Below are 57340 nucleotides of genomic sequence, written 5' to 3' on the forward strand. Positions count from 1 at the left end.
ATACTTCAAAGACCACCTAAGAAGCCGTTACCTTTAATGGAAAAAATTGATAGAGGCTGATCAGTTTATTGATTCAGCCTTTTTAATCACATTTTCAAAACATACTTAGATTGATTTGAAGGTTTTATCCCTTCATCGAACTTAACAATCACGGAAGATTCTGGTACCTACTAGCACGAAATTGGACAAAAACGCGTTAAACTCAAAACTCTAATTCACTTAACTAATATTAGAAAAAGTATCTTGAAACCTTAAAGCTGAGAGGTTGATACGGCGACGTTGAACAATGAGTCTTAGATCTCTAATCAGTCACGTTAGTATGGGTGAAGCCTGAAAGTGATAGACTTAGAAAGCGTATTAATAATAACCAACAAAAGTCTGGTGAGTGTGTTACCTTGGTTGTTATCCCTACCGCTTAGTGGGGACTTCTTTTCTTTTCCGAACTCGCATCTCGGCACTCCTTAGTTGCCCTCCTAAGCCTCACCGCAGGCTTTAATTATGTCCATTTCAACCCAAAAGTTAAGAAACATCTTCAAACTCACTAGAATTGAAAATGTAGAAATCAACAACGATGTACCCCATTTCGCACCTTGGTTACCACTTGCTCAGAAAGTAAAACCTGTCATCCCTTCTGCGATTATATATTGCGAAGGTAATTTTGGTAAAATTGATGGTAAAACCGCTAATGGATTAGTGAGACATTCGTTAAGCTATCGTATTCTATCGGTTATTGATAGTGAGTCTGCTGGCTTAGATGCTGGTGAAGTTCTTGACAACAAAGCCAATGGAATACCGATCCTTGCTAATGCTGAAGAAGCTATCATTCACGCAGAAAGCATTCCTGATTACTTCATTTTTGGCATTGCGCCATCAAGTGGCTTTTTATCTGACTTAGATAAAAGCATCATTTTAAATGCCATGTCATTAGGAATGAACATCGTAAATGGCTTACATGAATTCCTAACCGATGATCCTCTATTTTTAGAAGCCAGCTTAAAGAATAACGTTCGAATATTCGATACTCGCAAACCCAAAAATAAAGGCGATCTGAAAACGTTTATCGGGAAAATACACAACGTTAAATGTCCGAGAATTGCTGTCATGGGGACGGATTGCGCGCTAGGAAAACGAACAACAGCAACAATATTGGCGAATGAACTGACAAAAAAAGGCCTTAACGTCGTTCTGATTGCCACTGGTCAAACAGGTATTATGCAAGGCGCACAATACTGCGTTGCACTCGATGCAGTCCCTTCACAATTTTGTGCCGGTGAATTGGAATCTGTCATTGTACAGGCCTATGAAAAAGAAAATCCGGATCTGATTATTATTGAGGGGCAAGGAGCCTTGAGTCACCCTGCGTTTTCAACCAGCGCTTTTATCTTACGTGGCAGCTGTCCAACGGGTGTGATACTGCAACATGCCCCTAAACGTTTATATCGTAGTGATTTTCCTGATTGCCCAATGCCTTCGATTGCCTCAGAAATCAATCTTATCGAAACGTTTTCTAATACCAATGTTATTGGACTAACACTGAATCATGAAGATATGTCGTTGGATGAAACACGCAGTGTGATAGACAGTTACGCTACCGAATTTGGTCTACCTGTTACTGATGTCTTGTCACAACCTGTCGAACATCTGTTGCACATCGTAACGTCAGCTTTCCCTATAATAGAAAGTAAACTGGCCGAAAAAGGGTGAACTACCCTAGGTTAGACATCGATTGTGGGAAAGTTCACCATAACGCTCAATTCCTGATTACTCAGCTCTCACTGAAAAATATATCCGTTACGCCTGTAACAAAAGCCTTCCTCGGCCACCCTATCATCGCACAAGTTCTTATTGATGCTGGCGCACCAATGTTAGCCGATTCAAGAATCGAAAATCTTCAAAAGATGACTGAATCTGGCATTTCTATCCCCAAAATGCTGATACGTACACCCATGCTCAGTCAAGTGGCGAGCGTAATAAAATACAGTGATATGAGTTTAAACTCTGAAGTTGAAGTGATTCAGAGGCTTTCACATGCAGCGGAACAACAAAATTGCCGTCACGATATTATTATTATGGTTGAGCTTGGCGATCTCAGAGAAGGTGTGATGCCTAATCGCGTGATTGATTTTATCCGTGAGATTATTTCTTTACCAAACATCACGATAAAAGGAATTGGTACGAATTTAGCTTGTCGGTATGGTGTCGCTCCAGATGATAAAAATATGAATATTCTTTCTGATCTTGCCGATGGAATTGAAGCTACACTTGGGATCAATCTAGAAATTATTTCAGGGGGTAATTCTGCTTCAGTTAACTGGGCTCTTCAGAGAACAGGCTTAACTCGAGTCAATCACCTTCGTATAGGAGAAGCAATTTTTTTAGGCTGTGAGCCTTTAGAGCACGAAAATATCAAAGGCTTACATACGGATGCGGTTTCTTTGACCGCTGAAGTGATTGAATCCAAGACTAAACCGACTTTGCCTTGGGGAAGTCGGGGGTTAAATGCTTTTGGAGAAAAAGAAAGCCTTCAAGATAGAGGGGAGGTCTCACAAGCTATTGTAGCATTAGGCCGCCAAGATGTTTGTGTCAGTGGGCTTAAGGCTCCGAATGGGATTAAGATCATGTCTTCAACTAGCGATCACCTTGTCCTTGAATCCTCACAGAAACCACTACTTGTAGGGGAAAAAGTCACATTCAGTTTAGATTACAGTGCGCTCTTATCTTCTATGTCTTCACGTTATATCCATAAATATTTTAAGGCACCTAAAGGGAGAAGAAAGGAAGAAGGAGCGCATAATGCTACGAACAACTGTAATTCTCTTCGTCAGTGTCATGCTTAACGGTTGTCAGATAAGCCCAATAAAATCTAATGGACTTGCCGATTATAGAGCGACAGTTATTTCAAGCCAACTTCCACAAGAGTTAGGCTCGATCACACTCGTAAATGCACAGTCAGAGGGCGATAGTGTCACTCTTGTTTTCGTAAAAAAGAAAACTTTGAATATGGACCGCTTAGTAGAAAAAGTCGCCGTTAGTTTTTGTGACAACATCGAAATAAGACCACTATTAGAGAGTGGGATCTCTTATCGAATCATTACCTTAGGAAAAAATGAGAAAGTAGAAAGCCTTAACGTCATTTCTCTAGCTAAGTGCTCTAATTAAATGCCTAGCTGTCGAATGGATAAAAGCCAATACGAGTTGTTCAATGTACTCAATGACACTATTTTATTGAGGTTTGACCGTCTTACGCCTTGGGAAAAAAACTTTATCACAGAGTTACACCATAAGGTCGTAACTAGACAACTCATTTCAATTAAACAAAAACAGCTTGCTTTAAAAATTTCAATGAAAGCCTATAAATCAAAGAAGAAAAACGCGCGTTCCAACGTTTAATTTAAGCTTGTGTATACCTAATCTGTTCAAGGTCCTCTAAACTTTGGACAGATTAGTAGTATTTGCACTTAACGTATTGAAAATAATCAAGTGTAGCGGTGAATGGGTAACAACTTTCAGCGTAATAGCAATTGAAACACCTAAGTATTTAGGTTCCTTTTCGATTAACACTCAGTACCTTCTGAAAGCAACAATGCATCTTCTAATTCAACCCCAAGATAGCGGATTGTATTATCTACCTTGGTATGACCAAGTAGTAGCTGCACCGCTCGGATATTTTTCGTTTTTGCGTAGACTAACGTCGCTTTTGTTCGCCTCATCGAGTGAGTGCCATACAAGTTAGGATCCAACCCCAGATTAGAAGCCCATCTCCTCACTAAGTATCGATAGTACGAATAGCTAATCGGTTGTTGCTTTCGCCTTTGGCTTGGGAAAATAAAATTGCTGTCATGTAGCGAAGCCATCAAAATCCATTTCATTAGACTCTGTTGAGTTCTTGTCGTTATCTCAAATTGAACTTCAATATCTGTTTTGCGCTGGATATGCTTAACGCGGTTAAATATCCTATCTTGCGAAGATACATCGCAAACTCTGAGAACGAGCAAATCACTTGCTCTAAGTTTGCTATCAATAACTAAGTTGAGCAACGCAAGCTGCATCAAATTATTTTCAATTTCTAATCTGGTTCTGATCCGCCAAATTTCCTCAAGCCGAAAAGGCTTTTTGACGCCACTTCGTTTCGTTTTGTTGAAAACTACCATGATGACCTCCTTTTTAATTTGGTCATCACGATTGTAGTTGGAAGGAAATGGACAAAAGCGTGTCAGTGATTTTACTAATTTAGTAAACAATGAATTACTACAAGTATATAAAGTCGTTTAATCAACTTCCATGAGTGATGTCAATCTGAGTGATATGTCGGCCAAGCACAGCATTTTTGTGAATCGTTGTATTTTTATCACAGGTTTATCCAATACAGTCCCGCTTTAGACGTAAGAAGCTACGCTGCTATCAATTCATTAGGAGCAACATCTTATGACTATTAGATAAAACCGACATTAACGTTGAACTTTATGAAAACAATACATCAAGGTTTGAACTGGCAACTTAATAAATACGCTTTCATTATGTAATGATTTTACTTACAAAGTCATACTGTCATAGACAAAAGATTCCGCAATAATACGTCAAATGGTATGAGTTAAAACTTATATGGCGGTTCGTATCATTGGTGTTAAGTTTGGCTACACCAATTACGCAAACTAAAAAAATAGTGCAGAAAAGCTTTCGATAACATTAGCTTCAATATTCCAGGGCTGTGTCTATTTTTGCATTGCGATTGGCCATCTTCGATAACATCAAGATGTGGCCTACACTAAAACTTCAGGGTAACCAGCACTCTTTCTTTAACGCTTACCGAACTAGTTGTCCAAATTTAAACAAGTGGACTCGATATGAGAGCAAGTGCGCCTAATGAGAGAGCACTCGTCAATGGAATGAACGTCAGTGTTGAATGCAAAGGCGATAAGATATTGGCCACCATTTTAGCTGATAAGTGATATACAAAATGTAGCTGGCTGAGAACACATTAAAGTTATCTTTAATCACACTCGTCAGCATTCTATCAGGGAGTTTGTTTTGGGTTTTGTGACGGCACTATTGTAAAAATACTATACGTACCCTATTTTTGAATCATCGTGGGCAACGCTTGGAACTAATATTTCTGTCATGGGGGCAGGCAAAAAGGAAACAATAACTTCCATCATCGTTTTTAATTAAGACATACATATACCTTAATTAAAAAAATTGGCGCGTTCTAATATGCGCCAGATAAAGAGATCTATAAGATACTTGAAGAGTCTATGTTAAAAGACAGGAGCAAAAGCGACATTACCATTTTGATAACTCAAGATTAGCTTATCAAGATCCTTACATTGGCCAGTTACTTTTAATGAAACACCTACCCAAGGTAAATAAGCATGAATAAAATTAGCTTTTTAAAAATAAACAATACCATTATCAATGACATTATTGATCTCTCAGTGGAAGAGTCTCAAAAACAACTCATTGCTAACAACGCAGAGTGGCTTGCAGAAGCCAGTTTTAACGACGATAGTATCAACTATGGTATTTACTTAAACAATAAACCTGCGGGGCTAATCTCTCTGATTGACCCTAGAATACTGGACACACACGATGAACACTTTCAAAAGGAGCATTTATATGTATGGCGCGTCATGATTGACCATCGTTTCCAAGGAAAAGGATTGGGGAGTCAAGCGATTAACTTCAGTAAGAAATACGCTTCCATTACCGGTTTAAAAGGCGTCTCCCTGACCACGATGGATAAAGAAAAAGGCAATGCGCTCTCTATTTATCAAAAGCTTGGTTTTATACCAACGGGCAGAAGACTTGATGATGAAATTGAATTAATTTTTGGCTTAAAGGAATGAGTGGATAAACAAGTCAGATGGTGTGTCTGGGACGGCTATTTGGCCGCCTCATTTTATACTTCAACTGTAAAGGTATTGAAGAGTTCATTCAAAAACGCTGACCCCTCGTGCACTCTCACCTCCCCCCGGTCACAGAGTAACCAACAATCAAATTGACTCTTATTCAGTCTCCGTAACCTTTAAAGATCTTGAATCGCTTCGATGAGCTTTTTGACTGGAGTATGGTCTGACTCTATCCTATTGTCCATACTATCTAAATATGCTGACTACCTAGAGTGAAGAAAGAAAATGTGTCGGGCCTTTTCCTAACCATTAGTTTATGTATTGTAAAAATAGATTGCCGATGTAGTTCACTCATCGAAGTGAACACACAATGGGGCATAAATGAGCTATAGCTTCCCCTAAATTAACAATTCAGAGATAACTAAACGTATGGAAAGTCGCTTAACGTAGCATCCAGTATTGACGGTGCAGATCAGTTTAAAACTAGCTCATTTATCGCCAGTGAGCATACCGAAGAAGATCTGTCTCGACTCTGGCGTGTTGTCTCTATGAGTTTCGTATTTTACATGCGCGTTTGCATCAACTGCTTTTGATAGCTTGATGCTCCATAGTGCTTTCATTTGATTTGGTACAATTGAATATCGGACATCGATAATACGCAGCTCGTCTGTTGGGTCCTGAGCGATATAACCATTTGAAAACCAGCGGAAACGTTCTATGTCTTTGGCTTGTTGAGAGTCCGGGTCAAGCCAAGGTAAATCCCTGCTAACATTCAGCTTCGCAATCGACTCTCCGGGATACGTGCTTACCGATGTGCCAACCCGCACTGCGTCTACATGGTAATGAGCCTCTGTTTCGTACACCACTTTCCAAACCAAGATATTCGCAAAGCTTGGTTTTGCCTCTAATCGAATCGGTGTGTGTTGCCTTTCTTGCGCTAATTGCCACCCAATCGCCTCTGCCCTGTCTCGCTGAATCATCCCTAATGTTGGATAAATTAGCGCCCAAGTAAACGCAACACGCGCTAGCCAAGGCGCTCGTTTTAACGTCGCAAACACAAGCAACACTAGAATGGGAAGCGTATAAACAGGATCGATGATTGATATGGTATTCCAAGAAAAACGCGCGTTGGTGAAAGGCCAAAGTAACTGCGTGCCATAGGTGGTACAAGCGTCTAACAGTGCATGAGTACCATAGCCCAGAGCACAAAACAGCCAACTTTGTTTGAAAGAAAGCCCACGTTTTTTTGCAATCAGGTGATGCAGAACCAAAGCGCAGATCAAACTGCCAATGGGAATAAAGAAGAGTGAATGGGTAAATTGTCGATGAAATTCCAAAGCCAACAAAGGGTCACTTTGAGACTTAATCAGTGCATCCAAATCTGGTGCTAACCCGGAGAGCAGCCCTAATACCCCAGCAACAACCAAATGTTGTTTTTTGCTGGCCGATTGTGACAAAGAAGCGCCTAACACGCCCTGCGTTAAAGGATCCATAAATCACTCATTGATAGCATTCCGTTGAATCAAACAAAATACATTTAGCTATAGCGGTGAACTGTTCATAACTAAACGGTTTTATCAATATACTCATGTACATAGCTGTATAAGCATAGACCGATAAACAAAAAAAGAGCAGTTATGAAACTGCCCTTTTCTAATTATTGGTGGTTGATCAATTTATTCGTTTTTGTTCTGTATATTCACACTTGAACGATCTTTTATTAACGAGCAACCATGCTTGCTGCGATAACCACCAGCAGTACTGAGAAGATTTTCTTAATCGTTGGAACCGGTAAATGGTTGGTGGCTTTTGCGCCTAACGGAGCCGTAAACCAAGACGTGCACACAATACCCAACAGCGCAGGCAGATAAACAAAGCCAGCAAAGCCATCTGATAGAGCAAAGTGGCTGCTGCCTGAACTGATGTAACCTATCGAGCCAAACAACGCGATCACAATGCCACAAGCCGAGGCACAACCGATGGCCTTTTTCATATCGACAGAGAAGAACGTTAATAGCGGAACCAGCAATGCTCCGCCACCAATACCTATCATGGCAGATAAGCCACCCGTAATGGTTGTCAGCACAGTGAGCACACCTTTGTTCGGCAGTTTTCGTTCCTTAGGCGCATCATTTTTGCTGCTTAAGAACATCTTGATCGCAATAAGAACCACACTCACAGCAAACACAATACGAACGACTTTTTCCGGTAACAACGCCGCCATAAAACCACTAACCAATGCACCCAGAGCAACACCGAGCATGATCCAAGGCGCCAGATCCCAAGGCACTTTGCCATTCTTGTGGTGAGCGAGTGCAGAAGATGTTGAAGTGAACAGTATCGATGCCAACGAGGTAGCAATCGCCGCGACAACAACTTGGTCGGATGGTAGAACTTCTAAATACAGTAAAATGCTGCTTAACACAGGAACAATGATCAGCCCTCCGCCAATACCTAACAAACCGGCTAGAAACCCAACACCACTGCCCAGTAACGCACAGTAGAAAATCAACAACAGCAATTCACTCATTTCATCCATCTCTTAATTAAATTAATCGTCTTAAATAACACACTATTAATGCGGTTATATTTCCATCAAGCTAATTAATATAACTGACACCGACTAAAATATTCAAACAGAATAGATCATGAATATTCCTCATGTTGAATGTGAAGTAATACCATTGTTAATGGTCAACCTATCAACGTATAAAAACCTTAAGCGATTAACTTTATACGACATTAATTCTACTAAGCATTAATTTCAGACAGCATAGCCTTCGATTCTTAATCCGGTCACAAGCAAAAAATAAAAGCCGTTTTAATACTAAAGACCGAGAGAATCAGAAAAAAAATTGGGATACCAAATCAGCATGAATAAAGAATTTAATTTTACGATTAAGAGCATTAGCCTCGACGAAAACTACCAGCCTGCAGACAGCACGCGTATCACTACCAACTTTGCTAACCTGGCTCGCGGTGACAGCCGCCAAGCGAACTTGCGTAATGCACTGCAAATGATCGATAACAGTTTCAACGCATTAGCACACTGGGACAACCCTAAGGGCGACCGTTACTCTGTTGAGCTTGAAATCATTTCTGTTGATATGGATATTGAAAGCAACGGCGAAGCATTCCCTTCAATTGAAGTGCTGAAAACCAATATTGTAGACCGTAAAACTAACGAGCGTATTGAAGGCATTATCGGAAATAACTTCTCTTCTTATGTTCGAGATTATGACTTTAGCGTACGTCTATTGGATCATAATAAAGGCCAAGATAAATTCAGCATTCCAGAAGATTTTGGTGACTTACACGGTAAGCTTTTTAAATATTTCGTTAACTCTGACGCTTACAAAAAGAACTTTAATAAACGACCTGTTATTTGCTTAAGCGTGTCAGATAATAAAACCTATTACCGCACTGAAAACCAACACCCAGTATTAGGTTTTGAATACCAACCGAATGAGTCTTCTTTAACTGAACAATATTTCAAAAAGATGGGCTTACAGGTTCGTTATTTCATGCCGCCTAACAGTGTTGCACCTTTGGCCTTCTATTTCTTTGGTGATCTGCTGAACGATTACTCTAACCTAGAGCTTATCAGCACCATCAGTACCATGGGTACGTTCCAGAAAATCTACCGACCTGAGATTTACAACGCGAACGCGGTTGCGGGTAACTGTTACCAACCAAACTTGAAAAACTTGGATCACTCGCTGACTCAAATCGTGTACGACCGTGAAGAACGAAGCCAGCTAGCTGTTGAACAAGGTAAATTCGCAGAAGAGAAGTTCATTAAGCCATACCAATCAGTTCTAGAGAACTGGTCGGCAAATTACGCACTTTAATCGTCTATTGCGCTCTCAAACCACCCAAGGATAGGCAATATTATTATGAAAACACTATTACCGACTTCAACAGCGGGCAGCTTGCCGAAACCGTCTTGGCTTGCACAACCAGAGACGCTTTGGTCGCCATGGAAACTTCAAGGCGATGAACTCACAGACGGCAAACAAGATGCGCTGCGTGTCTCTCTGCACGAGCAACAGCAAGCAGGCATTGATATTGTGAGTGACGGCGAACAAACACGTCAACACTTTGTAACGACCTTCATTGAACACCTGAATGGCGTTGATTTTGAAAAGCGTGAAACCGTTAAAATCCGCGACCGTTACGATGCGAGTGTACCGACGGTTGTAGGCCCAGTTTCTCGTCAGAAATCTGTGTTTGTTGAAGATGCGAAGTTCTTACGTCAGCAAACCGACCAACCGATCAAATGGGCTCTGCCGGGGCCTATGACCATGATTGATACACTTTACGATGCGCATTACCAAAGCCGTGAAAAACTGGCGTGGGAATTTGCAAAGATCCTCAACGAAGAAGCCAAAGAACTTGAAGCGGCAGGCGTGGATATTATTCAGTTCGATGAACCTGCGTTTAACGTGTTTTTTGATGAAGTGAACAATTGGGGCATCGCTTGTTTGGAAAGAGCCATTGAAGGGCTTAAGTGCGAAACAGCAGTCCATATTTGTTATGGCTACGGCATTAAAGCGAATACGGATTGGAAAAAGACATTAGGCACCGAGTGGCGCCAATACGAAGAAGTCTTCCCTAAGCTGCAGCAATCGAATATCGACATTATCTCTTTAGAGTGTCACAACTCTCATGTACCTCTTGAGCTGCTTGAGCTCGTACGAGGCAAGAAAGTAATGGTCGGTGCGATTGATGTTGCAACCGATTCGATTGAAACACCGGAAGAAGTGGCTAGCACTCTACGTGAAACACTTAAGTACGTTGATGCCGACAAGCTCTACCCTTGCACCAACTGCGGCATGGCTCCCCTACCTCGCGAGATAGCCTCAGCGAAGCTTAATGCGCTAAGTGCTGGCGCAGAGATCGTTCGTAAAGAGCTTTCAGCGTAACGCTTTCCTAAAGAACAAAAACTATGCCTTTAAGCCTAAGTATCATATTGATGCTTAGGCTTTTTGTTATGTGAGTTAATGAGCTTTACGCGCTGCTTACCAGGTTTTATCTAGGTCTTGAGCATATAAAGAGATCGCTCGTTGGTACTCTTTAATCGCATCGCTATTCGTCGTGGAAACTAAAAGCTCAAGTAACAGCGATGTCGCTTCTTTATGGCGACCTAGTTCGACACGCTAACATACGGCTCCATTCTTCTTTGCTCATTGCGCCTTTAGAAAGGTAAATATTGTGTTTCTGCATTGCACCTTTCGTGTATGAAAGCTTGATGAATGAGCCAATTTCAAACGGAAGAAAGCTACGCTGTAAAGTCACATCACAAGCAACGCCATTTAAACGTACATGACCGTTCGTGATTTCAAACGAGCTATCGCGAAGCTTCCACCACAACATTAGAATTTTTATTAATGGAGGAACACAAATTATCAGCCCTATGGTTAGCAGCGATGAACGATCACCGTCTGATATCCAATAGACAAGACCTAGTGCAATAACAATAAACAGCAACTCTGAAAATAAGTATTTAACAAAATTTAGTTGGATACGGTTATCCATGACACTCTCTCAATGATGACCCTAAAGGCAGCTCCATTTCAACGAGCCCTTTCACTTCAGACAACTGAGTAAAACCTTTTGATTGATAAAGCTTAATGGCGGGGTTCTCACTGAACACGCGCAACACTAACTGAGCCGATGCTTGATTGTTCGCATGTTCAATAGCCAAATCGAGACACTTAGAGCCAAAACCTTGACCTTGACAGTCAGCTAATATCTGCAAGTCCCTAAGAAACGTTGTACCACTAGCGTAACTGAAGCGAACAACACCAATACGGCGATCCCCCACATAAATTTCACAGTTATCCAGCTCATCCCAGCTGCGTAAAAACTGGCTATGACCCCAAGCGATTCCACGAGCTTGATAGTAACTCGCCATATTCGTTTTGGTGATCGATTCAGCGAACTTAGGCTCTGAACCTTTGACCAACCTTACTTCCATATTGTGTCCTTTGTTTTCAAATCACATCTGAATACGGCATAGCAAAATGCCGTATATGTTGAATCATTTTTAGGTACATACTGGTTTCACTTCCTTCCATTGTGTATCCCATTCTTCGCCTAACAAATTAGAAAGTTTTTCACAGTCGTATAGATAGCGAAGACTATCTTTACAGTACGCAGTAAGTATTTCAGTTAACTGACCAGACGCTTTTTCGTTGTCTTTGAGTTTTCCGTACATCATCAAACCAGTCCTAAAGGTGTCTTGATCGAGGTCAGACGCTTGCTTCGATAACATCCCAAAGGAAATAGCGTTAATAGACAGGGCTAATGCAATCGCATCGCCTTCATCTCCCTCTAATTCACAAGCACTATAACGAGCTAACAAGTTCGATGTTTTAATTAATGGGGCAAGGTCTTTTGTATTTGCATATTTATAGGTTTCAAAACCTTGCCGCACCGCAGCTTTATGACTGTCTTCAATGCTCACAACATAGTCTGTCAAAACATGTAAGCTCGCATATGCACCTAGCCCGAAAGCCACAATGAACACGGCGATTAATCTGATCACTTATCTCTCCTAAAAGAACCTTGTGCTGGTTAATTTTAAACGGCGTCTTGTAGTAACAACCCTACTTGCCATCGACCTTTTCTAGAAACCAACTTCCTTGGCACGGCCCATTGGTTAAGTGCCATCGGCCGTCAAATCTACTGCCACTGCCACGTGCGGAAAAACGATAATCCCATTGGCGATGTTTAGCATATAAACGTAAGTCGCCGTTTTCCGTCACCCAACCCTCTAACGGTGTTCCATTGTAGGTAAGCCTTAGAGTAGCCTTACCCTCACGAATAGTTCCGGTGATGGTTGTGCGTTCACACATATTATTGCCAGTGGTGTTAATACGGCGGCCTAGCCACTCACCGTCGAAATCGATAGAAGGAACAAATTGGGGACTATCAGGAAGTTTAGGAAACGACTCGGAATTACTGGACCCGAACCACTGAAGCTCACGACCAACAAGGAAGAAGACAACAAAGCCGATTGATATCGCTATCACAAATCCCTTTTTCATTAGCCTCTTCCTAATCCGCTGACCTTAAGAAAAGAACCCTAACATAATGAAAAGTAATAACTTACCATCAGTTTAATTAACTTTGATATATTCCACAAATTGCATTCAAATGTTGAATATAGAGAAAGCGGCATCGTACAAAATACCGCGCATTGAGAATCAATTATGAGCAGTGCCGGAAGCTCTGCACAGAAAAACCCTAACCTTCCAAGGCATTGCGCCAATACTGAACGGTTTTCTCCGACACCGAGCCAGTCTCGGTCGCCGCTGATACTAAAAAGTCACATAACCGAGCCGCAACCTCTTCATTACCCAACAAGTACAAACTGCGAATGGCTCGCGTTAACCTTAGCTGGTTATGGTCATGATTCTTTAACCATACGTGATTAGCCGGGCTAAGTGGTAACGATGAAGATATTTCACTCCCGTTTCGCTGCATACCCCAAAACTCAAGCATCAGGTCAAGCACTTGTAGATGAGCTGTGCGGAGCGCTTCTGAATTAGCAAAAAGCACCTTATCTTCTTGAGTAACCAACGGGGCATGTTGATTAAACTTAGTCCCCTCATCTATTGGGAAGAACACTTGAATGTACTTATGGTCATGCTCCAACCAAAAATGATTGTAAGCCAATAACTGTTCTATATTTCGACCAAATTTGTCCGGCGCTTCACCAGATATAAAGCGAGCAATCTCACTCATTTTAAAATCCTACTGACTATAAACCCCCACTTGTGGGCGAATGCATTATTACGCAGTAAGCCGTCAAAAGCCTAGTCCTTTACGTTGTAAGTACCGATTTGGCTTAGAACTCCACGTCCCACGCGTTAGGAATCACTTTTGAATAATTTCGACTTACTTTTCTAACAAACGACACGGGAACTCTGCGACACATTTTAGCTCTGCTGTATGTTCAGGGAATCGTTCCTGAAGAAAACACAATGCATCCGTTGGCGTTGGCGTTGGCGTAGCGTATGAGTTTTAGACTAAAGCCAGCAACCAGTGTGTTAATAACTGAGTACCAAAACCTGAACGACTAAAAGAGGTAGGTAAAATAAGCAGCGAAAGATTACATCTTTCAAAGAAAAACCCTTCAGAAAGCGTCCTTCGGTGCATAGAATTTCAAGCGACTTACACTAGTGAATAATGTAAGTCGCTAACATAAGAGGCTAACGCAAGCGTCTCAACACAACCTGCTGGTCGAGCTCATTCTGATAGTCCGTGTAATCAAGCCCTTGATCAAATATGTACTCAGTGACAAGAGTACGAATGCACTCAACCAATGTGCTTGCTTGCCAAGGCTTTTCAAAGTAACGGTCGATGCCTGCTGCATTAATCGCATTGATGGTATCGGTATGAGTGGCCTGCCCCGTAAGAAGAATTTTCTTTGTATTCGGAAAGCGGCTGTCATGGAACACTTCAGTGAGTAACTCCACCCCCGTTTTCCCTGGCATCACATGATCAGACACGATGACGGTAATGTGTTCGCCTTCTGCGTCAAGTTCATCAATGAGATCAAGCACTTCTTGCGCTGATTCACAATCTTCAATATTCAGCCAACTCGCCAGCGGATCTAAATCTTGTACCACTGCGCTCAGTACTTCTCTCTGGTCATCGACACAGATTAAATTAAGCTTCTCCATGTTCACCCTCTACTGGTAACTTGATTCTAAATACAGTTTTAGAAGCATCACTTTTCACAATGATACTTCCGCCATAACCCGCCACAATCCGCTTAACTACTGATAAACCCAAGCCCAATCCAAACGATAAACCACCTTTTTTAGTGGTGAAGTTGGGCTGAAATATCTTTCTACGAGTCCCCTCGTCTATCTCAGGGCCGTTATTCGTAATCGTAACTAATATTCTTTTCTTACTTAATCTGGTTTGAATCTCTATTGCGGCATCGTCTGAATTCGACATTGCATCACAAGCATTCTTTACAATGTTGACCCAAATCTGAACGAGCTCTGTTTTCGAGCCTTTAAAAGACGGTAAATCCGCAGGGCTCAATCGCACAGACACTCTACGTAACTCACTTTGTAGCAACGATAAGGCATGGTTAATGGAGTCGTTAATATCAACCGCTTCTTCGGTGTCGATATCAACTCTGCCAAGTTGTTTAACCGATTTTACGATGCCGACGGTGTGTCTAGATGCCAAACGCAAATCATGTAAATCACAGCCCATCTGCCAAAAACGAATCGCTTCTTCTGGTTTTTTCAGCCAATGCTTTGAAATAACGTCTGTTGCAGATAAAGCATCAATTGGAATCGCCTTTGCAAGAGAGCGAGCAATGTTTTTGTCTAAACCATATTTTCTTTCAAATTGTCGCCCACGTGTTCGTGCTTCTGACGACGACGTTTTCTGACCATGCATTAACCCAAAATCGAAAAATTGACTGGCTTCTGGATGCACTTCTTTAAGCAGATCCATGATGACCGTTTCAAGTCGACCAGATTTACTATTTACGACACCAATAGCGTTGTTAAGCTCATGAGCAATCCCTGCAGCCAATTGACCCAAGGTCGTCATTTGCTCAGCAGTATGTAACTTCTCTAGCGCTTTTTGTTTCGCTATCGCTTCTTGTGTTGCGCGGCGTTGACGACGCGACAACTCATTGACAATTACAGGTGTGAACTGTGCGGTAAGAGGACCAAATTTACGTTCATCTTCTGCAGGCGTGTCTTTATCGATCCACGCTAACTCAACATCGGTTTTAGCAACAACCGTTGAAGATGCTGTCCAATTACCTGAAAAGAAGCTATGAACGCCTATAAAAGCCCCACTACCCGCGCTAAATACTCGCACTTGCGGTGTATTCGCATCGGTATAAAACCCTTCCAGTTCTCCACTAAACACATAATATAAACGAGTGTTTAACGCTGATTGTTCAATAATGGTGTTACCGGCACAGCACGTCACCCGACGTTCTGTTTGGTTAAAATAGCGCTCGATAAGTGCTTCTAGCTTTTGTTGATACACGTATCGTTATCCTATGTGACCAATTGAATGTAGCACCCACACCATAACAAAACTCAGTAGCACACCAACCACACCCAAAATAATACCGATTCTGGCCATTTGATTACTTTGCACATGACCAGTGGCATGAGCCAACGCATTCGGTGGCGTACTGATTGGCAGCGACATACCTAATGAAGCGGCAAAAGTCACAACCAAAATTAACGTTAGCTCACCGCCTAGTGGCGTGAGTGAAGCCATAGACGAACCTAATGCCGCCATAATTGGCATTAACAAGTTAGCCGTTGCGGTATGAGACATAAAGTTTGCCATTACCAAACACAAGAACGCCGCTCCGAACAACACCACATAGGGTGAGTAGCTATCAAACGGAATACTGTGTACCACGAGCTTTGCTAAGCCAGTTTTATCGAGCGCTAAACCAAGCGCAATACCACCTGATACAAGCCACAATACGTCCCAAGAAATTTTCTTCAGGTCTTCTTTATTGATGATCCCTGTGAGTGAGAACACAGCGACAGGAATCAGAGCGACGGTGTAAGAGTTCATGCCATGGCTTGAACCCATTAACCAAAGAATGATGGTCAGCGCAAAAGTGACGTACACCGCAATGGCTTTAGGCGTTTTAAGGAATTTACCTTTGATGCTTAGCTCGATTTTCTTTTGGTCAGCTTTGTACATAAAGCCTATTAAAAACCACGCTAACGCCATCATAATCACAACAAACGGCACACCAAATGCCATCCATTCACCGAACGTAATGAGGTTATCGCCAACTAAATATTTAAGTGCGATAGCGTTCGGAGGGGTACCGATCGGAGTACCAATGCCACCGATGTTAGCGGCAACCGGGATACAAAGCGCAAACGCTACACGACCGGGGTCTTTCGGACCAAACACAGCCAGTACCGGCGTTAAAATAGAGAGCATCATTGCCGTTGTTGCCGTGTTAGACATAAACATCGAAAAGATACCAGTGATCAACATTAAGCCGAGCATCACAAACTTTGGGTCTTGTCCAAATGGCTTCAACAACACGCGAGCTAAGTTTACGTCTAATCGATATTTAGTGGCGGCCATTGCTAAGAAGAAACCACCCAAAAACAGCATGATGATTGGGCTAGCGAATGTCGCCATGATATCGCTGTATTTTAACAGCTCACCAAAATGTTCTTCCCCATGCTCAAACCTTAAAAAGATCAGCCCTTTATCCGACAACATCAATAATTGCAGAACGATAATAACAACAGACGTCGCGTAAATAGGGATAGGCTCGAACACCCAGCACAATGCCGCTAACAAAAAGATCGCAATAACGCGTTGTTGAATAATCGTAAGGCCTTCAAATGGAAACGCTGATAGCGGCATGACGAGGATAATGAAAGGAATTAAAATAGGGATAATGTATTTAATATAGGGGCGCATAGCACAAAAACTCTTCCTGAGATAACAACTACTTAGAAATTAGATTTAAAGTTCTAATTTAGTCCGACAACGAATTATCGACCTCTTATCATTATCTCACTATCGGCTAGATCAATGATTACGTAATCGCGATATCCCCTTTTTCGATTCTGTGCGCTACCTCTACGTTTGTGTGTCATTTACTGTTGCTATTAAATTTCGAGAAACAAAAGGCAAACGTTCGCCCCTGCGTGGGAGAACCGTAAACTTTGACGCTTGTAACGTTGCTGAGTACTCACCTAAAACTTCAATCTCAGTTTGGTCTATCAGCTCACTCGTTTTAAGCCACACATTGTTGGTTGTTCTGAAATAGTTATTAAGGTGATTCGTTGCTAAGTAGGCTTTAAGCGAGTGAGGTTGTGGATGCTGGCACTGCTATAAAGTGCCTTTTCCAATAGTTGGTCGCTTGTCATGTTTCCTCCTTGAAACTGACGTTTGGTGAGAGAATCAAGACAGCTCAACACCGAACGTCCAAATACACATCATATGCTTATCGTAATGCACGGAAAAATACCATGCATTACGATTCAACCTAAAGCTATTATCTAAGTGGCCTATTTGCTCAGGTTGTTCGGAAATACGTTCGTTTTGACTTCCGTAGCAAACTCATTTGCTGCGTCAAAGATAGTTTGGCTGCAATGGGCGTACTGTTTTGAAAATGGAGGCCATCGGTTACCTAGCCCGAGCGCATCATTGATGACTAACACCTGCCCATCACAATCGGCTCCCGCACCAATCCCAATTGTAGGAATGCTTATCTCTTGAGTAATCGATTCGCCAAGTGAAGAAGGTATGTGCTCAAGCACCAACATAAAAGCACCCGCTTCTTGAATCGCTTTTGCTTCCTCGCTAACGGTTTGAGCATCTTCAGCAGATTGCCCTACTTTCTTGAAGTTTGTTGCCGTTTGCGGAGTTAACCCCGTGTGGCCAACAACTGGGATATTGTTTGCTACAAGGTGAGCAATAACATCGAGTTTTGCACCTTCCAGTTTTATGCTGTCGGCACCTGCCTGCATCAACCTTTTAGCATTAACTAACGCGACTTCAGGAGAACGATCGGTTAAGTATGGGAGGTCACCAATAATGTGAGTATTTGGAGCACCTCGACGCACTGCCCCTACATGATATTCCATGTGCTCAATGGTCACATCTCGCGTACTGCTAAAGCCCATTTCAACCATGCCGACAGTATCACCAACGAGAATAATAGGTATCCCAGCAGATTCGATACTTGCAGCCACTGGGAATGTATAAGCGGTCAACATCGGAATACGTTGTTTCCCTTTCATTTCCACAAAAGAACTTGGAGTGTGTTTCATGTTCTTGCTCTCATTAAATCATGCGTTATTAAAGCATTGATACTATTAGTTTTAATTGAGCGATGGAAGTAAAAATATAGCGTTGACTAAACGCCCACAAAGTATATTCAATCCAACAAATGCGTTGAGTTAGCGGGCGTTAAAACCTGGGAAAGGGATTGTTACGATGAACTATGAATGCCATAATACCCTGTTAAGGTGTGAACAACGCAATACCGAGGCTACCGCATACCACCTTAAACACTAAACGCAAACCGACAACGCCGAATGTAACAAATCGTGTTGATGTATTTGTTAGGCTTTTATAGTCCGTAGTAACCCATTACTGATTTTTTTATGACGTCCGTAGCTACTGATATTCCAACTTTCCATGTACCATCTTCAGCTTTTTTTAAATTATCAACTAACCATTTTTTCGCTTTATTCCCTAGCGGTTCTTCAGGTGAGCTTGGGGGTTCAGCTTTGACAATAGCTGCCAATTCTTCTGCAGAAGATTTTGTAATGCCTGCGCTCTCCAATTTTTCAGTTAAAAGCTCAGCGTTACCTTGTATGGCATGAACTCCTATGCTTGCGCCATCTCCTGAATTTGATATTTCAGTATAATTACCATAAATGGTTTGGTTAATAATTTTAGTTATTTCTTGGGTATCAATTGATTCATTGGGGGAAGGCGATAAAACTATATCAACTGCAGCTGGTATTGATTTTTCAAGCTCAATGGTTAACTCAAGAGCTCTACTTTTAACCTCATTTTGGATTTGTACTAACGAACTTCGGGATATTGATCCTACAATCTCATTACATGCATAATCTTCATATACTTTCCCTTGAAGTAATAAAATCAAATTAGCACAATCAAGACCTACAGAACCCGAATCTTGTGAACTTTTAATTAAGTCATCAATAGTTGCAATTCCATCAGTCAAACGGCGATGGGTCCATTTATCACTTGCATACTTCTCAATCAACGCCGATGGAATAGGAGCATTTTTAATACCCGAATTAAACGGTCCACTAAACGTCCCCTTAAAAGATACAGCTACAACACGATAATCAGGCAATTCAATATTGTCAGGGTAACCGGACAATTCATATTTAACCCAATCAGCCAACGTATCACTTCCCAAACGAGCAGCAAGCAATCTTAATTTCAACAAAATACTACTTAAATTCGGCTGCTCTGAAATTAGTGAAGCCTGAATTTCTCTTAAAATACTCACTATTTTCTCCTTAAAATCCTAGCGCTTTGTGAAGATGTACGGTACTCAATTTCAAAGCCTTCGAAAACCACCTTAACCACTAAAACCAACGCATAGTAAAAATGCCTCACGTGCCGAATCATTCTGAACAACTAGTTACTTGGGTTCAAGTAGTGAAGAAATATACAATATGAACGTAAAAATTCAGTTACCGCTTTAGGAGGAACACTCTTGCAACTTAGGCTCACTAACCAACCCTCAATAACCACACGATTGATGCAATAGACAGTAGAAGCATCGAGCAGTAAATGAGCATAGAAGATTTCTAGCTCACCTACTGTATAGTCATCAATAACCTAGCAACCGTCATTTTGCTTTAACGGCACTCTTTACACTGGCTTTGATTTGTCACACCACCATCTTTTTGACGGTAACCGAACAGTGTTTCAAGCTCTTTAGTCGTATGAGCAGTTTTACCACATTTAGGGCAACTATGTGGCAAGTTGATCTTTCCAGCCATGTTTCTAATCCTCTTTTGGGAAGTTTGAGAACATATTATACGCAAAAGGTCGAATAATAGAATTGATTGAAATCATGCGACTCAGGTTATTGTAAATATAACAGAAATTAGACAAAACCAAATGAAGAAAACTTGATAATTGTTCTGGCTGGCATTGTTAAAACAAGTTTACTATTGACAATAAAGACAATATTTCCACTTCCAAAAACTGGCTTATTTACTCATTTGTAGTTAAGGTAAAAACAGAGAAATATCGAAATTAACTTAGAGAAATTCATTCTATAAATTAAAACAAAGCGGGTTTTAATAACTCTCGCCCTATCATACGTTTACGATAAATAACAAATTTGCATTTTATAAAAACAATTTGATCAATAAGAGCTTTTGTAAACTTTGAATTACATACCATAAAATTCAATCTCCCTGATAAACTTGTCATAAATCCAAATGCTCTTCCAATCTTGATTCGCAACACATGGCATTAGTGTGTTGCATATAGACTTCCTATAAAGCCGTTGGGAAGAAGGAGTTTATATTAAAATCAGGAACGAAAAATGAACCAACAACGTCAACTAAGCTGGAAAATAGCAGCCATTCTAGGTACGTCTTTCGGCTTTACTGCACACGCTGCAGAAATGGTCAGAGTCGATAATGATGCATTACTACAACAAAGCCTCGTCGCGCAGTCGAAGAGTGTTGCTCCACTTGAATTAGGTTTTTCTGAAGTTAAACGGGTGGTATTGCCCAATGGAAAAACGAAAGTTCGCTACCAACAAACTCACCTAGGTTTACCCGTCTTTGATACTTCGGTCGTGGCCACCCTTTCCAAGAACCAACCCACTCAAGTGTTCGGTTCCATGGCACAGGGGATCAGTGGTGATCTATCCAGCATCGCGCCAAAACTGAATCAGGAACAAGCGATAGAAGCTGCGATCTCCTCTCACCGCACGTTTACCGTCGGCAAAAAGTCGATTGAAAATAAAAACGCGAAACTGATGGTGAGATTGGATGAGAACCAAGTCGCCCAAGTGGTGTATCTGGTCGATTTCTTTATCGCATCCTCTATGCCAGAACGCCCTTTCTACTTTATTGATGCCACGACTGGCGATGTGCTCCAAAAATGGAATGGACTAAACCACGCTAAAGCATTAGGTACTGGCCCAGGTGGCAACCTCAAAACCACTCGATATGAATATGGCAGTGACTTCCCCAGCTTTCCCATCGACAAAACAGGCACAACTTGTACGTTAGAAAATGAATCAGTTAAGACAGTCGATTTGAGAAACGGAACGTCCGGCAGCGCAGCCTACAGCTACAACTGTGCCGACGGAACCAACTACACCGATCATAAATACATTAACGGGGCTTACTCGCCTCTTAACGATGCGCACTATTTTGGTAATGTCGTATTCGATATGTACAAAGAGTGGATGAAGACGTCGCCTTTAACTTTCCAGCTGACGATGCGCGTTCATTACGGTACCGATTATGAAAACGCCTTTTGGAATGGCTCATCCATGACATTTGGGGATGGCAAAAACACCTTTTACCCATTGGTCGATATCAACGTGAGTGCTCACGAGGTTAGCCACGGGTTCACCGAGCAAAACTCCGGCCTTGTGTACCAAAACATGTCGGGCGGTATCAATGAAGCCTTCTCCGATATTGCGGGCGAAGCGGCTGAATACTACTTACGTGGCAGTGTGGATTGGATTGTCGGAAGCGATATATTCAAATCAGAAGGCGGCTTGCGTTACTTTGATCAACCTTCAAAAGATGGTCGTTCGATTGATCACGCCTCGCAATACTCCGATGGCTTGAACGTTCACTTGTCTAGCGGTGTTTACAACCGCGCCTTTTACCTTTTAGCGAACAAATCGGGTTGGAATGTACGTAAGGGCTTTGAAATATTCACGGTCGCAAACCAACTGTATTGGACGGCAAACAGTACCTTTGATGCCGGTGCTTGTGGCGTAGCGAAAGCCGCAGCAGACATGGGTTATGTGGTTGCCGACGTTGAAGATGCTTTTAATACCGTAGGCGTTAATGCAAGTTGTGGTGTAACGCCTCCAACTGGCAATGTGCTGACGAAAGGCACACCAATTACGAACCTAAGCGGGAATCAATCTTCAGAGAGCTTCTACACGTTCACTGTTGATTCTGCATCCAGTGTGACGGTTTCAATGTCTGGAGGTTCCGGCGATGCCGACCTTTACGTGAAATCAGGCAGCAAGCCAACCACATCGAGTTACGACTGCCGACCTTATCGTCCTGGAAACAATGAGCAGTGCAGTGTGAGCGCTCAGCCGGGTGTGACCTATCATGTGTTACTGCGCGGATACTCGAACTACTCTGGCCTAACGTTACGTTTAGATTGAGTTAGAGCAAGCCTCTCAAACAAGTTGTAAATCGAGAACTAGCGGTTAACTGCGAAATAAAAACCTACTCACTTTGAGTAGGTTTTTTATGACGCACCCTAGTAGTTAATAATATTGTAAGTTATTTACTGATACGTCTATTAATTTATAAATATCAAGGTTACTTAGGCATTGTTTTATAAAAACAGTTTAAATTGAGATCCTGTGCTGCACAACGAAACAAAAATAACTGACTAACTTTTGAACACATTCACGTTACTGATAGGTTAATCCTTATAGGGCAAAAGCTCTATTAATGATAAAAATTAAAATAAGGATTATTTATGAGACCATCTATTTCTATCAGTATGGTGCTTGCAACGACAGTGGTTGGCTTCCAGTCTTTTGCGCAAAATATTGAGACAACTGATTCATTAGGTATTGCAGAAAGTAGCGCTGCGCAAAAGCAATCTTTGGCGTTACAAATCAGCGAGCGTTATTCCGTTCTTGAACATTCATTGAAGGCTCAGATCTCAGAAAAGAACTTATCCGCGCCTGTAGATAAATTGAACTCTACTCAGCCCTACTCTGCATTTTCAAGCCGGATGCAGAAAGCGGATCTTGGTTATCGCAAGATGAAAGGGATCAACGACTTCAGCGACTCTGTGTTAGAGGTTCGCATGGCTGATGAAGCGATGATCGAAGCTTGGAAGAATGGTGAAAACCCGCTGTTTGCATTTGAACCATCAGGCGATGATTCGAATTGGCAGTACATTGAAGCGTATGACGTGTACGGACAGGTTCATGAATTAGATGTGTACCAAATGCCAGACGTCCCAGTGTTTGTGGTTGATAGTAACGGCGCAGAAGAGCTCAAAGCAGGCCTAATGGCGATGCAGGCAGAGATGCAAAAGCTGGGTACTACAACGCAAATCAATGCCGTTAGCGATACCAATGCCGACGAGAGTAAACCTCAAAAATCGTCTTTGATGAACAGGGCTCGTCGCTCGATGGCCTTGTCGGAACCTGAGCCGTTGAATACTACACAATTAACCAAAATCCGTTTAGCCGTCGACCAAGAACCTTGGATCTCTGGTAAAGCGGAAATCTACGCTATCGTGACGGGTGTCGATTCAAGTCGTTTAGAGCCCCAAATCGACCTCGTTGAGATGCCTTATCTGGACTACGACAAACAGACGTACTACCCGAACCAGACCGTCATCTTCTGGCCTCGCTACCGTTGGGGCGCTGCAGACATGATCTTAATGGAACACGATGATGGCACAGACTACAAAGCGCTAGCAAAACTCTTGGTTCAAGCCGCAGAAGAGATACTGAAGATGATTCCTGATCCAGAAGTTCAAGGTTATGCGATCATCCCTCAGATCACAGGCAAGATTATCGATGTGATTCCTGATGGTGTATTAGTGAATGATGATGACTTCGTGGATGTGTACTACACCTTAATGCAGAACACACCTTATGTAGACCGTCCGGGCGCAGGCGGAAATGCTGTCGCATCGTTTGCACCAGTCACGATTTCACCAACAGAGTAAGTCGTTTCTTATTTAGTTAGGGCTTAAACGCTAGGCCCTAACTCTTCATTATCGAAGGTAAGTCAAACACAACAGACCTACTCAGAACCTAATTACAGGGAGTAATCAAACACAATGATTTCTTCTAAAAGCGGACGAAACACATCTTTCAGCGCATTATGCTCAGGGTGCGGAAGGTAATTCTGGCGGCCTTCTTCATCGGCGAATGTCATTAACACCGAGTGGGTATAACCTTGATTCTTGTTTTCAGGGCTGTCATTTAATCCCCATTCTACTGAAGTGACCCCTTCAACCTTGTTTGGCATCGCTTCAAACAGCATCTTTAGTTTTTGAACCTCTGAAGCTTCAGCGTTTTCATTAAACTTAATCAGTAGAATATGACGAATCATTCCCGTTTCTTTTTGAGTCATTCCTTGTCCTTTCGAGTCGTTCGCTTACTGGTTTGTAATGCTTAACCAACACCCAATAGCGATCTAAATTAGAGAACAACAAAATGCCAGACGTTACACAACATGCCAAGGCTAGATCGCTAGAGTTTATAAAATACTCCACAACCCAATAACGAAAAATGCTGCACCCGAGGGCGCAGCATTTCTCATGACAATGGTAAGCACATCTTTAACGTTAATCACGACGACCTGTAAGCTGGATCGTTTGGTCTTGATCGACGCTCTTGTGGAATTGGATTCAGCCGTTAGACGCTTCATTTCTTCCTTCAAGCACTGGATCAGATTCAACACGCTCAGCCTTTACTTGATTGCCTTCGCTTCTCATCATATCGAGAGTACTCGCATAAGTACCGTCAGCCGCGAAAGCCGTGTTCATAGACAAAGCCATCAATCCAAGTGCGATTAACTTGTTCATACATCACCTCGTTGTATTTCTAATTCTTTGTTCGTTTGGTATCTGTGTTTTTGTTGGAGTAACTTTAACAATCGAACATGAACCATAGATGTGAGCTATGTGATGAGCTGCCGCCGCTCGCAAAAAGACGCACCTTTGAATCAGTGGTTATTCCAAATGTTGAAGTCTACCCTGAAAAACAAACAAGCGTAGTTCAGCTTTTAACGGGTTAACTACTTAAAGGCTTAACTGCCTAACTCCCCTACCATCCAAAAAAAGAAAAGGCTCCCGAGGGAGCCTTTGATTAGGGTTCTAGTGACTATTCGCTTATGTTTTTATTTTAAAATGCTTCTTCGAGCGTTTGTTCGTTCTTTTTTTCTGTTTGTTTCTCGCTGGTCTCTACCTCTTTCAAGCGCGCAGTGAAGTGTCTTAACACCGGCGGCTCGTAGGTAAAATCGAGCCCTTTCACTTGTCCTGCATTCTCTTTCACTTTTTCGAATGCTTCGATAATGAAGTCCATGTGTGTTTGTGTGTAGGTCGCGCGAGGAATGGTAAGGCGCAACAACTCAGCAGGACATGGGTGTTGTTCACCTGTTGCTGGGTCGCGTCCTTGCAGCAAAGACCCAATCTCAACCGCTCTGATACCCGCGACTTTATAGAGTTCGCACGCCAAAGCATGTGCGGGAAACTGACCAGCCGGGATATGAGGCAGCAATTTACCCGCATCGACAAACGCAGCATGACCGCCTGCTTGCTGGCACACGATGCCCATCGCTTCTAAGCCATCAACAAGGTATTGAACCTGGCCAATACGGTACTCTAACCAATCTTGGCGCATGCCGTCATAAAGGCCAACCGCAAGACGCTCCATCGCGCCACCTTCTAAGCCACCATAGGTTGGGAAGCCCTCTTGCACCACACACAAGGTTCGACACTCTGTGTACACATCCATGAAAGCGTCGTCTTTAAAGCACAACAAGCCGCCCATTTGTACCATGGCATCTTTCTTGGCAGACATAGCTAAACCATCCGCGTATTTGTAAGACTCACGCGTGATCTGTTCGATTGTCCAATCCTGATAACCCGCTTCACGTTGTTGAATGAAGTAGGCATTTTCTGCGTAGCGTGCCGAGTCCATGATCACAGGAATATCGTACTTCTGAGCGATTTCATACACGGCTTTTAGATTGGCGATAGACACTGGCTGTCCACCAGCAGAGTTACAAGTAATGGTGCTCACAATGTAGGGAACATTGGCTGCGCCCGCTTCTAAGATCGCTTCTTCCAGCTTCACCACATCGAAGTTGCCTTTGAAATCCGCGTTCACTGAGGTATCGAACGCTTCTTTGGTATAAACGTTCTTCGCCACACAGCAATTCACTTGGGTGTGGCCTTGTGTTGTATCGAAGAAGTAGTTCGACAAGGCGACCATTTTGCTGCGATCGAGCCCTTTCTCCATTTCACGCTTCTTAATAAGAACCGGAATGTAGATCTGCTCTGCACCGCGTCCTTGGTGTGTTGGAATCGTCAACTCGTAACCGAAGATATCCTTAACCGCATTCGACAATGCGTAGTAACTGCGGCTACCACTGTAAGCTTCATCACCCATTAACATCGCGGCTTGCATACGCTGAGTGATAGATCCTGTTCCGCTGTCTGTCAGTAAGTCGATAAACACATCATCACTGTCGAGCAAAAATGGGTTCATGCCCGCGTCGACAATGGCTTGTTCACGATAGGCGCGAGTTGTTCTTTTTACTGGCTCTACAACACGAATACGAAACGGTTCTGGTAGATGTTTGAAGTTTTCCATAATAATACCTTTCAATACATTCCGATCAGGTCGAAATGTATTTTCTTTAGATGTCACGAGTCCTCACTATTAAATTAATAGTTCCGCATAAAGATACACAGAAAATTAACAGTGAAAATAAACAAATTAAATAATGACTTATTAATCAAACCTAAACAGAGGCTAAGATAATTAGCGAGAACGACAAAAAACGAATACCCTACACGGAATAATAAGTGCGACATTCATACGTTCAAAGGTTATCAAAGCTGCTGATAGGTAAACAAAGCTCGCTGCTTTGCTGGCGCGTGACGCCTAGAGGGTACTACTCTGAAGAAAGGTGGAACGAGAGTTGGTGATCTAAGGTATACCAAGCTAACAAGGTTAGCCAAGTTGTTGATTGCCATTTCAGATACATGTTCACAATATATCCCTACGTTGAAATCAAGATGATCCGAAGTTTAAATATAGTGCAATTGTTTTATAAATACAGCTTAAAAAAGTATAAATGTGATCAATATTTAGAATGATGATTAAATACGATAGCGTGTTATATAAAATGTGAATCACAGCTGTTTATATACTATTAAACTAGTTCAGCGAGAACCTTAATAATATCAAATCCCTTTTGAAATCAACACTTCTCTAATAAGGGGCGAAGATAGCTGTTTTCTAAAAAAGCCATCATCTAATAAAGCCAAGATCCAAAACTCGCCGATCTAGAAAAGATAAATTCTGATGAGGCTCAAACCTCACCAGAACCGTATTCGCAGTGAATGACTTACTTCTTCTTCACGGCTTGCTTGATGGCCATTTCAGCCAGTTTTGGTGTCGCCGCTTTCAATGCGCTGGGTGCCACCTTCTTACCCACTTTGACTGCTTTATTCAGTTGGCCTTTAACCGACGAGCCTCTTTTCATGGCTTCTAAACGTTGGCGATTTCTCTGAACGTTATTTGCGTCAGCGATACGCTCGATCAACGTCTGCCTTAAAGTATCTAAACCAAACTGTACCTTTTCTGGCGCAATCGCCAGCGGTAACACGATATCGGTTTGCAGCAATATATGATTGTATTCGAGCGCTTGAGCAATGATCTTCGCTTTGGTCGATGTTGGATTCTCTAAGTCATACGGCGGTTGCCAATCGTCTACAGGCTTTAATCGGTCTACCTGATTCACAACCGACACCACAATCGGCTTCTTGCGTGAGATGTTGTTAGGATCGTCATAGAAAGCATCAAATCTATCTTTCAATTGCTTATCCAAATCACGCGCAGATTGATTAGCTTTAAGCACCCATAACACCACATCGGCTTGGGTCATCTCTTTCAGCATTAAGGCTTCGGTTTTAGGATTGCCATCAAGCCCTTGAAGATCAACCACGCGAACATCATTGTCGTCGACAAACGCGTTGTAAACCGTTGAAGTGTCGGTTGATGGCAGTACATCCACTTCGGCAACCAGCTCTTGCTTAAGGGCATTAATCAGTGAAGATTTACCAGAGCTCGTTTGCCCCACCAGCACGATTCGCACGGGCTCTAACTCTGGAGCAAAGCGTTGTTCGTCGAGTTCAGACACATCGGACGCTTTCAATGCTTCATCTTCAATGCTGAAACGTCCGCTATAGAGATCAATCGCCACCGCCGCAACTTCATCTAATAAGGCTTGTTTGGCGGCGTATTGCATGTCATCAACCACACCTCTTGTCATTGAAGATGTCGCTTGCTCTCTCCCTAAATCAGAAACAACTTTTAGCGGGTTCAAATAGAGGTTTTTGAGGTGATTCCCCCAAATAGCGGCCTTAACGATCTTCTGCCCTAGCTCACCGTATTTATCGTAGGCTTCGTAGCCCGCTTTGATGTAAGAAACCTTGAGATACTCAATGCCGGGGATATGCTCTCGCACTACCAACTTGTAGCGTCGGCTGACCTCTTCGAACAGCTTTAGCCCTTCAGGAATCGAAAAATCGAGTGATTTCTTATCAAACTTTTTCGCAACAAATTCAAGTACCTCTAAACCGGTTTGGTCTAGGTTACCCCACTCTATGTCGACCATTAATTGTTGGCGTACATGGTGTTTTGAATCATTCCAGATCGACAGTTCTTTTTGAGACCAATCAGCCGAAGCCTTAACCAATGCATCGTTGATATCAGCTTTTTTATGCTGTGATTCAGCTTCAGCAGTATCCTCGCCAAGGCCGCCACTCTCTTTATTCGAGAAAGACTCTTTATTTGAAGAGCGGCTTGAAGAACGGCTAGAAATGAATAAAGGAATGGTGAACACCAAGGTACTCACGGCAATGGCAATCGACATTTCGAGTAGATAACCGTATTTGATCGCCAAGAAGACACCAAAAACCATCATGATAATGCTTGGGAAGATCGCCGACATCAGGGCAATGCCCCAGCGTCCGCTCGATAGCACCGCCAGTAATCGAAATAGGTTTCTAATTTTCTTCATAACCCGACGCCGCCTTTCCTTTTTTCAGAGATTCTTTGTAGATCTTCTGCATCTCTTGTTCAGACACTTCTTCACCTTTGTTCTTATGATAGAAGTAAAAACAAGCCGCGCGACCTAAACCATAAGAGGTGCCGAAACTCATTGCCGCTGCAGCCACCGCACCTACCGTTTGACCATAAACTGGAATCAGCTTTATCAACTGTCGAGTGCCCAGCTTCATTCCGTATTGCAAAGCAAAGCTGCTTCCCAGAGTGCCTATCAACTCACTAAAGACTCTCTTATTCCATTCGACCCCATATTGATTGGCCAAGCTGTGAAGCATTTTGGCTTGAATCGCAGGTACCGACACCAAACCAACACCCGGAATCAGGTCACTCGCTGCGGCACTTCCTGCATACCAAAGCACTTCGTTTTCTACTTGATCAAAGTTGGCTTCTTCTTGCGTGGAATGTTCTTTGTCTTGCACCATCATTCCTATCACCGGAAGAATACTGCTCAGCTTTTCTAACAAGATGTCATAGTTGTAAACCGCTTCGCTGTTAGACATAGCGTTGTCATCCGTTTCGAAATCGACCGCTACCGATTCAAACTCTTTACCCCAAGCCTTCTCTACTTGGTTGCTGTTGAACTGAATTTGCCTTGCTCGATCTGGTTCACTGGAAGACAACACCGCCGTATGAAGCAGCAACAAGTGTTTAATCTTCTTCTGTTTCTTAATCTGTTTTAGAGCCGTAAGCACAGCGGATTGTTCAGGTTCGTCGGCTTTCATTACAACGACTAACGCATTACCTGCCTGACCAATCTCTTCCAAATCCTCTTTCGCATCGTAATTCGCTTCGCTGAGTCCTCTGGTATCAAGAAACCTCATCACGGGTTTGTCTTGCGGAAACTCATACGACATCGCCGTCATGGTACAAGGCGCAAAACCATTGCCCACTTCTACAGAAGAGTCGCCCGTGACCGCTTGAATAAACGATGACTTGCCCGCCCCCGTTTTGCCCAACAGCCACAATGTAGGAAGATGCTTGCGCTGATATTCATGAGCCTGAGTCAAGTCTGGGTTCTTGCTCGGATTAATGAAGTCTTTTATTTGATCAAACATGTTTAGAGTAACGCTCACTTGATGTTGAGATTCGAGTTGATGACAAAGCAATACTGACTTATATAATCACAAATCATATTAAACTTATGTTTGTTCAGTCGCACCGGTTTACAATGCCTAAACGCTTGTTTTTATTTGCGCGCTCATTTTTATAGACGCTTTTTTATACGTACGGGTATCATCGTATTGATTCGGGTACCTAACGAACATCAACAAACACAGAGAGCTCAAAGAGAAGTATGGAACAAATTTATTTAGCTGGCGGCTGCTTGTGGGGTGTACAAGAATTTATTAAGTACGTTCCTGGTGTTATCAGCACAGAAGCAGGCCGTGCTAATGGAAGCGCCCAGCCAACAGAGAACAAAACGACACAAAGCGACGGCACACAAAGCGATTACAATGGCTACGCGGAGTGCGTACAAATTGAATTTGATCCAAACATCACGTCAGTCACGATTTTGATGGAACACTTGTTTGAGATTATCGACCCTTACAGCTTGAATAAACAAGGTGTCGATGTCGGAGAGAAATACCGCACAGGTGTATACAGCACTAATGCAGAACACTTAACCGAAGCTAAGCACTATATTTCTTCAAGAGATGATGCCGACCGTATCGCTGTTGAGGTGTTGCCGTTGACCAATTATGTTGCCAGCGACGACATCCACCAGCATCACTTAAGTCACTTCCCTGAAGATCACCACTTATGTCATATCCCTTGGGATCTACTGCATAAGTATAAATCACAGTAGTCTCGACGTAAGATTGAGATGATCACGACCTAAGATCGATAAAGCCTCAACAGACATTATCTGTTGAGGCTTTTTAAGTGTTATGGTCAGGACAGCTATCGTGAATTGATTTGGTAGCTCAAGCCATTAACCTTTAGCCATTAGCCATTAACTAATAAATTACTTAGTCGTATTCTCAAGCACGTAGTCTGGACCCGCTGTTTCAGCTGTCACAACCGCAAGTTTAGACACGTCTGCGCCTTCACCTTGGTAAGCGTTAATGCCATTTTCTACAACGACTTTTGGTAGCTCAACCGAGTAGCCTTCGATCAGTTCAGAATCCGTTACTTGACCTACGTAAGTTTCGTCTGTGTAGGTTGCGCCAACTAATGGGAAGTCTTGCGTTGCACGTACACTTACAAACTCAGGTGACTGCGAGTTATCAACCACGTTGTGTTTGAACGCCACATCAACGCCCGCATAAATGCCTTCCACTTCTGCGTTGTCAAACAAACTTACACGGTGGCTTTGGTTGCCGTAAACAATACCCCACTCAGTATCAACTAGCGAGTTGTTCTCGATCGTGATGTTTTTCGGTGTCCACTGCTTATTAAGCTCTTTGCCTTTCACCGATTGATCTAGCTGCTCACCATTCGCTACGTCGATGATGCCCGTGTTAATAACAATGCCGCCACGTAGATCAGCGTTGCCTTCAATCACACCATCACGACCACGAGTGTTGGCAATGTAGTTATTGCGAATCACATGATCTTCATCGTAGATACGAATGCCGCCCGTTAGGCGCTTTCCATTGCCAAGAATCATGTTGTTCTCAACTGTGTTGCCTTTACCGTGGCGCAGTGAAATAAGAGCTGCACTTTGGAAGATCGTGTTGCCTGAGATCGTGTTGTCGCCCGACTTAATCGAGATAAGCTCACGCTCACCATCCATATCGATCATTAGGTTGTTCACGAACTTAGAACTTGAATCCCACTGTGAAGATTTAGAATCACCAATACGGATCGCTTCCCAGCTGTTGCCGTTGTAACGAATCGCTTCTTTAATGTCGAATTCGTTGAACTGGTTAGGCTTTTGGTCCATGAAGATGTTGTTTGCGATCAGGTGGTTGTCTGCTGTGTCATCTTTTTGCACACCAATCAAAGTGCCGCGTTTTTGCTTACCTTCGAAACGGTTGTTGATGACTTTGCCGTCTTTACCCCATAGAGAAACCCAAAGATACTTTGGATACTCAGAACGACGCTCGTCTGACTCGTACGTGTAATCGTGGTTGAAGTAGTAGAATGTTGAGTTTTGAAGCGTATTGCCATTACCCATCATACGAACTGCGCCAAAGCGTTCGTTAGGACCGCCCTCAGTAAATACCAAGCCATCAAGCGTGATGTCATCACCTTTCAGTTCAAACTGAATCAAACCAGTGATCCACGCAGAACCTGCTTGCTCGGCCTTGATAGTGATGTCATTCGCCGTGATCGTCACTTGACCTAAGTTCGCGTATTTACCGGCAGGGATCACCAGTTCGTCGCCATCTTTTAGGTTTTCAAATTGTGCTTTAAGCGCAGCCACTTGCTCTTCCGAAGCAACGGCTAAAGTGTCGCCATCTACCTCTGTTAAGCGGTCACTGCTCAATAGGTAACTACGGTCAATTTCGCTAACAGCAGGCGTAGCTTGTTCAGCGACACTGACTACGGGTGCTGTTTTTTCTTGTGTTGTACAGCCTGTTGCAAAAGCGAGTGCGAACGCGCTAATAATGCTTACCGATAATAGTTTTTTGTTCATCGTACATCTCACATTAAAGTTTGGATTATAAAAATGACGACCACCCGTTCAGGTGGCCGTGATGTTATTTAGGATGCGTATTAAATTAGCCTTCGGCTGGAGTCACTTCGTCTTGTTGCTCGACTTTGTCATCGACTGCTTTAACAAGTAACAGACCAACAGAGAACACAATCAAGCCACACAGAACGAATACCATGCGTCCCCACATTGGGTTTGGCAGTACGAACATAGTCATTACGCCCACACCCGCTACCGCGATAAGTGAACCCAACATACGACGTTGCTTGTTATCCAGTTTCTTCTGTTCATTACTTTCAGCAACTAGTGGCGTCGCTAGGTTGTTGAAGAACTTGTCTACGTCTTTCTCACGGTGCTCAGCAAGAGGCTTGTAGAACAGTGTTGAAAGAACAAAGAAGCCAGCAGTAAATATGATGTGACCGATAAGGCCGATAGCCACTTTCAGGTCAGCCCACTCACGGCCAGTTAGTTCATTTAGACCGAACCAGTTTTGAATCATGTCCGCAGTGATAACGAAACCAACGAAGTAAGAAACCACACCACCTACAACTAGCGTGCCCCAACCTGCCCAATCCGGTGTTTTACGGATGAAGAAGCCACAGAATGCTGGAATTGTCATTGGGAAGCCGATCAATGCGCCCACGTACATCATGGTGTCGAAAAGGCTCAGACCTTTAAGAGAGTTGATGAACAGAGCAACCAAGATGATCGCGATACCGAAGAAGGTAGACGTTAGTTTAGAAACAACCATTAGCTCTTTCTCTGTCGCTTTAGGACGAAGAATCGGCTCGTAGAAGTTCTTAACGAAGATACCTGAGTTACGGTTTAGACCTGAGTCCATTGAAGACATTGTTGCTGCGAACATAGCGGCAATCAGAAGGCCAACCATACCTGCAGGCATGTATTCTTGAACGAAGTAAAGGTAAGCGAAGTCAGCGGCTTTGCTGCCAGCTTCTGGGTAAGCTGCTGCTAAATCAACACCTTGACCTGCCATGAACCAAGAAGGCATGAACCAGATGATTGGACCAAGCGTCATTAGTACACAAGCAAGTAGAGCTGCTTTACGTGCGTTATTTGAATCTTTCGCAGCAAGGTAGCGGTAAGAGTTAAGCATGTTGTTGGTGATGCTGAACTGCTTTAAGAAGATGAACACAGCCCAGATGCTGAAGATGCTCATGTAGTTCAGGTTATCACCCGTAATGAATGAATCTGTTGGGAAGTCGTTAACGATCTGCGTAACGCCGCCACCGTGGTAAATCGCAACCACAGCACACGTCACCGTTACCGCCATGATGATAACCATCTGCATAAAGTCAGATGCGATTACCGCCCAAGAGCCGCCTGTTACTGACATTACTAGTACAACCAGACCCGTTAGGACAATCGTCGTTGTCATATCAAAGCCGAAGATACCCGATGCGATGATTGCTAGACCATTCAACCAAATACCTGCAGAGATAACGCTGTTTGGCATACCAGACCAAGTAAATACTTGCTCATTCACCTTACCAAAACGCATACGAATCGCTTCAATTACCGTCACAACACGCAGTTGACGGAACTTCGGAGCGAAGTAAAGGTAGTTCATTAGGTAACCGAATGCGTTCGCGATGAAGATAATCGCTACGGCAAAGCCATCGGTAAAGGCTTTACCTGCTGCACCAGTAAATGTCCAAGCACTGAACTGGGTCATAAATGCGGTTGCACCTACCATCCACCACAGCATATTACCTCCCCCACGGAAGTAATCACTTGTCGTACTTGTAAACGTTCGAAACATCCACCCTATCGCAATTAAGAATAGGAAGTAGATGCCAACTATCAGGGTATTGAGTTCCATCGTTAGACCTTTTATTTATGTTTTTTTGTTGAGGTCACTATAAATAAATGGCAAGTATATTTGTACTACAATAATCCAAATGCGTGACAATGATCTTACAGTCTGACACCCAATTAATCATACAAGTGATCGAGTTCAAAGTTGCACCACCTAGGAGCGCAATTCCTCAAGTCAGTGCAGTTATCCGCACTAAATTTCGACCAAAACCCCGAAAAATATGAACAAAGTCTCTAAAAATCGAAGATTAATCGTTAAAAACTATTATTCTTGACGATCAAAGCTTAAAGAAGAGCAGCAAAAATATCGTTAGATATAATTTATAAAAATGAATTAAACCAATATATTTGTAGTACAAATAAGATCGATAATTTGCTTTTAAAAGTTCCCTATATTAGGCAGCCAATAATGAAAACTTGAAAACCACTATTAGATACTGACAGGGATACACGGAAGTGAAATGCTTTTAACACACCCGTTACACTTTCCCCGTCCAATAAAAAGGTGTCATTATGAAGAAATACGTTCCAATCTTAATTGCTCTTAGTACGGTATCTTCTATGAGCTATGCAGCAACACCGCGTGAAGATGCTGTTGACTACTTACAGATGCGTAAAGGCGTGGCTTACCAAGTAAACCATTCAAAACCTTTCACTGGTCAATTTGAAGAGAAGTTCGATAACGGCCAAGTCGCGACCCAAGCTCAGTTTGCCGATGGCTTAGAACTTGGGCTAGAAACTAACTGGTATCCGAATGGCCAAGTCGCTTCTAAAGTGAATTACGTAAAAGGTGAACTGCAAGGCAAAGCTGAAACCTGGTATCCAAACGGACAGAAAAAAGCAGAACTCAATTATAAAGACAATGAACTATCAGGCACCGCCTCTCGCTGGTATCCCAATGGGGAACAAAGCTTGACAGCTGAATACAGCGACGGACAAAAAGATGGATTGGTAACGGACTACTACCCGAACGGTAATAAGGCCAGCCAAGCGAAGTTTGATGAAGGTGAAGTCGCGAACGGAAAACTTACTCGCTGGAATACTAACGGTGACAAAGTGGAAGAACTGACCTTTAAAGATCACAAAGTCACCTCTAAACAGGTGTGGATGCCTACAGAAAGCTAAGCCTCAAGAACAGCTCTCACGGAGCTCTTTGATATAACTAAACGCCTGCTGTTAAAGTTTGCAGCTACACGTCTGCAACTAAGAGACAAGAGAAGAGAAGAGAAGGGAAACGAACATTCATGTGATTAAGCGTGAATGTTCGTGGCTTTGATGCTGTAACAGACTCACTTGAGCGTGTTGTCATCAACCTAAAAGCCTATTCTTAAGCCGCGGTTTACACGCTTATTGAGCCGCACACGACTCTCTACTCAAATTTCAAATAAAAAAACGCTCATGTTGCCTGTATCAACATGAGCGCAAGGGTAGATCTTCGACTACCATCTCCTACCTTTCTAGATGAAAGCAGAAGTTATAATTAGAATAGTTGGGAGCAATAATCAAAATGCTCTTACAAGCACTTCAACGATTTCTTCTTTTTCATCAGTTTAGAGCGACTATATCCAATCGTTCTAACTCCGATCTCTATAGCAGGCTGTGTAACTGCCTTGCCTACTACACTTCAAACCTTTTTTGATTGAGGCTTTTTATCCCCTCACGGCAAATACATCGTACTTTTAGGTATGTTAACTTTTAGACTATCTTCGCTTTTAAACTATCTTCGCTTTTAAACAAAGCCTTAGCCCTAAAACCATCATCCCAATGCAGCTATGAACCATAAGTTCATCCATTCACGTCGGTAGTCACTTAAAACTAACCGACAGAATCACTACCTAAAACCATACAGATGCATGTGCACCTGTTTAACGTACTGACGATATGAGTTGCCACATAAAGTTAGTAAATAATAATGTATTACAAATAAAAATGACAACTAAAGATTCAATTTTTTGCTGTAGCGCACATTTATTGATAGACAAAACTCAGAAAATCAACATAACCTGAAAAATAACCATTAAAAAACAAAGGCTTAATTCAAACCCTAACTTTGTAACCCTTTGTAAATAGTGGTTTTATCATGACAACACGATCTAATTCACAGAACCTCACCATTCTAATCGCTAGCATATTTGTAGTATTTTAATTCAAAAGAAAGAGTAACCCTACACACGAAAACAAACGTCATCGCATTGAGCGTATAACTCCGCTTTACCTAAAAGCCGGCGTTGCTAGGGAAAACCCTGAATGGTGAAACTGGCAACTTAGACAGACTTTAGCAAGTTCACAATGAAAAAGAACTTAGCGGAAATATGGGCTCAGCGCGACGTAGAACGACTTTACCCAAAACTTTAATCCCAATACAACAAAGGGCTCAACGTTGGTCCTTTATTAACCATTTTTTATTTAGATACAGTGGAAACAATAAAATGATAAAAACGAATAAAGTAACGCTTGCAGTATTAGCAACTCTTTTTGCAGGCAGCGTGTCTGCGGCATCACTAGATTTTCGTGAAGAGTACAAGCACGATTCGGAAGAATGGGCTGGTCGAGTGAAAATTGGTGGTAGCACAGGTAATCATTACTACGGCGTAGAAATGAAGCACAAGGGTAACCTAAGCGAACTTCAACGTGGTGATAACGAATTTGAATACGGCTACCACTTCAAATTCGATAACAACTGGCGTGTAACAACTTCAATGCCGATTACTTTCGGTGATGAAGCGGTAACTTACAAACCGCAAGTACGTGTTCAATACAAATTTGATTCAGGTGTAACAACGAAACTTCGTTACCGCCATGAGTTCCGCAATTATGCATCAGGTAAAACTTCAACAGGCCTTGATGGTAAGCAACACGACTCATTAAATGCCGGTAAAATTACGGGTAATATCGATTACAACTGGAACGCTTGGCAGTTTGGCTTTGAAGCAAACTACAAAGAAGATTTCTTTAATGACGAATGGAAAATGGGTAACAACGGCGAGTACGAGTGGGACTACAACATGAAGATCGGCTACAAAGAAGCAGATTGGAGCTGGCGCCCATACGTAGAATTTGGCAACGTTCAATGTACAAGTGATACGGTGTGTGACTCAAGCCGTCAACTACGTAGCCGTGTAGGTATTACTTACAGCTTCTAATCGATAGCTACATGAATAATCTAAGATAATTACTGTCCTAATTTTCTAAGACCTAAACAAAAGCCAGCTTAATCGCTGGCTTTTTTTCCTTTAAAATCAGTAAAATAAGAGCCGCGCACTTGCAGCTCTTTTTCCTAGTGACTAATCCGATAGAGAAAGGCAACGGTCACATTATCGTTAGGCACAACTCGCTTCTGCTGAGCCAAAAACAATTCCGCTGTCGAAACGGCATCGGCTAATGCATTGTGGCTGTTGTACTCAGGAAGCCCGTACCTTTCGCGAGTCCCTGCCAAGGTTAAATCGACTTCTTCATGATTGCTGATCGCTTTCTCCATGCTTTTCTCAATACACAAGGTATCAAGCCAAAGCAGAGGAATCGCTCTTAAACCGTAGCAGCGAAGAATGTATTGGCTAATGAACTTCTCTTCGACTACACACGCGTGCGCGACGATAATCTTGCCTTTCGCTGCTTCGAAGAAAGCGAGCATCGCATCATGAATAGATGCGCCCTCTTCCAGCATCTGTGGTGTGATGTGGTTAATCACCGCAGTTTCAGCGTTAATCTGAGAATCATTGTTCAGGTAGATATGCTTGGCAGAAGCCAAATCGATTCGTCCTTTCACCACATCGACCCATCCCATAGACAAGATAAGATCTTGTTCGCTGTCTAAGCCTGTGGTTTCGAGATCCAACACGATATAGTCGCTGTCTTTGGCCAAATCCGTCATTTCAGGACAAGGCTGTTCTACCAGATCATGTAACGCTTCTGGCAGCTTAACCGTACCCAAATATTGCTTACGCTTGCGTTTAATTCGTTCAAGCGGGTGAAAATAGTTTAGCATTCGTTTTAAACATTTATTAGTTGAACATAGCTTCATTAACGTGCTCCGAAACGAATTTTCGCCGCTTCTTGAAGGTCAGCAATGATCCTAAAGGCATCTTTCAAGTGTTTACGCTCAAAGCTACCAAAGCTATCTGGGTTGATGTTGTTGTCAGGCACATCCCCGTTCTTCAGCGCTTCAAGTTGATGGCCAAAACGGAAAGAGAGAATGAACTGGTAAGCACCCAGAATGTTCTTGAATGCATCGTCGCTCAGCATGCCTTTTTCATTGGCAGCAGCGAAACGTTCGTCAGTCGCCGACAAATCGCACTCCACAGCAAGGCCATAAATACGCGCTAAGTCGATAATCAAGTTGATCGCGTACTTCTTCACGTTCAACGTTTTCTTATTCTCACCTGACTTCTCTAGCACTAAGCTATTGAAGATGCCAAGTGGCGGGTTGGTATTGACCGCGTCTTTCACTAGCGTGCTTAAAAACTCACGGTTACCGCGAATATTGCTATGCAGCTCATCGCGCAGAATACCTTCGAACTCACTGTTGCCGTAGATAGTACGAATTTCTAGGAACACACTGATATTAAGCAAGCGTTCGTACTCTGGGTTAGCCACCCACTTCTTGTAGTAGTGCTTCCATACACTGAGTGGCTGACACCATTTTGGCGTCGCAGCCATGAATTTACCTGGACATAATGGGTAGTGACAGCTTGCTAAGCCGTTGGTCACCATCATCGATAAGTGTTTGAAGTAAATACGGTCACTGTCGGTTGCATCGTCAGCAAGAACAATCGCGCTGTCTTGGTCCGACAACATATGCACTTCATTACGTGCGTGCGATCCGGCTACGATCCAAGAGAAATCACACGGTGGTGGGCCTAACTTATCAATCGCTATTTGAATCAATCGACGGGTGTAGGCGTCCATAATCATGGTCATTACCTTGCCGACGGTTTCAGGCGCCACTTTACCTTCCACCAGCGCTTCAAAAATAGCTTGTCGCTCTGAGGTGAACGAAGACATGGTTTTCACGCTGCCCGCGTATTTGATTTTCTCGATCAAGAATATCGCTTGAACACGGTGGTTTTGAACCAAATGAGACGTAGTAAGAAGACCAACGACCTTATTCTCTTTCACAACGGGCAAGTTACGGATATTAAATTGCATCATGATAGAGGCCGCATGCAGCACCAGATCATCCGGTTTTACAGTAAGTGGAGAGTGCGTCATTACCTCTGAGATCAGGCTATCAGTACTCACGCCGTGGGCAATCACTCGCTTAGTCATGTCTCGGTCGGTGATCAAACCAACAATGGTTTCACCTTCATAGATCACGGCACACGGTGAGCGTTGATGAAGCATTTCAACCGCAACCGACTGGATGGTTTGCTCAGACTTAACAATTGCCACCTGCCCGCTTGCCACTTCCTCAACTTTACGAATGAACAGGCCTTTCTCTTTATTCGACCAGACCACATCCAGTGCCGACTTCAAGCGAACCTGCGCCTGTGAAGCAAAGTGTTCTGCGCAACTTGGAAAGGCTTTGAAAAGCGTTTGAAGTGCCGAGTGTGGAATCACATAAAGTAAGGTGTTTTCGATTGAGACAGCTCTATAGCCTTTTTCGTCGTTGACTTCAGAATCTAAGAACGTAAAGCCAAACAAATCTTCACTGCCTAGACGGGCACGAAGCACACCATCCGATTTTCGTTGCTCCATAGAGCCCGTTCGAATGATATAGAGCGATTTTTCCTTCCCAGACTCACACAAATCGACCACATCTCCCTTGCCGAGATAAGTAATTTGCACGTTAGAGGCAAGTTCGCGAAGTGCTTGTTTAGGGATTTTATCGAATGGGTCGATTTGACCTATGAATTGAAGAATATTTGGCAGTAGAGACTGGGGCATAATCACACTCACAATAATTTAATTAGTATTATTATATAACTTAAAATACTGGTTACTAGTGCTTTTAACGAAACAGCAAATAATAGATTAAATATTGGACACCAGTCAGGTTTTCATCAAATTTGGATGCAAAAAAAGCACGTATGGAACGTGCTTTTTAGAGGTCACTGCTGAAATTAGCTTTTGAATAACCGTAATTTTAACTTTGACTACCCTAGTTTTACGAGAATGCCCTCTCGAATGCAAAACGATCAAAGCTAAAATAACAGTGAAAACAATTAACTAGCGGCTGGTAATCTGTGGTTTGTTTCTAACAGGTGACTTGCTGACGCGTGGCGTGCTTTGTCACTATTACCTGCCATGATTGCTTCATAAATCTGGCGGTGTTCGTTAATACAAGTACTTCCCTCTTCAGAAGAGTGAGAAATAAAGTTAACAAACATGGTCGTTAAGATGTTACCAAATGGAAGATAGAAGTCGTTACCTGTTGCATTGAAGATCAGGCTATGGAACTTCATGTCGATATCTAGCCAACGCTCTTGATCAAGCGTTTCTTCGCTAGAAATTTCTACCATTTGTTGGAAAATACCAGACAGCTCAATGCGTTGTTCTGCACTCGCGAACTGAGCAGCTAAAGCACACGCTTCTGGTTCAATCGCGCGGCGTAAACCCAAAAACTGATGACAGAATTGGTCTGTATCGGCCAAACCGTCCATCCATTCGATCAATTGTGGATCTAAGAAGTTCCAGAATGCACGGTCAACAACGCGAGTACCGATCTTAGGACGAGATTCTAATAGGCCTTTTGAAGTCAGAAGCTTAACCGCTTCTCTTAATGCTGTTCTACTGATACCAAATTGCTCACACAGAGCCATCTCACCAGGGATAATAGAACCTTGAGGCAAATTGCCCGACAAAATACCACGGGCGATTTCACGTGCAACTTGCACATGAAGGCTTCGCTTAGAGCCTGAAATAGAATTGAAAGAGCCAGCCATGTGTCTACTTACCGATTAGATATGTATTATTTAACTCGGACTATAGCACTGATTTATATCTTCACCAACACAGCATCAGAATAACGTGAGGTCACTACCAGTAAAGGTTGGAGCAATATTTCACAAACCTGCTCATCTTTAGGTTTATAAAACCAATTCAACCTATTAATTCATACAAATAGTTCTCATTTACTATTTCAATGTATGCGTGAACTCACAAAACCACCCTTACTCTCACTATTTATGTCGGTAATAACCCGTTTTTAGATAAACACCCTTGAATATAGCAAGTGTTATTGTATGATTTATTGGCGTGAATAATCTACAATATAGGCGGCTCTGATGTTTAACGATTTAAAAGGCAAACGCATTCTAATTACTGGCTCTACTGCTGGTATGGGTTTAGCTACCGCACGTGTCTTTGCAAAATACGGCGCAAAAATCGGCATCAATAGTCGTGCTTTCAGCCCAAAAGTCGATGACGTTCTATCTGAACTTACCGCACTGGGTGGCGATGTTGCCTTTTTTCCTGCAAACCTAATGGACACATTAGAGTGCGAAAGGTTAGTCAAAGAGTTCACTGATCATTTTGGTGGCATGGACGTGTTGATTAACAACGCCGGTGGCCTTGGTGGTCGCGCCAATCTAGAAAATATCGATGATGAGTTTTATGAGCGCGTAATGAACCTTAATGTTCGCTCTGCGCTGATGACAACCAAGTTCTCTATTCCTCACTTACGTGCGTCTGCCGCAGAGTCTGGCCAAACATCGAGTGTTATTAGCACGGGTTCGATTGCCGCTCGTGAAGGTGGTGGTGTGGGTGCTGGTGTATATGCCGCATCGAAAGCTTGGTTACACGATATCCATCGGAACTGGGTAAAAGAATTTGCTAAAGACAATATCCGTTTCAACATAGTTTCACCAGGCACTATCGATACCGCATTTCATGACGGCAAAAGCGATGAGCTAAAGTCGACCATTGCTAGCAATATCCCTATGGGTCGCTTTGGCAGTATTGAAGAAGTAGCACCTACTTTTGCTTTCTTTGCCTCACATGCTTGCAGCGGTTACATCACAGGTCAAATCCTAGATGTTAACGGCGGACAAATAACGCCCTAGTTAGCTGGTTTATATAAGCTCACTCAGCGATTTAAGTTCGCCACACTATATAAGGTTAACAGACCCGAGTAGATGAGGGAAAACCTCACACTAAATTCGACGTATACACTGACACTAAACACCAGATTCGTCTGGCTTTTAGTGTTTTCAAAGTTTCAATTTCAGGTGGTTTAAATGTCAATATTTACATTGGTGGAAGATTCAAGCCGCCGAATTCATGTTCAAGTGGCGAGACAAATTGCTCGCAAGATCTTGTCAGGCGAGTTAGAAGAAAATCAAAAGTTACCCAGCGAAATGGAGCTGTGCGAAATCTTTGGAGTGAGCAGAACTGCCCTTCGAGAATCAACTAAGCTACTTTCGGCAAAAGGTTTAATCGAGTCGAAGCCAAAAGTGGGCACTCGTATCAAACCGAGAACACAGTGGCACTTCTTGGACCCGCAATTGCTGTACTGGATCCAAGATTTAGAAGATACTAAACCCTTCTTGTCTCAATTTTTAGGCTTAAGAAAAGCGATTGACCCGGAAGCGTGTGCGCTCGCTGCAACCAATGCAACTGTAGAGCAACGCAAAGAGCTTTCGATTCTTTTCCAGAAAATGACCATCGCAGCAAATAGCTTCGATTATGAAGAGTGGACGACCAACGATCACCTGTTTCACCAAACGATTTTCTTATCGACAGGTAATCAATTTTACATTCCATTCGCGAACATTCTGTCGACTATCTTCAAGCAGTTTATCGACCACTCCGCTGAAGGCGGTCGCTTCTGTTTAGAAGAACACAAAGCGATTTACGACGCAATAATGTCTGGCGATGCCAAGCAAGCTCGAATTGCTTCTCAAGTCCTGCTAGACGATGAGAACCAAAAGCTCTCTAGGGTTGAATTAGCCATCGCATAACCGAGATTAACCAAACTGACTTGTTTTTCAAAGACACAAGTCAGTCTTGTTTTAGCACCCATTTTTTAACCATCAACTACCGTAGTGTTTTCTTCTTTAAACGCTCTACTCCGCCACCTCAGAGAAAGCTTACGGTTATACACATAAGGTGTTGTTTGTGTCTTCACAATCGTACGTAAGGAAAAATTTCTCTCTCGCCTGGCCCCTCGCCTTAAACGGTATCTTGATGCAGTCGATGTTGATGATCGACACACTGCTTGTCTCTCCTCTTGGTGAAATCCCTTTAGCTGCAATGGGGATTGCGACGACTATCGTTGCCTTTGTACTGGGAATTCAAATGGCGCTGGCAAACGGTACTCAGTTAGTATTAAGCCGCGCAGTGGGCTCTGGCATCGCCGCATCATTATCTAAAGCATTTTGGGCAGGGTTATTTATCAACCTTGGCGTAGCAACACTATTTTGGCTTCTACTTACTTTTTTCGAACAACCCTTGATTCAAGCTTTAACAGATGACGCTTCCCTTCACTTAGAAATCAGCCGCTATCTAGACATCTCGAAATACATCGTTATTTTTACCGCGTTAACGCAGGTGATCATTGCTTTATTTAATGCGCTAGGCAGAACTAAAGTCCCATTCAAAGGTTACTTAATTGAACTGCCTATCAATGCTGTACTCTCATATGTGCTGATTCATGGTTTTTCTAATTTTGAAGGGATTGGAGTACAAGGCGCTGCATTAGGCAGCATTATTGCAATAACGATCCGCTTGCTGTATTTGGTTTTGTGCGTGCATTTAAGCTCAGCGATTTCACTCAAATTAGACGCTCAGCGCTCTGAATTCTTTACCAACGTTCGCCGTCACTTTATCGAAATATTCCCTGTAGCAGCGAACGTGACCATGCTTTTGATTGGCGCAACGATATATCAATTGTTGTATTCGCAACTTAACATCAACGCTTACGTAGCGATTACTTTGGTGATGCCTTGGATTAGGGCTGTCTCTCAATTTATTACCGCTTGGGCTCACTCTTCCGCAATTACTATCAGCCAAGCGATTGGCTCTAAAAAGATGGATGACCTAGTCAAAAACGTCGATACCAGTATTGATATTGCGGTCGTCATTTCTTTTGTGTGTGCAATCTTGTTCGCAGGATTAAGTCTGGTCATTGGTGACATTTACCCGAACTTGGATGAGTCTACCTATCAAGCATTGGCCGTTATCGCCCCACTCTACATCTTCTTGCCGATTGTCCGTGGCTACAACACGGTTCATGGGAATGTATTAAGAGCACTAGGAAAAACGACCGCAGTCTTCAAAATCAACTTTACTGGTCAATGGGTAATTTCAATTCCATTGTGTGCATTGATCATCTTTGGTTTAGATGGCTCTATCTTTTGGGCCTTTGCTATCCAACCATTCGAAGAAGTCGTTAAAGCTTTCCCATTCCGTCACTTAGCTCGAAAGTCTCTAAAGGAGTTTGATGCCGACAAAGCTAAAGAGTTGATGTATGACTAAGTCCGGTATCGAGTCGCCGTCCTAAAATCTTTCTACGCTTTCTGATTACAACCTTGTCTTTTGACAAGGTTGTATTGTTTCAGCTGTACCGTTCATTGGTAAGCTTCATTGTACTCTCGCTGATACCCGGCTCATCTTAAATCTCATAGAAAACAAAAAGACCACTCAACATTCGGTTCAGTGGTCTTCGAAAACATTCCTTAAGGCCTGTTTCTAACTAGCCTTATGTACTATTTGCCGTTCAACTTTAGTGCCGAGAAAGTCACACTGTTATAGTCGCCATTCTTTTTATCGACAGCGAAATCGCCAGTACCGCCACAACCTGGCCCCCATACAGGGTGAGAATCGCTCACGCTACATTGGCCGTATGCGCCCGCTTTGTAATAGAAATCATCTTCAGCATAACCCGTTGGTGAATCAAGCTCATCAATACCCTTGCTCAGATCGATTTCATACTTAACCGTATCGTGACGTTCTGTTTCAAACGTTAGGTACATCATGGTGCCTTTCACTTCCACTTTGTAGCTAAACTCTTCACCAAGAGCAATGCCTGCTTCACCCGGTTCCGCTGGGTTTTCCCAAGTGTTACCCCAAACAGGGTAAGCTATATCGGCACGGTTAGGATCTTTTTTCTCTAGGTTACGCTCATAGTTCCAAAATACTGAACCCATTTCTTGGTCAGGAAACTTCTTATAGAAGATCTTTAGTGGTTCATTACCATGCCCATAACCGGTTCCAGCTTTGATTAGCTCGTTGTGTTTTTTAGCATGAATCTGACCAACAACCACCGAGTGAGCTGGGTACTTTTCTGGGAACTTAGCGTTAACTGAGACGTGATTAACTTTTAATGTCGCTTCTAATGTTCCGCCAACAGCACTGTATTCACTAGCCGCTGGGTGACTCGACAGTGCCCACTGGTTTCCTTTATCAGCCGTATCGATAGAGAAATCTGCGCCTCTTGGCATTTGTCGTAATTCAGAACGCGCATTCTTCGAGTTTTTCGTCGTAATCGCTTGGTTCTGCACTTCAAATACAAGGTTGCCGTCTTTATCAAGATGGAAGAAATCACTATGTGAGTAGCTCATCATGGCTACCCCTTCTATTTCATCAACACGACCATCTTCATTAATATCTGAAGGTATGGTTATTTTCCAATTATGCATATCGAATTTATCGGCAGGTACGGGGGAAGAAACACCGTTATTTGCGAAAGTAACCATTGGTACAGTCGCTAATAGCGCCACTGCTAATATGTTTTTCTTAAACATGACTCATCCTTTATTGTTAACAGATACCGAGTACACACTCAGTACAGAAACCACTTTTGAACACGAATTAGTACTAAATATTTTCTCTTCGACTTAAATAAGCCAACCGATAAATAGAATTTACATTTAGCCATTTTGTAACTTTTATTAAACATCTGGCTATGGTTTATATTTATGCCTCTCAACATGCTCCCTATGTTTAAGCCACGATGGTTAAAATCATCATTATTAACATATAGAAACACTTAATATTTGTATTATTTTAACACATGCAAAAAAGTGAGTTTCTAAGGTTTGTGAATATGAGAAGTACGTCATGATTGATTTAATACACAAGCCCTAAATTGAGATATTCATAACATTTAGCTATATATTTGGGCCATTAGTCAGAACTTTTTGATAGATCTCACAGAAATCTGACTCAATAATAAATACCATATTTGTCATACATTAATTTAATACCATGTAAGGTATTGGTTTGTGAGCCACGGGTACATTGGATGTATCCAGAATAAAAAAATAATAGTGAGACAAAGGTATGAATTCTGTTACAAAAATTTCTGCAGCTGTTGCATGTACTCTTTTAGCGGGCACAGCTACTGGTGCATCTCTTGATTATCGTTACGAGTATCGTGCTGCGACGGATTATACAAAAACAAATGGCGACACGGCTCACGTAGACGCTCGCCATCAACACCGAGTGAAGTTAGGTGAAAGCTTTAAACTGTCAGATAAGTGGAAGCACTCAACGGGCCTTGAAGTTAAATTCCATACTGACGATTCTTACTACGACGCAGATTCTGGCGAAGTTAAATCAGCAAACAGTAGAAGCTTCTATGACGGCAATTGGTATATTTACGGTATGGAAGTAGAAAATACAGCAACTTACAAAGTCGATAACAACTGGTATCTACAAGTTGGTATGCCGATCGCTTGGGACTGGGATGAGCCGAACTACAACGGCGGTGACTGGAAGATGAAAAAAGTCACTTACAAACCTCAGTTCCGCGTTGGCTATAAAGCAGACATGGGTTTAACGACCGCAATTCGTTACCGTCATGAATATGCTGATTTCCGCAACCACACACAATTTGGTGACAAAGATTCTGAAACTGGCGAGCGTTTAGAATCAGCTCAAAAGTCTAAAGTTACACTGACGGGTTCTTACAAAATTGAATCTCTACCTAAGCTTGGCCTTTCTTACGAAGCAAACTATGTAAAATCTTTGGATAACGTACTTCTTTATAATAGTGATGACTGGGAATGGGATGCTGGCTTAAAAGTAAACTACAAGTTCGGTTCTTGGAAACCTTTTGCTGAGATTTGGTCTTCTGATATCAGCTCATCTTCTAAAGATCGCGAAGCAAAATACCGTGTTGGTGTTGCTTACTCATTCTAATTAGAAATAGTCAATTTATAAAATACCCTCTCCTCTTGTAAATTTTTGGGGCATATTTTAAGCACTTTATTTAAATAATAGGATGTTCTAATTAACGTTAGTTTCATCCTAATAAATATTTAACGACTATTCATTATCTACTTCTTATGTGATTTACATATGGATTTAATATCATAAAGAGAATATTTTATGCAGATTTCTAAAGTCGCTACAGCTGTTGCTCTTTCGACAGGTTTATTATTCGGTTGTAACAGTGATGGTTTACCTATCCCGACCGATGGTTCTACTGATCCAGGTAACCAACCTTCAGCATTAACTACGGGTTACTGGCAAATCAGTGATGGTAACTCCGCTTCAATATCCGCGTCATCAAATGCTGATCTACCAAATGTTTATGTTTTCCAAGAAGATGGCAATCATAAATACTATGACGATGATGATGACTTAGGTACTTACACGATTAAAGATGCAAGTGCTTCTACTAATAATTATGATGAAGAAGCCGGTACGGTCTCTTTCACATATTATGAAACAGGCACATCAACGATCGAAATTCTAGATGGTGTTTTTTCTTTCGATGACGCTGGTGCTCTGAATATTTCAGATAACACCACTGGCATAGACTACTCTGGTTCAGACCAAACTGCGACTGACGCCGTACAAGAAGCTATCAGTGAAGCCAATAAAGCAAATGGTATCAATGGCTACGTTCAAATCTTGGACACCAACAATGGCGGTGTAAAGAATGATGTGGGTGAACTACGTTTGAAATTGTCTGACAGCAGCACAGGGGCAACAGTAGACAGTATCGCATCAGGAAAGGTAACCGTTGACTTAATCTACCAAGTAGATGAAGACACCGAGCAAGAAGCGAATGGTTCAGGTAACAACGCTTATATTAGTCTCTACGCTTCTGGTACTTCTAACACTAATTTACACGGCGAAGTTATTTTTAATGCTGGAGAAATTTTCTACCGTTCCACGGTTACCGATAGTAGCGGTAAACCTCAAATTCCTGATGAGCCTGTAGGCACTTACACTTTAGGTGAAGATCTCGCGGTTGAAATCAGTTGGGCGAGCGGTTACTACACATTCAAAGTCAATGACACTGTATACGACAATAGCGGCAACGGTTTTGAGGCTTTCGACAAAGCTGCCGTTACTATCGTGTCATTGAAGCTTGGTGATACTTCTAACACAACACACTACGAGTTAAACGCTGACAACTTTAAAGTTTATTCGAATGACACAGCTTCTGATGAGCTAGTGTTTGAAGATAACTTTAACAATTACCCGAATGGCCAAGCGCTATCAGGTAATCCGTACAACAACAATACTGCGGAAGCGACAGTTGTTGTTGATGGCGGCAATACTGAGCCTGACCCAGATCCAACGGACAACCAGGTGGCGGCTATTACTGATACGGATACTAGCGATACTGGCGAATTACGTTACAAGTTTGATTCAGGCATGACGACGGGTACACATAAAGTTTCGATGTACTATGATGCTGCTGAAACTGAGTCTGCATATGTTTCTTTATTTGATTCAGCTAACTCTACCAGTTCATTAATCGGAGAATTCAAAATTGATGAAGGGAAGGTCACACTCCGTGGTGAAAGCACTCAAGTCACGACATTCACTCCAGGTACATGGATTGACCTAGAGATGTCTTGGGACACATCAAGCTTGAGCGCTGCTGGTACTTACACCGTGAAAGTCAATGGTACAGAGTATGGTCCTTATACATCACAAAACACTAATCCAGGTGTGGAAGTCACTGCGACAACCATTAAGTTCTCATCAAACAGTGGAACAGCGGATACGACTTTATACGTCGACGACTACAAGGTTTATTCCGATACAGCAGGCACGACTGAAATTTTTTCTGATGACTACGAGAACTACAGTATTGGCGCAGATTTAAGTGCATCGCCATACAACTCAAGTACATTCTCTGCAGTTGTTGCTGAAGATCCTCTGAATGCTGAGTAGTCAGTTTAGTTAACTTAAAACTCTGTCAAAAATGCCGTCTTAGTGACGGCATTTTTATTTCCATTCAACTTCACTAAATCATTCATTTGGCAAAACTAACTCGCAAATAGCCCACTGACACTCTCCTTTAAGAGACTTGCCAATTCATGACAAATTCAAACCTCGAAAGCTCATCAATCGCCGCGTTGACTTCTCAATGTCATCAAGTATTTATGTTGCTTTGGTACATGTCACTTTTAACCAAGGCTAGAAATGGCTCTGTATAATCCTGTTGCAACTGCAAACTCCTCCCTACATCGAAACCAAGAAAACTAACCTGTTTACATAGGGTTAGGATTAATCACGTTCTAAAAACCAACCTTAAACACCTAGCCATGAGTGGTTGAGAATACTTCATGTGTAAATACAAGCTCGTACGAGCGACCTAAGCTTATCGTTCCCAGTATCATTGCATGTAACCGCTATTTACTAAGATAGGCACGTGAGGCGAATGGGAAGCTGTATTGAAGATTGAGCAAAGGATAGGGAGGCAAATTTAGAACTGAGCACCAAGGCCAACCACTAGCCCTCTACTTGATCTATTTAACGGCCTAATATTTCCTCTACCTAAACAGCAAGCACAAAAAAGCCTCCAAACCCTGAGGCTGGAGGCTATTGCGATAACTTAAATATTAAGTGTTATTCGATCAGATTACTTTTGGTATTGATCGTGCGATACGTCTAGCTGGTAGAAAGTCGCTTGTGAGTAATCGTCTAGGTCGCCGCTGATGTTTTGGTTGTAAACACCTGCTTTGAAGTACATGTACTTGCCGCCTACGTCGTAACCGCTGTTGCTCATATCAACCACTTGTACAACGTCGTCTTTGCCTTCACGCATTAACGTTACAGTCATCGTGTTGCCTTTAACGTCAATACGGTAGCTGAACACTTCGCCAAGTGCGATACCATCGTCACCCACTTCAGCCGTCATGTCGCCCACTAGAGGGTAGAAGTCCTCTTTAGTTGCATCTTGGCTTTCGTGTGCGAAGTAAACCGCACCCGTTGCTTGGTTTGGCAGTTTACGGTAGTACAAACGAATTGGTTCATCGTTTTGATCGTGAATCTGACCAATGATAAAGCGGCCTACTTCGTTCGCATTACCTGTTGTTGTTGCGTGATCGATTTTCAACGTTGCTTCTAAAACGCCATCAATACCAGCAGCAGCTTCTAAGTCAGACTCAGGTGCGCTTGAGAATACCCAGTTGTTCTTGTTAACACCTTTAGTGCTAATAGACTGGTCACCACGGCGCATCATTTCGCGAAGCTCTGTACGCGCATACTTAGTATTTTTAGAGGTACGAACACCTTTCACGTAAGACTTGAAGACTAGACCACCATCGTCAGCTGTGTAGAAGATCTCTGGGTGTTGGTAACCGTTTGCAAGGTTCCACTCAGAAACATCATCAGGCTTACCGTTTTTGTCATGGTCGAATGGTTGAGATAGGTACCAATGCGTCATGTCAAAGTTTTCGCTTGGCGCGTTACCTGCAACTGGTGTCGCTGGCAGGCCTGTCGGAACTGGCAGTGCACTGCGTGTGTCACATTCAACTGAGGTCTCACAAGGGTAAACCGCTGCTACACCAAAGTTACCTGAACGAAGATCTTTGCGCGCATCTTTACGTGCTTTTTCCACTGCTTTCATTTCAGCGATCATTGCCGCTTCTGCAGCTACTACGTCTGAAGTAATGATATGGCTAGCGGGACAAGCGTTAATGTTACAGTTAACCGCAGCTAACCCTGTCACACTGTTCCAACCATTTTTGGTGTTACCGTGACCAACGTATCTTACGTAGCGCGCTTGCACTGCTGGCTCGAATTGGAAACGCTCTAGGCCGATCGCTTTACCTGAGCTCAGTTGGTTTTCAAGTACGGTTGTCCAGTTTTCGCCATCGACACTTACTTGAATATCAAATTTAGACTGGCGCTCGTTACCTTTGCTGAAAGATGCTTGAACCGCATCAAATTCTTGTACTGAACCATAGTCTAGTGTTGCCCACTCACCGTCACCCGCAGATGACCAACGTGTTGTTAGGTCTTGGTCAATGAGACGATCAGGTCCGTTACCATCATGGCTACTAGCGGCAACAGCAACTGGCGTCAGAAGCGCTTCACCAGTTTCTTTGTTATTTGGGAAATCAACAGTCGGTGTGCTCGTGCTCGCACAACCAACTGCAAGTAAAATAGAAGAAGCGAGTAAGGTTTTTAGAGTAATTTGTTTCATATCTAATCCATTATTATAATACAAAGACAGCGTTCGTAAGTGAAAGATAAATTGGCAAACACGAGCTATAAGGCGTTTTCTCTCTCAGTATTTGCGATAACACAAAAATATTACGTAATCTTATAATACAAATAAAACACTTCGTTGAATAAATGAGACTGGGAACACTTTTCGCTTTTTCCATACTTTAACTGGATCACACTTCCTATTGATAAAAGACAATATATAAGAATTGAGAATACGAAATGAGATAGCAAGGCCAGAACAAGCGAGCTGTAATCGTGTGTATTTTCAGGGTTCGGGCAAAATATTTGTCCTTCCAAACACATCACTGTAAGTGTCCAAAAACAAAAATGACCACATTGTAGGTATCAATATGGTCTTCCTCATTACCGACATGGCTCATCAAACATCAGAGAACTCAGTTATGCTCTGCTCTTAGAGAACTAAAGCTCACATCAAACACTTCACCCACATAGTCGCTATCAGGCTTAAACTGCGGATAGATGCCCGCTTTGAAATAGAAAGCGATGTCTGTCGATGTCCAATCTGATGTTAACGAAACCGTGTCCCCATCTTTATCTGTGTAATCTTGTCCCCAAGGGATTAAATGAGAAACGGTGTTGGTTCCATCTAAATCATGAGTCGCCAAGTAGATACCGTCTTGATTGGCACGAATCGTATATCGCCACTCTTCACTTGCCGAATAAGTCCCTAACTCGACACTGAACGGGTCACAATGATTACAGTCTTGGTTGTTGCGCTCAAAATCAGAGTTCAGTATCACTCTTACTGGCTTACTCTCGCCTTCCCATAACAGTTTCACCAATGCTTGATTGATCTTCCAACCATGGATTTGTCCAAGTACCACTTTTGGATCTTGATTGTTGATGTTCGGGTAATCTTCAATTCGCAAGCTTGCGGTTAACTCGTGACTGGTAGCGTTCGTTCTAGTGTCGTCCAAATACCAACTTGTATCTTCATCGCTGGTGCTACAATCCGGTTGAACACTGCTTTGATACAACTCCCTGAGCTCAGAGCGAATATAGCTAGAGTTTTGGGTAGAGGTGCCGTATCCCATATCCGCTCTAAAGTGCATTCTTCCTTCATCAGTATTGAAGTAAGAAAGATCAATATCACTGTCGTACACATCGCTGTCATTTGAAAGAAGATCTTTACTCGATTCACAACGTTCTGGTTCTAACTCAGCAGCACTGTCACCACCGCTTCCATACCAATCATTCTTACTCGGTGGAATAGTCAGCTTCCAATCATTAATGTCCCAATCGTTTGATCCATCGATTTGAGTCGTGGTGTATCTCAACGCCTGATAGTAAGCAATCGCTTCACCATTCTCAAATTGGTTATAGATACCCGCTTTGAAGTAGCTCAATAAATGCTGCCAGTAAGCGATGTCTTGATTCACTTTTACTTCATCATTCACTTTGAGCGACAGTGTGTTCTCATAAACAGAAAGATCAAATTTGGTAAAACTGTCCAATTCCGCCTCACCTAAATCGTAGCGATTGTATGACGTGGCATAACAATCCGAAGAGTCAGCAGCGCTGCTACAATCAATGGCATTGTTTTTCATGACTGCCCAGTAGTGACCTGTGAGGCCATCTCGTTCTTGCTCCCAAACCACACGCAATAGCGGATGAGGGATATAACCCGTACCACTCTCATCAGTCCCCTTATTGTGTATCTGCAGCAACGTCACTTCATCATGGTCGGCAGGTGAACTCGCCATTGCATGCTCGATATCAGGTAAGCTTATTTCCGCATACAAGCTTCGTCTTACACCCGTTTCATTGATATCGAAGTTTTCTCCCTCACGAACCTCAGAACGCATCTTATAGTTCGCCATTTTAAAAATTAGGTTTTCCGTCTCTTCATCTGCGTAAAAGTAATTACTGATGTAACCATCGAAATCGCCATCTTTCACTTCAGAGGTTTTGTTGCCCTCTGTGCCGTTAGGATCCGATACCTGAAGGTCAGAACTGGAGAGGATGTTTTGATACTTAGCAATATCATAAGGCGCAACAACGCCATAAGACGTTCCTGGACTGGTGTTATCAGAAGGGTCATCGCTATCACTTGAGCTATTTGAACTGCTTCCACCGCAGCCATAGGTGAGTGAAGCGAGAGCGACGATGAGGGTTGGCTTATTCACATTTATCTCACTTATCCATAAGAGTAGAGTGATAAGATATATTTGTACTATTTTATGTCAATTATCTATTTGTCATAATGTGAGATGCGACAAATGAGGTGATATGAGGTGGCGCTACCGAGGATTTAGAGACAAAAACAACGCAGAAAGGCCACTCTAAACTCGACAGGTTTGGAGTGGCTCTCAGGCTAAAAGCCACAATTAAAACATTGATTTTTAGTGTTTATTAATAGAAACGTTAGACTTTAAAGCTACTCATTAGCTCGCTAACGCTGCCATTCAGTGTTTTGATTTCAGCCGACTCTGTCAGTTGATCTTGGCTTAGCTTATTGAGTTCCTCAACGAAGCTTTCAATCTTATGCATGTTCTTAGCGATACTATGAATCAAGGCATTTTGCTCGACAGAAGAAGCAGAGATATCGTTGTTGAAGTGACTCACGGTTTTCATCTGTTCCGTCAGCTTCGCTAGCATGTTTACCGCTTGCACAACTTGAGCACGAGTCATCTCACAATTGCTCTTCGTTAACTCGATCGATTTAACCAAGCCATCCGATTTAGATTGCAACCCAGATAACGCCTCTTCGATTTCAGAGGTGCTGATTTGAGTTCGGTTTGCTAGCGCACGGACTTCGTCAGCCACGACAGCAAAACCTCGACCATGCTCACCCGCTCTCGCCGCTTCAATTGACGCATTCAATGCCAGCAAATTAGTTTGTTCCGCAATTCCTCCAATCACAGACACGATAGACTGGATGCTCTGCGTTTCATTCGCCATTGAGCGAATATCATCAGAGGTGGTGCAGACTTGCTTCTCAAGATCACTGATATAGGTTTCCGTCACGGTGTTAATTTGTTTCGTCTCATCACTGAACACAGCGGCCTCTCTTGCTGCTTCTGCCGCCGACTGAGAACTCTTCTCGACTTCGTTTGATGCTTCAGATAAGCCGTTAATTGCAGAGACCACTTGAACCGTTTCATCAGTGTGAACTTTCAGTACATCGCTGGTTTCTTTACAACCTTCACGAATACTCAGTACCTTAGTATCGAGATCCGAGTTCTTAAATTTGACGTCCTTAACCATCTCTTGCAGACCAATGATGAACAAGTTGATGTCTTTGGCGATGTGTCCTAGGTCGTCATTACCTTTCTCTGCGAGCCTTTGGGTCAGGTCGCCATTACCTTGAGAAAGGTCGTGAACAATCTTACGCAATGACACGATTGGGCGGTAGAAACGATTCAGGAGTAAAGTCATCAATATGACCGACCCCAACACACAGGCAATAATCAGCATTCGAGCATCCGACATCACACCATTCAGCTGATCGAGCGCAAGTTCAGGATCAATACTAGAAATCATGTACCACTCTTTCTGGCTGCCAATATCGACCTTCTTAGCCATCAAGATTCGCTGATTACCATCAATCATACCTTCAATGAATTGGTCAGGTAGTTCAATAGCTTCATTGAGTTTCATTAAGGCGTCAGCAGAAGATATATTGCTCTGTGGAAGCACGTTTTCTATTGTGGATGCAATTACCATCCCTCTCTCATCCACGATGATACCTTTGGCTTCGTAGATGCTATCTAGCTGTTTGAGCTGAGTTTCCAAATCATCAAATCGAATGTCTGCCATGATGACGCGATCTTGATAGGTGTAAGTCACACCAATCATAGGTACTTGAGTACTCTTGGTGAAAAACAGATCACTAAAAGATAAACCTGATTTCAATTTCGCTTGTTGATACCAAGGACGAGTCGTTGGGTTGTATTTTTCTTTGATTCCAACACCGTTTGGGAAAGACTCTGAAGGACGAGAAGTGTAAGAACGACCATCATCAAAACCCACTACAATCTTGTCAATACCACCGAGCTTAGCGGCAAAATGCATCAGCGCTTCGTTTGGTACTTGGTATGGGGATTTCATGAACTCTTGTGCAACGGAATTGACCGTATCGATGGTGCGCTGGACGGTGCTTTCAATCTGATTAATTTCTATCGTTAACGAGTGATCAATCTCGTTATAAATCGTTTGGTTTACTTGATCAGTCGCCAAGTTAAGCGTGAACCAGTTCGTAAATGCCAAGGCACTGGAACTGACGATCGCCACCATTAAAATCAATTTTCCTTTAAACCCTAGAGACAATTTTGAATTCATAATCCATATCAACCTATGTCTATTATTTTTATCCGAATGAAATGGTCATTTTTTAGATATTCGAAGATACGGGAAGCAAAACTTGTTCATGCCGTTCCATCGTCACAACCATCAATTTAATTAATATTGTATGTTTAATTGACTGCACTTTCTGTGAGCAATCTTGACATATCAAAACTGGTTAAAATCACCCTGTGACATAGGTATCATTTATGAGTTTGAACTTTTAACATGATTAGAAAGGAATAATTAACCAATTAAAAATGATCAACTTTCAGATTATTACCTCACAACTTCGCCGATAATGCCTCCACTCAAATTATTCATATCACTTTCGGTCACCTGATTAGGAAAGTGAGCCTTAGGTCACATTTTCACTAACCAACCATTCACTCAAGGCATTCAATCTTAAAATTTATTTGTAATACAATAAGCCTTAAGTTATGGTGTATTTGAATCATAACTTAAGTTCTTTCTGGATGCTTTTGTTCAGTTCAAAGTGATAATTGAAGCAGCCGCTTTAAGGTCATTGAACTCGTTTAACGTAGAAACTGTCGGGGGATCTCGTTATTCGTTTTTTCACTTTCTATTGATCATTTGTTTTTCCAGACGGCTCGTCCGAACATGCCCATACAGTCACCAGCTGTGTGGGTTTTTTTTACTTTCTTTTCAGACCCGATATACGAGCGGTGTTAAGCCATCGCCAACAATCAGTTAAGTGCACTGGTTTAAGCTTGCGAGGAAAAGTGAGTGAGTTGGTGCTAGAAAGGCTTTGAATTTACAAATAGATATAGATATAGATAT

At 42.5% G+C, this 57340-nt stretch carries 44 protein-coding genes and 4 pseudogenes (1 of these 48 running past the window's edge); 19 read left to right on the forward strand and 29 right to left on the reverse strand.

The window, feature by feature from the left end; all coding sequences use genetic code 11:
• From AB4185_RS16365 to AB4185_RS16385, 5 genes and pseudogenes are all read left to right on the forward strand, one after another.
• A pseudogene (locus tag AB4185_RS16365) lies at positions 1-37 on the forward strand (carboxypeptidase M32) (its annotated part extends 233 nt beyond the left edge of the window); the annotation flags it as partial.
• Positions 38-498: 461 nt separating this feature from the next.
• Positions 499-1704 carry a DUF1611 domain-containing protein gene (locus AB4185_RS16370; protein WP_372106595.1) on the forward strand — a complete coding sequence of 402 codons (1206 nt, stop codon included), beginning with the start codon at positions 499-501 and terminating at the stop codon, positions 1702-1704.
• Positions 1701-2837, forward strand: a complete 1137-nt coding sequence (locus tag AB4185_RS16375) for an alanine/ornithine racemase family PLP-dependent enzyme (protein ID WP_372106597.1) — start codon at positions 1701-1703, stop codon at positions 2835-2837. The genes AB4185_RS16370 and AB4185_RS16375 overlap by 4 nt, the downstream gene beginning before the upstream one ends.
• Entirely contained in the window at positions 2794-3159 is a 366-nt protein-coding gene (gene gspS2, locus AB4185_RS16380; protein ID WP_016788065.1) for a type II secretion system pilot lipoprotein GspS-beta, read from the forward strand. The genes AB4185_RS16375 and gspS2 overlap by 44 nt, the downstream gene beginning before the upstream one ends.
• Positions 3160-3390 (forward strand): hypothetical protein, encoded by a 231-nt coding sequence (locus tag AB4185_RS16385; RefSeq protein WP_372106598.1) that lies wholly within the window; start codon positions 3160-3162, stop codon positions 3388-3390. It begins immediately after the preceding gene.
• A gap of 164 nt (positions 3391-3554) precedes the next feature.
• Here the strand turns inward: AB4185_RS16385 and AB4185_RS16390 are convergent, their stop codons facing one another.
• Entirely contained in the window at positions 3555-4151 is a 597-nt protein-coding gene (locus AB4185_RS16390; RefSeq protein ID WP_372106602.1) for a tyrosine-type recombinase/integrase, read from the reverse strand.
• 1218 nt (positions 4152-5369) lie between these two features.
• On the opposite strand from AB4185_RS16390, the gene AB4185_RS16395 reads away from it, so the two are divergent.
• Complete coding sequence (locus tag AB4185_RS16395; RefSeq protein WP_004734802.1) at positions 5370-5843, forward strand: GNAT family N-acetyltransferase; 474 nt, start codon at positions 5370-5372, stop codon at positions 5841-5843.
• Between the two features lie 491 nt (positions 5844-6334).
• On the opposite strand, the gene AB4185_RS16400 is transcribed toward AB4185_RS16395, so the two are convergent.
• Positions 6335-7339 (reverse strand): metal-dependent hydrolase, encoded by a 1005-nt coding sequence (locus tag AB4185_RS16400; protein WP_102429252.1) that lies wholly within the window; start codon positions 7337-7339, stop codon positions 6335-6337.
• Positions 7340-7566: 227 nt separating this feature from the next.
• A complete protein-coding gene (locus AB4185_RS16405) occupies positions 7567-8376 on the reverse strand; it encodes a sulfite exporter TauE/SafE family protein (protein ID WP_136973886.1) in 810 nt (269 codons plus the stop codon).
• A gap of 343 nt (positions 8377-8719) precedes the next feature.
• Here AB4185_RS16405 and AB4185_RS16410 point away from each other — a divergent pair, with 343 nt between their 5' ends.
• Together AB4185_RS16410 and AB4185_RS16415 are read left to right on the forward strand one after the other, a co-directional pair.
• A complete protein-coding gene (locus AB4185_RS16410; protein WP_017064213.1) occupies positions 8720-9697 on the forward strand; it encodes a DUF1852 domain-containing protein in 978 nt (325 codons plus the stop codon).
• 45 nt (positions 9698-9742) lie between these two features.
• On the forward strand, positions 9743-10771 hold the full coding sequence (locus tag AB4185_RS16415; RefSeq protein WP_017062410.1) for a methionine synthase: 1029 nt from the start codon (positions 9743-9745) through the stop codon (positions 10769-10771).
• Between the two features lie 211 nt (positions 10772-10982).
• Here AB4185_RS16415 and AB4185_RS16420 read toward each other — a convergent pair whose 3' ends face one another.
• The 12 genes and pseudogenes from AB4185_RS16420 to AB4185_RS16475 all read right to left on the reverse strand — a co-directional run bounded on the left by AB4185_RS16420 (position 10983) and on the right by AB4185_RS16475 (position 20383).
• The gene (locus AB4185_RS16420; protein WP_017062409.1) at positions 10983-11384 is read right to left on the reverse strand and encodes a hypothetical protein; all 402 of its coding nucleotides are present in this window, start codon (positions 11382-11384) and stop codon (positions 10983-10985) included.
• Positions 11377-11826 carry a GNAT family N-acetyltransferase gene (locus tag AB4185_RS16425; protein WP_372135672.1) on the reverse strand — a complete coding sequence of 150 codons (450 nt, stop codon included), beginning with the start codon at positions 11824-11826 and terminating at the stop codon, positions 11377-11379. The genes AB4185_RS16420 and AB4185_RS16425 overlap by 8 nt, the downstream gene beginning before the upstream one ends.
• Before the next feature lie 69 nt (positions 11827-11895).
• On the reverse strand, positions 11896-12396 hold the full coding sequence (locus AB4185_RS16430; protein ID WP_017064207.1) for a hypothetical protein: 501 nt from the start codon (positions 12394-12396) through the stop codon (positions 11896-11898).
• Positions 12397-12457: 61 nt separating this feature from the next.
• Complete coding sequence (locus AB4185_RS16435) at positions 12458-12898, reverse strand: hypothetical protein (protein WP_017062406.1); 441 nt, start codon at positions 12896-12898, stop codon at positions 12458-12460.
• Between the two features lie 199 nt (positions 12899-13097).
• Positions 13098-13598 carry an opioid growth factor receptor-related protein gene (locus AB4185_RS16440; protein WP_017066571.1) on the reverse strand — a complete coding sequence of 167 codons (501 nt, stop codon included), beginning with the start codon at positions 13596-13598 and terminating at the stop codon, positions 13098-13100.
• Positions 13599-14065: 467 nt separating this feature from the next.
• The gene (locus tag AB4185_RS16445; protein ID WP_161687743.1) at positions 14066-14539 is read right to left on the reverse strand and encodes a response regulator; all 474 of its coding nucleotides are present in this window, start codon (positions 14537-14539) and stop codon (positions 14066-14068) included.
• Positions 14526-15881: an ATP-binding protein gene (locus AB4185_RS16450; RefSeq protein ID WP_372135673.1), complete on the reverse strand. Its 1356-nt coding sequence runs from the start codon at positions 15879-15881 to the stop codon at positions 14526-14528. The genes AB4185_RS16445 and AB4185_RS16450 overlap by 14 nt, the downstream gene beginning before the upstream one ends.
• A 6-nt stretch (positions 15882-15887) precedes the next feature.
• Positions 15888-17306 carry a DASS family sodium-coupled anion symporter gene (locus tag AB4185_RS16455; RefSeq protein WP_102332139.1) on the reverse strand — a complete coding sequence of 473 codons (1419 nt, stop codon included), beginning with the start codon at positions 17304-17306 and terminating at the stop codon, positions 15888-15890.
• Between the two features lie 240 nt (positions 17307-17546).
• Positions 17547-17758, reverse strand: a pseudogene (locus AB4185_RS16460) (hypothetical protein); the annotation flags it as partial.
• A gap of 141 nt (positions 17759-17899) precedes the next feature.
• Positions 17900-18664 (reverse strand): 3-methyl-2-oxobutanoate hydroxymethyltransferase, encoded by a 765-nt coding sequence (gene panB / locus AB4185_RS16465; RefSeq protein WP_102543475.1) that lies wholly within the window; start codon positions 18662-18664, stop codon positions 17900-17902.
• 302 nt (positions 18665-18966) lie between these two features.
• On the reverse strand, positions 18967-19884 hold the full coding sequence (locus AB4185_RS16470) for a hypothetical protein (RefSeq protein WP_280599812.1): 918 nt from the start codon (positions 19882-19884) through the stop codon (positions 18967-18969).
• Between the two features lie 355 nt (positions 19885-20239).
• The gene (locus AB4185_RS16475) at positions 20240-20383 is read right to left on the reverse strand and encodes a hypothetical protein (RefSeq protein WP_280599814.1); all 144 of its coding nucleotides are present in this window, start codon (positions 20381-20383) and stop codon (positions 20240-20242) included.
• 554 nt (positions 20384-20937) lie between these two features.
• Between AB4185_RS16475 and AB4185_RS16480 the strand changes: the two genes are divergently transcribed.
• Positions 20938-22761, forward strand: coding sequence for a M4 family metallopeptidase (locus AB4185_RS16480; RefSeq protein ID WP_372106163.1), 1824 nt, complete (start codon positions 20938-20940; stop codon positions 22759-22761).
• A gap of 323 nt (positions 22762-23084) precedes the next feature.
• Complete coding sequence (locus AB4185_RS16485) at positions 23085-24296, forward strand: DUF3103 domain-containing protein (protein WP_108109883.1); 1212 nt, start codon at positions 23085-23087, stop codon at positions 24294-24296.
• 92 nt (positions 24297-24388) lie between these two features.
• Here AB4185_RS16485 and AB4185_RS16490 read toward each other — a convergent pair whose 3' ends face one another.
• Entirely contained in the window at positions 24389-24706 is a 318-nt protein-coding gene (locus tag AB4185_RS16490; protein WP_372135674.1) for a Dabb family protein, read from the reverse strand.
• Between the two features lie 214 nt (positions 24707-24920).
• Positions 24921-25160, reverse strand: a pseudogene (locus tag AB4185_RS16495) (hypothetical protein).
• 81 nt (positions 25161-25241) lie between these two features.
• Here AB4185_RS16495 and AB4185_RS16500 point away from each other — a divergent pair.
• Positions 25242-25352, forward strand: a pseudogene (locus AB4185_RS16500) (LysR family transcriptional regulator); the annotation flags it as partial.
• Positions 25353-25479: 127 nt separating this feature from the next.
• Here AB4185_RS16500 and tnaA read toward each other — a convergent pair.
• The 3 genes from tnaA to AB4185_RS16515 form a co-directional block, all read right to left on the reverse strand.
• Positions 25480-26952, reverse strand: a complete 1473-nt coding sequence (gene tnaA, locus AB4185_RS16505) for a tryptophanase (protein WP_102394496.1) — start codon at positions 26950-26952, stop codon at positions 25480-25482.
• A 760-nt stretch (positions 26953-27712) separates the two neighbouring features.
• Entirely contained in the window at positions 27713-29389 is a 1677-nt protein-coding gene (locus tag AB4185_RS16510; RefSeq protein ID WP_372106161.1) for a GTPase family protein, read from the reverse strand.
• Positions 29376-30491 carry a YcjF family protein gene (locus AB4185_RS16515; protein ID WP_372135675.1) on the reverse strand — a complete coding sequence of 372 codons (1116 nt, stop codon included), beginning with the start codon at positions 30489-30491 and terminating at the stop codon, positions 29376-29378. The genes AB4185_RS16510 and AB4185_RS16515 overlap by 14 nt, the downstream gene beginning before the upstream one ends.
• 239 nt (positions 30492-30730) lie before the next feature.
• On the opposite strand from AB4185_RS16515, the gene AB4185_RS16520 reads away from it, so the two are divergent.
• On the forward strand, positions 30731-31243 hold the full coding sequence (locus AB4185_RS16520; protein WP_017063632.1) for a peptide-methionine (S)-S-oxide reductase: 513 nt from the start codon (positions 30731-30733) through the stop codon (positions 31241-31243).
• 159 nt (positions 31244-31402) lie between these two features.
• Here AB4185_RS16520 and AB4185_RS16525 read toward each other — a convergent pair whose 3' ends face one another.
• Together AB4185_RS16525 and AB4185_RS16530 are read right to left on the reverse strand one after the other, a co-directional pair.
• Entirely contained in the window at positions 31403-33019 is a 1617-nt protein-coding gene (locus tag AB4185_RS16525) for a polysaccharide lyase 6 family protein (protein ID WP_372135676.1), read from the reverse strand.
• A gap of 85 nt (positions 33020-33104) precedes the next feature.
• On the reverse strand, positions 33105-34877 hold the full coding sequence (locus tag AB4185_RS16530; protein ID WP_017061461.1) for a sodium:solute symporter family transporter: 1773 nt from the start codon (positions 34875-34877) through the stop codon (positions 33105-33107).
• A 509-nt stretch (positions 34878-35386) separates the two neighbouring features.
• Between AB4185_RS16530 and AB4185_RS16535 the strand changes: the two genes are divergently transcribed.
• Both AB4185_RS16535 and AB4185_RS16540 read left to right on the forward strand, forming a co-directional pair.
• Complete coding sequence (locus AB4185_RS16535) at positions 35387-35998, forward strand: toxin-antitoxin system YwqK family antitoxin (RefSeq protein ID WP_017061462.1); 612 nt, start codon at positions 35387-35389, stop codon at positions 35996-35998.
• 1304 nt (positions 35999-37302) lie between these two features.
• A complete protein-coding gene (locus AB4185_RS16540) occupies positions 37303-38016 on the forward strand; it encodes an oligogalacturonate-specific porin KdgM family protein (protein WP_010438391.1) in 714 nt (237 codons plus the stop codon).
• A gap of 134 nt (positions 38017-38150) precedes the next feature.
• On the opposite strand, the gene AB4185_RS16545 is transcribed toward AB4185_RS16540, so the two are convergent.
• From AB4185_RS16545 to AB4185_RS16555, 3 genes are all read right to left on the reverse strand, one after another.
• Positions 38151-38894 carry a 3'-5' exonuclease gene (locus AB4185_RS16545; protein ID WP_102332126.1) on the reverse strand — a complete coding sequence of 248 codons (744 nt, stop codon included), beginning with the start codon at positions 38892-38894 and terminating at the stop codon, positions 38151-38153.
• The gene (locus tag AB4185_RS16550; RefSeq protein ID WP_102332125.1) at positions 38894-40756 is read right to left on the reverse strand and encodes a DUF294 nucleotidyltransferase-like domain-containing protein; all 1863 of its coding nucleotides are present in this window, start codon (positions 40754-40756) and stop codon (positions 38894-38896) included. Before AB4185_RS16550 ends, AB4185_RS16545 begins: the two co-directional genes overlap by 1 nt.
• A gap of 278 nt (positions 40757-41034) precedes the next feature.
• On the reverse strand, positions 41035-41754 hold the full coding sequence (locus AB4185_RS16555) for a FadR/GntR family transcriptional regulator (protein ID WP_017072471.1): 720 nt from the start codon (positions 41752-41754) through the stop codon (positions 41035-41037).
• A 342-nt stretch (positions 41755-42096) separates the two neighbouring features.
• Between AB4185_RS16555 and AB4185_RS16560 the strand changes: the two genes are divergently transcribed.
• The 3 genes from AB4185_RS16560 (at position 42097) to AB4185_RS16570 (ending at position 45286) form a co-directional block, all read left to right on the forward strand.
• Positions 42097-42873 carry an SDR family NAD(P)-dependent oxidoreductase gene (locus AB4185_RS16560; RefSeq protein ID WP_102332124.1) on the forward strand — a complete coding sequence of 259 codons (777 nt, stop codon included), beginning with the start codon at positions 42097-42099 and terminating at the stop codon, positions 42871-42873.
• A 174-nt stretch (positions 42874-43047) separates the two neighbouring features.
• Positions 43048-43770 (forward strand): FadR/GntR family transcriptional regulator, encoded by a 723-nt coding sequence (locus AB4185_RS16565; protein ID WP_017063624.1) that lies wholly within the window; start codon positions 43048-43050, stop codon positions 43768-43770.
• 148 nt (positions 43771-43918) lie between these two features.
• The gene (locus AB4185_RS16570) at positions 43919-45286 is read left to right on the forward strand and encodes an MATE family efflux transporter (RefSeq protein ID WP_080582237.1); all 1368 of its coding nucleotides are present in this window, start codon (positions 43919-43921) and stop codon (positions 45284-45286) included.
• Positions 45287-45516: 230 nt separating this feature from the next.
• Here the strand turns inward: AB4185_RS16570 and AB4185_RS16575 are convergent, their stop codons facing one another.
• The gene (locus AB4185_RS16575) at positions 45517-46554 is read right to left on the reverse strand and encodes a polysaccharide lyase family 7 protein (RefSeq protein WP_102332123.1); all 1038 of its coding nucleotides are present in this window, start codon (positions 46552-46554) and stop codon (positions 45517-45519) included.
• A gap of 538 nt (positions 46555-47092) precedes the next feature.
• Between AB4185_RS16575 and AB4185_RS16580 the strand changes: the two genes are divergently transcribed.
• Together AB4185_RS16580 and AB4185_RS16585 are read left to right on the forward strand one after the other, a co-directional pair.
• Positions 47093-47953: an oligogalacturonate-specific porin KdgM family protein gene (locus AB4185_RS16580; RefSeq protein ID WP_102332122.1), complete on the forward strand. Its 861-nt coding sequence runs from the start codon at positions 47093-47095 to the stop codon at positions 47951-47953.
• A gap of 189 nt (positions 47954-48142) precedes the next feature.
• On the forward strand, positions 48143-49948 hold the full coding sequence (locus tag AB4185_RS16585; protein WP_102332121.1) for a hypothetical protein: 1806 nt from the start codon (positions 48143-48145) through the stop codon (positions 49946-49948).
• Between the two features lie 691 nt (positions 49949-50639).
• Here the strand turns inward: AB4185_RS16585 and AB4185_RS16590 are convergent.
• The 3 genes from AB4185_RS16590 to AB4185_RS16600 all read right to left on the reverse strand — a co-directional run bounded on the left by AB4185_RS16590 (position 50640) and on the right by AB4185_RS16600 (position 56491).
• Positions 50640-52208, reverse strand: coding sequence for a polysaccharide lyase family 7 protein (locus tag AB4185_RS16590; protein ID WP_102332120.1), 1569 nt, complete (start codon positions 52206-52208; stop codon positions 50640-50642).
• Between the two features lie 421 nt (positions 52209-52629).
• Complete coding sequence (locus AB4185_RS16595; protein WP_372135677.1) at positions 52630-54381, reverse strand: polysaccharide lyase family 7 protein; 1752 nt, start codon at positions 54379-54381, stop codon at positions 52630-52632.
• A 238-nt stretch (positions 54382-54619) separates the two neighbouring features.
• Complete coding sequence (locus AB4185_RS16600) at positions 54620-56491, reverse strand: methyl-accepting chemotaxis protein (RefSeq protein ID WP_372058043.1); 1872 nt, start codon at positions 56489-56491, stop codon at positions 54620-54622.
• Positions 56492-57340 lie beyond the last annotated feature (849 nt).

Source organism: Vibrio sp. 10N.286.48.F5 (genome assembly GCF_041469785.1).
Classification (GTDB): Bacteria; Pseudomonadota; Gammaproteobacteria; order Enterobacterales; family Vibrionaceae; genus Vibrio; species Vibrio crassostreae_C.

Bases quoted from the DNA above. Each gene is read 5' to 3' on its own strand.
- AB4185_RS16400 (WP_102429252.1), bottom strand. From the start codon at position 7,339: ATGGATCCTTTAACGCAGGGCGTGTTAGGCGCTTCTTTGTCACAATCG.
- gspS2 (WP_016788065.1), top strand. From the start codon at position 2,794: ATGCTACGAACAACTGTAATTCTCTTCGTCAGTGTCATGCTTAACGGT.
- AB4185_RS16525 (WP_372135676.1), bottom strand. From the start codon at position 33,019: ATGAACAAAAAACTATTATCGGTAAGCATTATTAGCGCGTTCGCACTC.
- AB4185_RS16600 (WP_372058043.1), bottom strand. From the start codon at position 56,491: ATGGTGGCGATCGTCAGTTCCAGTGCCTTGGCATTTACGAACTGGTTC.
- AB4185_RS16590 (WP_102332120.1), bottom strand. From the start codon at position 52,208: ATGAAACAAATTACTCTAAAAACCTTACTCGCTTCTTCTATTTTACTT.
- AB4185_RS16580 (WP_102332122.1), top strand. From the start codon at position 47,093: ATGAATTCTGTTACAAAAATTTCTGCAGCTGTTGCATGTACTCTTTTA.
- AB4185_RS16405 (WP_136973886.1), bottom strand. From the start codon at position 8,376: ATGAGTGAATTGCTGTTGTTGATTTTCTACTGTGCGTTACTGGGCAGT.
- AB4185_RS16485 (WP_108109883.1), top strand. From the start codon at position 23,085: ATGAGACCATCTATTTCTATCAGTATGGTGCTTGCAACGACAGTGGTT.
- AB4185_RS16410 (WP_017064213.1), top strand. From the start codon at position 8,720: ATGAATAAAGAATTTAATTTTACGATTAAGAGCATTAGCCTCGACGAA.
- tnaA (WP_102394496.1), bottom strand. From the start codon at position 26,952: ATGGAAAACTTCAAACATCTACCAGAACCGTTTCGTATTCGTGTTGTA.
- AB4185_RS16510 (WP_372106161.1), bottom strand. From the start codon at position 29,389: ATGAAGAAAATTAGAAACCTATTTCGATTACTGGCGGTGCTATCGAGC.
- AB4185_RS16555 (WP_017072471.1), bottom strand. From the start codon at position 41,754: ATGGCTGGCTCTTTCAATTCTATTTCAGGCTCTAAGCGAAGCCTTCAT.
- AB4185_RS16420 (WP_017062409.1), bottom strand. From the start codon at position 11,384: ATGGATAACCGTATCCAACTAAATTTTGTTAAATACTTATTTTCAGAG.
- panB (WP_102543475.1), bottom strand. From the start codon at position 18,664: ATGAAACACACTCCAAGTTCTTTTGTGGAAATGAAAGGGAAACAACGT.
- AB4185_RS16480 (WP_372106163.1), top strand. From the start codon at position 20,938: ATGAACCAACAACGTCAACTAAGCTGGAAAATAGCAGCCATTCTAGGT.
- AB4185_RS16370 (WP_372106595.1), top strand. From the start codon at position 499: ATGTCCATTTCAACCCAAAAGTTAAGAAACATCTTCAAACTCACTAGA.
- AB4185_RS16515 (WP_372135675.1), bottom strand. From the start codon at position 30,491: ATGTTTGATCAAATAAAAGACTTCATTAATCCGAGCAAGAACCCAGAC.
- AB4185_RS16455 (WP_102332139.1), bottom strand. From the start codon at position 17,306: ATGCGCCCCTATATTAAATACATTATCCCTATTTTAATTCCTTTCATT.
- AB4185_RS16550 (WP_102332125.1), bottom strand. From the start codon at position 40,756: ATGCCCCAGTCTCTACTGCCAAATATTCTTCAATTCATAGGTCAAATC.
- AB4185_RS16475 (WP_280599814.1), bottom strand. From the start codon at position 20,383: ATGGCTGGAAAGATCAACTTGCCACATAGTTGCCCTAAATGTGGTAAA.
- AB4185_RS16390 (WP_372106602.1), bottom strand. From the start codon at position 4,151: ATGGTAGTTTTCAACAAAACGAAACGAAGTGGCGTCAAAAAGCCTTTT.
- AB4185_RS16560 (WP_102332124.1), top strand. From the start codon at position 42,097: ATGTTTAACGATTTAAAAGGCAAACGCATTCTAATTACTGGCTCTACT.
- AB4185_RS16385 (WP_372106598.1), top strand. From the start codon at position 3,160: ATGCCTAGCTGTCGAATGGATAAAAGCCAATACGAGTTGTTCAATGTA.
- AB4185_RS16575 (WP_102332123.1), bottom strand. From the start codon at position 46,554: ATGTTTAAGAAAAACATATTAGCAGTGGCGCTATTAGCGACTGTACCA.
- AB4185_RS16520 (WP_017063632.1), top strand. From the start codon at position 30,731: ATGGAACAAATTTATTTAGCTGGCGGCTGCTTGTGGGGTGTACAAGAA.
- AB4185_RS16490 (WP_372135674.1), bottom strand. From the start codon at position 24,706: ATGACTCAAAAAGAAACGGGAATGATTCGTCATATTCTACTGATTAAG.
- AB4185_RS16415 (WP_017062410.1), top strand. From the start codon at position 9,743: ATGAAAACACTATTACCGACTTCAACAGCGGGCAGCTTGCCGAAACCG.
- AB4185_RS16435 (WP_017062406.1), bottom strand. From the start codon at position 12,898: ATGAAAAAGGGATTTGTGATAGCGATATCAATCGGCTTTGTTGTCTTC.
- AB4185_RS16535 (WP_017061462.1), top strand. From the start codon at position 35,387: ATGAAGAAATACGTTCCAATCTTAATTGCTCTTAGTACGGTATCTTCT.
- AB4185_RS16425 (WP_372135672.1), bottom strand. From the start codon at position 11,826: ATGGAAGTAAGGTTGGTCAAAGGTTCAGAGCCTAAGTTCGCTGAATCG.
- AB4185_RS16565 (WP_017063624.1), top strand. From the start codon at position 43,048: ATGTCAATATTTACATTGGTGGAAGATTCAAGCCGCCGAATTCATGTT.
- AB4185_RS16540 (WP_010438391.1), top strand. From the start codon at position 37,303: ATGATAAAAACGAATAAAGTAACGCTTGCAGTATTAGCAACTCTTTTT.
- AB4185_RS16440 (WP_017066571.1), bottom strand. From the start codon at position 13,598: ATGAGTGAGATTGCTCGCTTTATATCTGGTGAAGCGCCGGACAAATTT.
- AB4185_RS16545 (WP_102332126.1), bottom strand. From the start codon at position 38,894: ATGAAGCTATGTTCAACTAATAAATGTTTAAAACGAATGCTAAACTAT.
- AB4185_RS16395 (WP_004734802.1), top strand. From the start codon at position 5,370: ATGAATAAAATTAGCTTTTTAAAAATAAACAATACCATTATCAATGAC.
- AB4185_RS16445 (WP_161687743.1), bottom strand. From the start codon at position 14,539: ATGGAGAAGCTTAATTTAATCTGTGTCGATGACCAGAGAGAAGTACTG.
- AB4185_RS16530 (WP_017061461.1), bottom strand. From the start codon at position 34,877: ATGGAACTCAATACCCTGATAGTTGGCATCTACTTCCTATTCTTAATT.
- AB4185_RS16585 (WP_102332121.1), top strand. From the start codon at position 48,143: ATGCAGATTTCTAAAGTCGCTACAGCTGTTGCTCTTTCGACAGGTTTA.